The sequence below is a fragment of the Thalassospira sp. MBR-102 genome, from assembly GCF_040549275.1.
Taxonomy (GTDB): Bacteria; Pseudomonadota; Alphaproteobacteria; order Rhodospirillales; family Thalassospiraceae; genus Thalassospira; species Thalassospira xiamenensis.
Map to the genome: position 1 here is coordinate 1 of NZ_JBEPTC010000002.1, position 57671 is coordinate 57671.

The following is a 57671-nucleotide window of genomic DNA, read 5'->3' on the forward strand; positions in this document are numbered from 1 at the left end:
CAAGAAAATAGCCCTGGCTTTGGGCCCCAAGGGGCCAATCGCCGAGGCATAATCCCCTCGGCACACTCAAGCCAGCTTTCAAACACCTCTAAAAGCAAAACCCCGCCAAAATATGACGGGGTTTGTCAGCGGTCTGAGCCGCCCTCTTCCGATGGGCGGCTTTTTCTGTTTCGGATCCAGTCCTATTTCGATTGAAGGACATATTGGGCAAAGCCGTTTTCATCCTCGCCGACAAAGCTGATATTGTCGGGTGCGTTCATTGCAGAGGATGCCTTGGGACTGGTGACAAACGTCACCTTGGATGCCTCCCCGATGGGGGCCAGCCTCCAGTTGCCATCGGCCTTCGGATCGATTTCCTTTTCCTCAAGGATATAGTTCGCCAGAACCGTACGGTTTTCATCGGGTGCTTCGATGATGATGCTTGAACCATCAAGTCCCGGGAAATTGCCCCCGCCACCAGCACGGTAATTATTGGTCGCAACCACGAATTTCTGATCGTCGGCAACCGGCTTGCCATCATAGGTCAGATTGATGACGCGGTGCGCGTCCTTGTTTACCACCTCGCCTGATGCGTTGTATCTGGCCGGTTGGGTTACATCGATCTGGTAATTGACCCCATCAATGACGTCAAAGTTATAGGTCGGGAATGTCTCGTTGATCAGCGGCTGCTCTTCCCGGCTGTTCGGGTCAATCTGATTGAACTGTACGGCCGACATTTCCAACCATTCACGGACCTGCGCACCATCAAGCAGCACCGCCCGCAATGTATTGGGATAGATATAAAGATCGGCAACGTTCTTTAGTGCGATCTTGCCTTCGGGGATGTCGGTGAAATATTCCGGGCCGCCACGGCCACCGGCCTTGAACGGTGCACCCGCCGACAGGATCGGCATCCCATCATATTCCGATCCCTTCAGGATACGTTCCAGATACCATTTCTGGGCATTGGTCACGATCTGGATCGACGGATCATCGGCCACCAGTGCAAAGAAGCTGTTGATCGGGGCGGCCGTCGTACCGACACCTTCGCGCATATAGGCAATGGTTGCCTCGTGCTCTTCTTTAACCGCCTCTATTACCTCCGGGTCTGCATCGACCAGCGGGGTGATATCACGGCCTTCGCGGTGATAAATCGGACGTGCTTCCGAAAAGCTGTCGGTCACCTTCCATTCCCCGGCATCATTGACCGAAAGTGTCAAGTCAATCACGCCAAGGTGGCTGCCCCAGAAGCCCGGCATAACGGCGGCTACACCATTGATCGTGCCTTTGGCAAGGTCGACACCGTCTATATTTGCATAGGTATCGGACGGGAACACCGTATGGGCATGGCCAAACAGAATGGCATCAATGCCGTCAACCTGGCTCAGATAATAGGTGGCGTTTTCTTCCATACCTTCACGTGCCAGTGTCGACAGGCCCGAATGCGGCACCGCAATCACGATGTCCGCGCCCTTTTCGCGCATTTCCGGCACGTATTTTCTGGCCATTTCGACAATGTCCTTGGTCACGACATTGCCTTCCAGATTGGCCTTGTCCCACTGCATGATCTGCGGCGGGACAAACCCGATCACGCCGACCTTGGCCTTGTGCTTTTTGCCGTCGCCATCGGTAAATTCACGATCAAGGATCACATAGGGCTGAAAATACGGTTTGTCATTTTCGGCATCATTATCGCCGTCATCGGCAAACACATTTGCACTGACATAGGGGAATTTGGCCCCCGAAAGACTTTTGCCCAGGAAATCGAGACCATAGTTGAATTCATGATTGCCGATATTGGCCGCGTCATAACCCAAAAGGTTCATCGCCTTGTAAACCGGATGCACCTCGCCCTCTTTCAGGCCGTGGCGCTTTGCCATGTAATCGCCAAGCGGGTTGCCCTGGATCAGGTCACCATTATCGATCAGGACGACGTTTTCGGCCTCACCGCGCGCGTTTTTCAACAGGGTCGCGACCTTGGCCAGACCAACCGTATCCGACGAACTGTCGCGATAATAATCGTAATTGACCAGATGCGTGTGGATATCGGTGGTTTCCAGAATGCGCAACGATACGGCGCTGTCGGCCAATGCCGTGCCGCTGGCAAGTGCGACCGTCAGTGACAAGACTGATCCCGCAACTGTACGACCAAAAACTGCACGACCGGCCAGACGAAAATATGACATGTGAAAGGGTCCCTGTTGAAGCGATGCTCGTGCCTGACATTATGATTGTTCGTTTGGTCAGGATTTGAAGATTTTGCGAAAATAGCAAGGCAAACACAAATGAAAACGCCCGCAAGATGATCGCGGGCGTCTGGCATATTGAAATTCTGCACCAGTTAAGGCGGCTTTTCTATTCTGCCGGGCGCAGCATCGGTTGATCGGACTTGTATCCCATAACCACCTCGTTCCCCGGCTCCGGGTCATCGGGCACATTCAGCGCCAGGACCAGTGACACCAGCGCCATCGCAGCCCCGGCCAGAAACACCGCTGACGGCGAAATCAGCCACAACAACCCGAACGCCACCGGGATGAACACTGCGGCAATATGGTTGATGGTAAAGCTGACACCCGCCGTGGATGAAATGTCGGCCGGATCGGCGATTTTCTGGAAATAGGTTTTGATCGCAATCGCCATCGCAAAGAACAGATGATCGATGACATAAAGCGCCCCGGCCAGCTTGTCGCTTTCGACAAAGGCATAAGACACAAATACAATGAACAACCCTATATATTCAAATGTCAGGGCCTTGCGTTCGCCCCACTTGCCGATCAGCTTCCCGATCTTGGGGGCCATCACCATATTGATCGCATGGTTCAGAAGGAACAGAAGCGTAATGGTGGCGGCATCATAACCAAACTTCTCGACCATCAGGAACCCGGCAAACACGGTGAAAATCTGGCGGCGTGCCCCGCTCATGAAGGTCAGGGCGTAATAAAGCCAGTACCGTTTACGCAGGATCAGCTTCTTGGTCTGCGGGTGGGCATCGGCAAATTTCGGGAACGCCATCCAGGCAAACAGCGCGGCAATAATCGTCAAGGCCCCGCCAAACAGATAGACATAGCGATATTCGACATCGAGAAGTTCCAGCATCGCCCAGACAATGCCAAACATCACCAGCGATGATAACGATTTCGCCGAAAGCTGTCGGCCCATCACCATCGCGGTGCGGTCCTTTTTCACCCATTGCAACGACAATGCCTGCTGCATGGTTTCAAAATAATGGAACCCGATCGACATCAGGACCGTGGTGCAATAAAGCCCGACAACGGTGGGGAAATAGCCAGAAATCGCCACACCAATCCCCAACACCAGCAGCGAAATCAGGGCAAAGGTCTGTTCGCGCAAGATGATGAGGACGAAAATCGCGGTGAAGGCCATAAAGCCCGGAATTTCGCGCAACGACTGCAAAATCCCGATCTCGCGACCGGTAAAATCCGCCATCTCGACCGAAAAATTGTTTAACAACGCCATCCATGTCGAAAACGACAACGGCATCGCAGCCGCCATGAAAATCAGCAGCACTTCCGGGTTGCGCCATCCCTTATGCGCAACCGCCCCACCCGACAGATCGGGATTGCCCGGCACCTCGATGGGGGCGGCATGGGTGCTTGTTTCCGGTGGTAAATCCTTGGACATGATGTTTCCCCGCACGGAACCGGTGGCAATCGGGGCACGTGCTTTTATCTGTTTGGTTGGAAGGACTTCAAACTAGCGTTGCCGCACACGTCTGTCTTGCGATAATCTGCCATCATATAGCGCAAACAGGACATTCTTATGGATGGATCACGGGATATCCCGAAATATCCGCAACATTCCCGTCCCCGACCAGACCGCCTGCCGCGTCCGGTTTATGTCCGCATGAGCGACCTTCCCGCCGGGTACAGCATCGGCGCGCACAGTCACGACTGGCATCAGCTGATTTTTGCCATCGAAGGCACCATGACCGTCACCACCAAAGCCGGCATCTGGGTCGTCCCGCCCCAGCGCGCGGTCTGGGTGCCGCCGGGCGTTGAACATGCCGTCAGTCACGCCACCTTCACCCGTGCGCGCCATATCTATATCGATAAAAATGCTCCGGTCGATTTGCCGGATCGCTGCACGGTGCTGGATGTAAGCCCGCTTCTGCGTGAACTGATCCGGGCCGCAACCGAAATCCCGATTGAATATGACGAAGCCGGGTCTGAGGGACGGCTGATCCGCGTGCTGCTTGATCAGCTTAAACCGCCCAGAGACGATAACCTGCATCTGCCCGCCCCCAAGGACCCGCGCCTGGCGCGCATCTGCGAACAGTTGCAGGCCAATCCGTCTGATAACCGAACCCTTGATGAATGGTCGCGCGATTGCGGTGCATCGTCACGCACGCTGGCCCGCCTGTTTCAACGCGAAACCGGCATGCCGTTTCGCGACTGGCGGCAAAAACTGCGTCTGCTTTACGCGCTTGAAAAACTGGCCCATCATCGACCGGTCACCGAGGTTGCCCTTGATCTCGGTTATGAAAACACCTCGGCCTTTATCGCGATGTTTCGCAAGGCCACCGGCAAAACGCCGGGTGGGTATTTCCGGTAACGCAGGAGGATAAAATGAGCGAAAAATCATACAATGGCGGCTGCCAGTGCGGTGCGGTGCGTTATCGTGTCGACAAGCTTGATCTGGATAAATCGATCACCTGCAATTGTTCACGCTGCCAGAAACTCGGATCGGTTCTGGCCTTTACCCCGCGCGATAATTTCGTGCTGAAATCCGGCGGGCAGAACCTGACCGAATATCTTTTCAACGATAAAAAGATCAGTCACCAGTTCTGCAAAACCTGCGGCATCCAAAGCTTTGCCTATGGCCAACTGCCCGACGGCAGCAAAATGGCCGCCATCAACGTCAACTGCCTTGACGATGTCGACCCGCGCAGCCTGACCCCGCATCATGTCGATGGCAAAAGCCACTAATTACCCCCTCACAATCATCATTCCTGCGAAGGCATGAATCCAGACAGGTCCGCAGGAACAACTGGCAAATTGGTGTATCGACGGCGCGCGATCCCCAAAACCGACCACTGAGTTTCGCTCGACCCTGATATGAAAAAATCTCAGTATTTCATACGACTTATTCAGGGTACTGCTTGATAAGCGGGACATCCTTCCCGCCAAATGCAGGGTAATCCCGAAATGGGCAGTGTATGGTCCGGGATCGGCTTGCGGCTTGCCGCCACCGGTCTGTTTGCAGTGATGAGTTTGTTTGTCCGTCTGGCCTCGTTCGAGGCACCGGTCGGCCAAATCATGTTCTGGCGAAGCTCTGTCGCCCTGATCCCTATCGTCCTGTATCTGATCTGGCGACGCCAGTTTCCGCGTGGCCTTCGCACCGCCCGGCCGTTCGGGCACCTGAAACGCAGCACCTTCGGCCTTGTGTCGATGTTCTTTTCGTTCCTGTCGCTGGCCTATCTGCCGCTTGCCCTTGCGACGGCTCTTGGCTTCCTTGCCCCGCTTCTCGTCTTGCCGGTAGCGATGATCATGTTGCGTGAAAAGCCCGGCATGGCGGTCTTTACCGCGACCTTTGCCGGTTTTGGCGGGGTGTTCCTGATGCTGTGGCCAACATTCTCGACACCGGGGATCGATACCGGCGTTCTGATTGGCATCGGGGCGGGTCTTGCCATGGCGGTCACCACCGCCTTTGCCAAGGTGCAGATCAAGGCCCTGACCAGCACGGAATCATCGGGCACAATCGCATTTTATTTTGCCGTGATCTGCTCGCTTGGCGGTTTGCTGACCCTGCCGTTCGGCTGGGCCGATCCGTCGCCTGAAATCCTGATGTGGCTGATCGGGGCGGGTCTTACCGGCGGTCTTGCCCATATCTTCATGACCGAGGCACTGGCACGTGCGCCCGCATCCACATTGGCGGCATTCGAATATACCGCAATGATCTGGGCGTTGTTGCTGGATGTCACGGTATTTGGCCTGCTGCCCGAACCGGTTTCCCTGTTTGGTGCCTTCCTGATCGTGCTGGCCGCCGCCATCGTGATGTTTGGGGACAAGCTCGGTGTGCCCGTTCCCAAACCCGATATCACTGCCGCCCAGACACAGGGAAAGCCGGGGGAATAGCCCCCGGCCCATTACAAAGCCCGGATCAATCCCGGCTTTCGCGCAATTTGGTCATCGCATGCAGGGCAAGATTGGTGGGGGTTGGAATGCCAAGTTCCGCTCCCTTGCGCACAATATAGCCGTTTAGGAAATCGATCTCGCTGGTTTTGCCCCGCGCCAGATCCTGTGCGGTGGATGAATATTGCCCCGGCATGGTTTCGGCGATCTTTTCAATCGCCCCCCAGACATCGCCGGGTACGGTCACTCCGCATCCCTTGGCGACCGCAAGGCATTCATCAACCGCATTGCGCATGACATCCCAAATGCCTTCGCCCTGAACCAGACGGCCATAGGGCATCTGCGATATTGCCGATAACGCGTTATAGGCACAGTTCAAAATCATCTTGGCCCAAAGCGCACCTTGGGCATTATCCGAAATCTCGACCGGGATATGCGCCGGGCGCAGCGTTTCGGCAACGGTTGCACTTTGCGCAGACTGCCCGATTACCAGTTCGCCGCGCCCATGATGTTTGACATGCCCCGGCCCTTCCATGCTGGTCGCGACATACACCACTGTCGGGATCACCGGCAATCCAATGACGGCCGATAAACGTTCGGCGTTATCAACCCCGTTCTGAAGACTCATGACAATGGTATCAGGGGCCAGAAACGGCTTGATCTGCGCCCCGGCATCATTGGTATCGGTGGATTTGACACAAAACAGAACCAGACCGGCACCAGCAATTGCTGCCGCGTCGGCGCAGGCATTCATTTCAATATACTGCTGCGTTCCACCAAATTCCAGAAGCAGTCCATCTCGATTGACAGCATCGACATGGGCTGGCCGTCCGATCAGGGTCACATCATGCCCGGCCCGCGCCAGCATCGCCCCGTAATAACAGCCAACAGCCCCTGCCCCCATCACCGCGATTTTCATGTCCGGTATCCTGTCCTGAATGAATGTTCCTGCCGTTACCTTTTCATACCGGCGGGCATTCTGCCAAGCAGGAAGACGGCGTCAGATAATTCCGGCTTCGCGCAATCTGGCAATCTGCGCGTCGCTCAGATCAGCCACCTGACGCAGGATGTCATCGCTATGCTGGCCCAGCATCGGCGGGGCAGTTTCACCGGCAATTGGCGTTTTGGAAAATTTGATCGGATTGGCAACTGTGGGCACCTTGCCCGCGGTTGGATGATCAAGATATCGCACCGTATCGCGATGTTTGACCTGCGGGTTATCAAACACCCGATCCAGCGTATTGATCGGGCCGCATGGCACATTGGCGGTTTCCAGAATGGCGATCCAGACATCGGTGGTTTTCATCACCATCGCCTGACGGATTTGCGGCACCAGCGTTTCGCGGTTTGCCACCCGGGACCGGTTGGTGGCATATCGTGCGTCATCGGGCAAATGCCCGATCCCGGCAACGTGGCAAAAGCTTCTGAACTGGCTGTCATTGCCGACCGCAAGGATGATGTAACCATCCGCCGTCGGGAACGCTTCGTAGGGCACGATATTGGGATGCGCATTGCCAAGCCGCCCAGGCGCCTTGCCCGTCGTCAGGTAATTCATCGCCTGATTGGCAAGGACCGCCGTCTGCACATCAAGCAATGCCAGATCGACATGCTGTCCCTCGCCCGTCGCATCACGGTGGCGAAGGGCGGCAAGGATGCCAATCGTCGCATAAAGCCCGGTAAAGATATCGGCAACCGCCACACCAACCTTCATCGGCTGGCCGCCCGGTTCCTGATCGGGTGCGCCGGTGATGCTCATAAGCCCGCCCATGGCCTGGATCATGAAATCATAACCCGGCCGGTCCTTATAGGGGCCATCCTGCCCAAAACCGGTGATCGAACAATAGACGATCTTTGGATTGATTTCCGATAGCGATGTGTAATCCAGCCGGTATTTGGCAAGGCCACCGACTTTGAAATTCTCGATCACCACGTCGCATTCAGCGGCAAGTTTATGCAGGATTTCCTGCCCCTCGGGCTTGGTCATATCAATCGTCAGCGACTTTTTGCCGCGATTGGCCGACAGGTAATAGGCCGCCTCGCTGGTATCGTTACCTGTAACGTCCTTGGCATAGGGCGGCCCCCAGCCACGCGTGTCGTCGCCCGCACCCGGACGTTCGATCTTGATCACCTCGGCACCCATATCGGCCAATGTCTGGCTGGCCCAAGGCCCCGCCAAGACACGCGAAAGATCAAGCACACGAAGTCCAGAAAGCGCGCTGGTCATCATTCCATCCCGGGATCGTCGTCAAAAAGGAAAAAGGGCGACACCAAAGATCGGTGCCGCCCGTAATCGAAGTCCTCAGCCCTCGGCGCTGAACGCCTGAATGCCGGTCTGGGCACGTCCAAGGATCAGGGCATGCACATCATGCGTACCTTCATAGGTATTGACCGCTTCAAGGTTCATCACATGGCGGATGACATGGAATTCATCGGCAATGCCGTTGCCGCCATGCATGTCACGGGCAACACGCGCGATATCAAGCGCCTTGCCGCAGTTATTACGCTTCATCAGGGAAATGGCTTCCGGTGCGGCTTTTTCTGCATCCAGCAAACGGCCCAGCTGAAGCGCGCCCTGAAGACCAAGGGTGATTTCGGTCTGCATGTTTGCCAGTTTCAGCTGGATCAGCTGATTGGCGGCCAGCGGACGACCGAACTGTTTGCGATCAAGGGTATATTGACGCGCCGCATGCCAGCAGAATTCAGCCGCCCCCATCGCCCCCCATGCAATGCCGTAACGTGCCTTGTTCAGGCAACCGAACGGCCCGCCAAGGCCCTTGGCATTGGGCAGCATGTTTTCCGCCGGGACAAAGACGTTATCCATCACGATTTCACCGGTGATCGACGCACGCAGCGAAAACTTGCCTTCGATCTTTGGCGCACTCAGGCCCTTCATGCCTTTTTCAAGGATGAAGCCACGAATGACACCTTCGTCATCCTTGCCCCAGACGACAAACACATCGGCGATCGGGCTGTTGGTGATCCACATTTTCGATCCCGACAGGGTGAAACCTCCATCGGCCTTGCGGGCACGCGTTTTCATGCCGCCCGGATCGGACCCGTGATCCGGCTCGGTCAAACCAAAACAGCCGACCCATTCACCGGTCGCCAGTTTCGGAAGGTATTTCTTGCGCTGTTCTTCGCTGCCATAGGCATAGATCGGATGCATCACAAGCGAGCTTTGCACCGACATCGCCGAACGATAACCGCTATCGACGCGTTCGACTTCGCGCGCGACAAGGCCATAGGCCACATGGTTGACACCCGGTCCGCCGTATTCTTCGGGGATGGTCGGGCCAAGCAGGCCAAGTTCGCCCATCTCGGTCATGATTTCGCGATGGAAAATCTCGTGCCGGTTGGCTTCGAGAACACGGGTCTGAAGGTTTTCCTGACAATAGGCGCGCGCCGCGTCACGGATCATGCGTTCTTCTTCGCTCAGCTGATCTTCAATCAGCAGCGGGTCTTCCCAGTGAAAAGGTGCGCGGCTTGCCATCGTCCTGATCCCTTATGAAATTTTTGAAACCAAAGCAGGGATGACGCCATAGAAGGGCGAGACGGCATCATCCCTGAAAGCTTATCGCTTCTGGGCTAAAGCTAGGGATTGGCAGGCAAGCTTGCAAATGATAAATCGGATATAGTTTATGCGTAAAACTCATAAACTAGTGACAACAAGCCCAGATAAAACGCAAATATCGACATATTTCGAGCAATCAGATCATGAGCCGCCGCATTCCGAGCCTGAAAGCACTCAGTTGCTTTGAACAGACCGCCCGCTTTGGCAGCGCATCACGCGCCGCCGAGGAGCTTTACCTGACGCAAAGTGCGGTCAGCCGACAGATACAGGGGCTTGAAGACTGGTTGGGCTGTAAACTGTTTGCCCGCCAGAAGCAGCGCCTCGTCCTGACAGTCGAAGGCGAAAGCTATTTGCAGGCGATCCGCCCCGCGCTGGATCAGCTTGAAACCGCGACCCTGACATTCCTGTCTGGCGGAGCCGAGGGCGGGGTTCTGACCATTGCCGCCCCGCCGACTTTCGGGTCACGCTGTCTGATCCCGTTGCTGCCCGATTTTCGCGGCCGCCATCCCGATATCGTCATCAATTTCATTTCACGGATCGGCATTCCCGATTTTGACCGTGAACAGATCGACATTGCGGTGCTGTTTGGCGATGGAAACTGGCCGGGGCTGGATGCGCATTTGCTGCATGGCGAGGAAATGGTCCCGATCTGCAGCCCGAAGCTGATCGAGAATCTCGATTACTCACCAAAACCAAATAATCTTCGTGATTATTCACTTTTACACATAGCAACCCGCCCCCGCGGATGGAGCGACTGGCTGGCCGCAAGTGACCTTACCGATATTGATGGGGAAAACGGTCCGAAGTTCGAACATTTCACCATGGCGATGCAAGCCGCCATTGCAGGCCTTGGGGTGGCGTTGCTGCCGACATTCGCGATTGAGGATGAATTGGCCAATGGCCGGATCGTTGCACCCTTTGGCCCGCCACGCGCAAGCCCGTTTCATTATTACGCGACAAGCCCGGTCGGCCGGTCACGCAATCCGAAAATCCGGGCCTTCATGACCTGGCTTGATCAGCGCAAAAAACAGGAAGAACTGACGGCATAAAAGGCAGCCTCAACTTGCCTTTTTACCCTCAAGCGCACGCAGCGCATTCATGCCGCGACGGCGCAGAAGATCGGCTTCTTCGGGGCCATCGATGATTTCAAGCAGCCGGACAATCGCCATCATGTTGCGCTGGGCATTATCCAGTTCGTCGGCATCAAGCCGCCCCATGCCATCCACCCCGGCACGCCCGATCTGGTTGAGCTTTTTCTTGAGCTCCACCACCGCCTTTGTCGCCGAACTTTGCGCGGCCAGAACATGCGAAATGCGCGCGGTTTCGGCAATCGCCTCGGCTGATTGTTCGGCGGCCAGAACCTTTTCCTCGTCAAACGGCTGGGCGAAGATCGGACGCCCCCCCTGACGGCCGGAACCCGGGCCCTGCTTGGTTTCGATCTGTGGCAGGGCATCGATGATGCGATCAGGGCTGGCACCAAACATGGTATTGGCCATCGCCTTGGACACCCGACGACGCGTTTCCAGAAGCTTCTCGCCCCAGCGGCCATCCTTGCGGATGTTAAATTCACGCGTGATGCGGGTAAATTCCGACGCATACCAGCGCGCAAGCGACAGGATGTGATGTTCGCCCTTGCCCGCACCGACCCCCTGTTCGATCTCGATCACGGTTTCCGCCAGAAGATCAATGATCAGATCACCGGTGGTCGCAAGATTGGTGCTGGAAATCGTTCGGTCATCAGCCTTGCTTGATAGCACGCGGATCAGTTTGAAAAGTTCGCTTGGCCGAAGCAGCCGGGCCAGAACAGCCAAAAGGTAAACCGGCTCGTATCCCGGTTTTTCTTCGGAAATTTCAACAAACCGGTCGCGCAGCCAACTGATATCGGCCGTGCCCAGACTTCTGATCGGGGCCGATGGGAACCGTTTGCGCATCGCAGTGATTTCTTCGCCAACATTCAGGATTTTGCCGATCTGCTCGAATGCGGGAAGATGGCTGCGCGAACCAAGCCTCGTTGCCAATGCGCGTTCGGTCTTGACCCCGTTCAGCGAATTTTCGATCTCCTGCGCAATGCACACCGACGCCAGCTTCCACATCCGGCGTTCTGCCTGTTCAAGCATATCCTGATCACGTTTGGCCGCCGCCTTTTCGATATCGGCAATCGCCTTGGTCATTTCAGGGCCGCCCGTGGCCTCGACCACCTTCCAGATCGGCATCAGGGATGAACGGCTGATACGGATACTTTTCTCGACCGGTGGTGCCGAAGTCAGCAGATCTTCGAAAGGGTCGCAGAACTGGCGCATCGGCGTCGGATAGCGTTCAGGCTTCAGCGACGCTAGACGCGGGCGCAGGATTTGCAAAATCTGTTCATGCGGCAGCGGCAGCTTGGGATCGGCGCGGTCACTTTCGATTGCGCGGGTAAAGCGGGCAATTTCCGAACTGCTCAGCGATTCAAACAGATCACCAAGCTGGGAAACACCCATATTAGCGGCATTTTCAACCTTCACGCCGACTGCCTCCGGAACCGCTCCAGCCGGTCGACCATGTCGGCGTCAATTTCACCACTGCCCAGTTTGCGCAACTCGGACGCCCACAACATCTGGTTAACACGGACATCGACCCAGAATTCATATTCAATTTTCTCTAGTGCCTCGATCGGCAGGACCGGCGCAAAACTTGCGATTTCCTCGACAATTTCACGCTGGCGTACCCGATCATGTTGCGGACGCGACCGCCACAGATCAATCAGCTCCTGCCACCCGTCAAGCACCCACCACAAGCGGTCAATATGCTTTTGCATATCTTCCTTGGCCTTCGCCCAGTCTTGCAGGACCTTGCCCAGTTCATTGTTCCACAAATCAATCTTGCGCAGCAACCGCAAGGCATGGTCCTTGGTGGCACTGGCGGCATTGATCACGCGTGTCGCCATAAAGCGGAAATCGGATTGTTCGGAAATCGACCATTCCTCGACATCGCCGGCAAGTTTCTGCAAACCGAATGTCAAATGACGCAGCGGCCCTTCGCAACCCTCTATCGCAAGGCCTACCGGCGCGCTCAGGATGCTCCAGTCGCCCAGGGTATCGATGATCGAATCATTTTCCAAACCGGTCGATGTCGCAAAACGGTTCAGCGCCTTGCGCGCCCTGATCTGACCATCCATGGTCAGCAGGTCTTCGCGCTTCATGTCCTGAACGTCATTACCGCCAAGCTGGCGCAGCGCCTGATAGAGCAGCGTCAGTTGGCCCAGTTCACGTGCAGCCTTTTCGTCCTTGTTGCCGGTAATCCCGGCACGGGCCAGGGCAACACCGCCAACACCGGTCACCGCCACCGCGCGCGCATGTTCGCGCACCAGTTCCGGAGTGAATTTTTCAAGTGTGATCAACCGGTCAAACAGCATCCGGTCATGAACCGACAGATCAAAAACCTCGCGCAGGGTTTCAAGCGGCATTTCATAGGTGCCAAGCCCGCCCGAAAGCCCCGGAAGACTGACAAGCGTGCGACCGCTTTGGCCGATCAATACGCGCGAATAGCGCAAGCTTTTGGTCGTGAATGGTGTCCGCACGCCGCGCGACGCAAAAGATGCGGGCAAACAGGACAAGGCATCGGGCTGCCCTGCACCGATTTTGGGGGAACTACCTGCCCCTTTATTTGCAAGCTGCTGTCTGGTCATTCTCGGCTTTGATCAACCCATCCCGACTAATCTGTTCTTCGGTCCATCTGCTTTTGGCCTTTCGCGCTCTCAGCTCACGCCATCAGTACCGCTGCCAAGCTTATACTAACGCGCAGGCCAGTCCACGACAAAGGAACCGGTTTTGCGAACTTGCAGGTTACCGGGACAAGCTGATGAAACCCTTAACGCTTCGGATAGGTCAAACAGGCCGGAAGATCAATGCTCAATAACCGCAAAAGTGCAGAAATCCGCCCCAAAACAACTTTTGCCCCCTGCGCCCGGGGTCAGATCGAACATCAAAGTGTTTCCTTCGCCTTTTCCCAGGTATTGACATAAGCCTTCCATTCCGCGCCATCGGGGATGCTTTCATCGATATTGACCATGTCGGCACAGTCGATCATCACCGCCACCTCGTCGGTTTCAACCGGCACCTTGATCATGGTTTTCTGATAGGAGCACGGATGCGGCCCATGCGGGAAACCGCTGGGGTGGAAGGTTGCCATACCGGGCTTGATATTGCCCCGGCTGTAAAACTCGCCCCGGTGATAGAAGATGAATTCGTCGTAATCCTCGTTCGAATGATAAAACGGCACGCGAAGCGTCCCTGATTCACCTTCGCCAATTTTCGGCACAAAGGTACTGATGGCAAACCGGTTGGCGACAAAGGTGCTGTGTGCCGCGGGCGGCACCGGTTGGCCCGGTTGGCGGTCCTGTCGCAAGTCGCGCCAGTTCAACCTTACGACACTCAGGTCGCCCTGCCAGCCCACCGCATCCAGCGGGTTATAGGGATAGGTCAGGGTCGAAATTGCATTGCGACGCTTGATGTGAATTTCCCAATAGGCTTCGTCCTGCTGGGCACGGAATTTGTCATCAAGTCGCGGCACTTCGAAACTGGTCGGGTTGATCGACGGATGACCTGCCGACTGGGTGTCGTTTGGCAGGCCAAAGGCATCGTTGGTGGCCTCGATAAACAGGAATTCGGACGGATCGGTTGCCTCGAACCGCCAGGCCGTGCCGCGCGGCAGCAGGATGTAATCCCCATCACGATACGGCATGTGGCCGTAATCGCAATAAAGCGCGCCGCTGCCATTGTGAACAAAAGCCAGCGTATCACCATCGGCATTGCGCGCCAGCGCATGCATTTTGCCATCCAGCCGCCAATAGCGGACTTCCATCACGGCATTATGTACAATACGGCGCGCCTGCAACGGGCAATCCGGCCCGGCGGCCAACTTGTTCAGATCGAACGCCCGCGGTCGAAGCGGCCCTTCGAAAGAGGCCCAGCCTGCCGGTGGGTGTTTATGATAAATGTGGGCTGATGGCCCAAGGAACCCGTTACGCCCTATTTCGCGTTCATGAACGGTAACGGATGGGGAATTTGTTGAACCTGCGGCATTCTTGGACGCTGCAACGCAATTGCCTTCGCTGTTCGGAAGACGAATCCAGTTCTTCACCTGACACCTCCCGGCCGGATCGGCCATATAAAAGGGCTTGTCGGATTTGCCCGTTATATAAGGATATGTGCAGACCCGGAGGTCATTTCAAGGCGTGCAGGAAATTGCAAAAATACAACTTTTCGCTGCACCCGCAACAAGGAAGCCGTCAGGACGGAAATCGGCCGAAATCGGCAATGGACGCCCGCATGACCAAGGCACTAAACTTCCCGCTCCCTGATTGACTGGAGAAACCTATGGATAAAATCACCGGTGGCTGCCTATGCGGCAAAGTCCGGCTTGTGGCAACGGGAAAGCCGTACCGGGTTGGCCTGTGTCATTGCCTTGATTGCCGGAAACACCATGGCACGCTTTTTCACGCGTCGGCGGTTTATCCAAAGAACGCGGTAACGGTCGAAGGCGACGTGCGTGATTATCAGGGGCGCTATTTCTGCCCGACCTGCGGATCATCGGTTTTCGGCCATAGCGGGGACGAGATCGAGGTGAATATCGGGTCGCTCGACGCGCCCGATCAGTTAAAGCCCACCTACGAGCTTTGGACCATTCGCCGCGAGGGGTGGCTGCCGGAATTTCCGCTTGCGAAACACTATGAGCGGGACCGGGAAGGCACGGATCGTTCGGAGGAATAGGGGAACAGAAATGGTGCGCCCGACAGGATTCGAACCTGTGGCCCCCAGATTAGGAATCTGGTGCTCTATCCTGCTGAGCTACGGGCGCACTTTATCGGCAAGAGGCATTCAATTAGCAGCTTCGATAGCTGCGATCAATCCGCCAGCGCCGCAAATATGTCGTACCATGGCCAGAAAAGCAAAAAGCCCTGCAAAATGCAGGGCTTGAAGCGGCGTTCCGGAACGTGGGATCACTCAAAGATCGCGTCGATCGGAATGGCATAGGTCAGAGACAGGATTTCCGTGCCCGGGTTTTCGTCGCCGATGCTGGCGTTCGAAATGTGGGCGATACCGAGGCTCAGACGTTCGCGGCTGTCAAAGCGGAAGCCGAGCTCAAGACCGGAACGGAATTCGATCCAGTGACCGAGGTCTTCGCCGTCACCCTGATGGTAGGCACCAACCGAGGTATAAATGCTGGAAACGAAGTGATCGCCCCACAGCACATCCATCGCCAGACCGCCATAACCGTGGGCGGCCTTGTCGCTGGTGACCATCACGCCGGTGATCGGGCGCAGAACGCCAAACATCGCGTGCTGGAAACGGTAATCAAGACGGAATTCAGCGGCTTCTTCATCCTGCGTGATATCGACCATACCGGTCGAGAATTCCAGCAGGCCGCTGTCATTGTTATTGCCAAGAAACTGCTGTGCGTTTGCCGCACCTGCAAATCCTGCGACCAAAAGCAGGGCCAGGATTTTCCCCAAAACCAACCGCATTAACCTAAGTCCCCTCTAGGATAAATTTGGGCATATACTACCCAACCGTATGATATAAACAACAAAACAATGACACGACTGCTTTAATTTTTATCAAAGCCGATGCCATTAAAGGAATTCGTGGCACGCACAAGTTCGCGCACGATCCCCGGTTCACTTGCCGCGTGACCGGCATCCTCAACGATATTCATTTCAGCACCCGGCCATTGCGCGTGCAGCTCAAACGCGGAAACCGGCGGACAGACAACGTCATAGCGGCCCTGAACAATGCGGGCCGGCAGATGACGGATTCGATCCATATTCCGAAGAAGCTGGTCAGGGGCAAAGAACCCCTTATTGACGAAATAATGATGTTCAAGCCGCGCCAGCGCCAATGCGATCCCGTCACCTTCGAAATCCGCGACCAAGCCATCATCGGGCAGCAACGTGCAGCAGGTCGCCTCGAACCCGGACCATGCGCGCGCCGATGCAACCGCGGCAGCTTCGCCTTCCTTGCCAGCAAAGACATCGCCATAGCGATCCAGCAGGGCAGCACTTCCGGGGTTGCGATCAAACCCGACAGCGGCGAGGAATTTTTTCTCCGCCTCGGCAAAGAATTTGCCCATGCCATCCATGAACCAGTCGATTTCCTGATCCCGGCACAGGAATATCCCGCGCAGAACAAAACCAAGCACCTGTTCCGGGTGGGCCTGCCCATAGGCAAGCGCCAGCGTTGAACCCCACGAACCGCCAAACACCAGCCATTTATCAATGCCGCGATCCTGACGGAGCGCTTCGATATCGCCAATCAGATGGTCGGTGGTATTGTTTTCAAGGCTGCCGAACGGGCGGGATTTACCGGCACCGCGCTGGTCATGCAGGATCACCCGGTATTTTTCGGGATCAAAGAAGCGGCGCGACTTGGGCGATATCCCACCGCCGGGCCCGCCATGCAGGAAAATCACCGGAATGCCGTCGGGATTGCCGACTTCCTCCCAATAGATCGCATGCCCGTCGGGCCGTTCCAGCCAGCCGGAATAAGCAGGTTCGATCTCGGGATAAAGCATTGGGGAGCCTCTTGGAATCTAGCGGTTCATTCTTCTACACGTCCAGAGTGTAATTGGACAAGTCCAAAGCCGTTTACGGTTGACCGACAGACTGTTCCACACATAGGGACGCCGGATTGGTCAGTTCCAGGTACGGTCCGCCGCGATCTTCGATCATGCCGCGCACACGGATTTTATGGCCAATCCAGTCTTCCATATGCTGTCCGGCCGTTTTGATCGCATCGCGCAGATCGCGATCGACCATCACGGTGAAATCGTTGCGCCAGTCGGAACCAAAATTAAGGTAGCTGCGCCATTCGCGGTCTTCGATGCGTTGAAGGATGCCATCAATTACGGCAAATCTTCCGACGGCCCGCGCCGCATCGGGAAGATCACCATCAATTTCCGAGGACCCGGCATAATGATAAGCCGGGCTCTGGCCCGGTGCCCAAAGCCCGATTTGCTGCGACATGGCCGATTGCTCGGCCGCAAGCCAAGCATCAATCGGACGGCCTGTTTCGGGCAAAAGCATCACAAGCCCTGTTTCAAGCAGCTTTTCCTGCCAGAGTTTACCAAAACCATCCCGCATATCGGCCAGATGCCGCCCGGCGAAATCGGGCGTTTGATCATAGGCAACAAGATCGGTGATGGCAGAAGACCCGTTTTGCATGGCACTTAAAGCCGCATCCTCGAATTCAGGAACAAAGGCGACATCGGCCAGCCGCCAAAGGATATCTGGCCGGGAGGTCGCAATCAGCGCATCGACGGTTTCGGGCTTTGCCAACCGGGTCGGTATCGACCTGACATCACTTCCACGAGCATTGACGGAACCAAAGGACGGCCCGCACAGCCATTGATCCGCCTTTGCCGGGATGCCAAAGGCCAGAATTCCGGCAATCAGACACAAAAACAGCGACATACGGCAGATCGCCGCAAAATTTCCCGATTTTTGCGAATAGGTTTGATTGTTGCGAGATATTGATTGGCAAGCCAACACGCGCTACCACATCGTAAGGGATAAAATTGCGGTTCCGGCAAAGGATACGCATCGCGGGCACAAGAGGAAAGACTTCAATGAGCTGGCTTTTTCATCGCAAGACAAGACGATTGGCAACCGCCCTTGGCGCGCTGGGTCTGGTGGCAACCCTTGCGGGCTGTTCGACCAACCGCGCGACCGGCGAGGACAGCTTTACCGCTTTTATGTCCCCCGATCAGGAAAAACAGGTCGGCGCGGAAGAACATCCGAAAATCGTGCGCGAATTTGGCGGCGATTATGACGAGAAGAATATAGAGGCCTATGTGACCGAAATCGGCAACAAGCTGGTGGCGGTTTCCGAAGCCCCCGACGAGAAATTTACCTTCACCGTCCTTGATTCACCCGTGATCAACGCCTTTGCCTTACCGGGCGGCTATGTTTACATCACGCGCGGACTGGCTTCGCTTGCCTCGAACGAGGCGGAGCTTGCCGGGGTTCTCGCCCATGAAATCGGCCATGTCGTTGCACGCCATTCCGCCCAGCGTTACAGCCGTGGTGTCCTGACCCAGATTCTGGCCGGTGGCCTTTCGGCGGCCCTTGGCAATGGGGCTGGCGATATCGTCGGTGTCGGCGCGAATGCCTATCTGAAGTCGTTTTCGCGCGAACATGAATTCGAAGCCGACATGCTGGGCGTGCGTTACATCACGCGCGCCGGATACGACCCCGAAGGCATGGCGTCATTCCTGAAAAAACTGCGCGCCCATTCGCGCCTTCAGGCAAAACTGGCAGGCCGGTCGCCCGATGAAATCGATCAGTTTGATTTCATGGCCACCCACCCGCGCACCGTTGACCGCATCGAACAGGCCCACAAGGCCGCCAATGTTACACCGGTCGCAAATCCCGAAGTCGGCAGTGTCCGCTATATGCGCGCCATTGACGGGATTATTTACGGTGACGGCCCGGATAACGGTTATGTCCGTGGAACGTCGTTTATCCATGTGCCGCTTGATTTCCGGTTCGAGGTGCCCGACGGATTTTCGATGATCAACCAGCCCGATGCGGTGATTGCACAGGATGAGGGCGGCGCACAGATCGTGTTTGAAGGCGCACCAAAGGCCAAGGGTGTCGCGCTTGATCAATATCTGGCGCGCGGTTTTTCCAGCAAGATCGCCATCACCAATATCGAAAAGATCGATATCAACGGTCAGGAAGCCGCCACCGGATATGCCGATGTCAACCTGAATTCCGGTGGCAAGGCGCGCCTTCGGGTGGTTGTCATCCGGCACGGCGATAACGCCTATCAGTTCCTGTTCATCATGCCGCTCGATCAGGTTGATGCCTATAACGTTGCACTTCGCCGCACGACATACAGTTTCCGCCCACTGACCCGCGAAGAGCAGCAGAAATACCATCCGCTGCGCATCAAGGTGCGCGCCGTGAACCCGGAATATGATCTTTCGACCTTTGTCGGCCAGATGGCGGTATCACGTGAACCGGCCGAAACCTTTGCCGTACTGAACGGGCTTGAACCCGGGCAGCCACCGGCAACCAATTCGATGGTCAAGGTTGTCATCGACTAACCAGAACAAAGGGGCAGCAAATCCGGTTTGCTGCCCCTTTTGGTATCTAAAGCGTTTTGTGTTCAATACCCTGAAAAATCAGCTTTCGATGTGATCGACAATCCTGCCGTCGCGCCCGATGGCAACCGCGATCAATGGGCCACCGCGCCCTGCCCCGCCGTCAATCGACAGGGTAAATTCGCGTTCCTGAAGGCCAAGATTGGCCAAGGCAGATCCGCGCACGATCCGGCGGCAATCGTAATAACGATCCGTGATGCTTTCAAACATCGACCCACCCCACCAGAAGGTATCGGTCTGTCCGGTCAGCGGACGCGACGCATCAAGCCCGGCATGCACAAAGATCAACGAGCCATCCGTGGCATAGGCCGCGTGCTTCAGGTCCGACAAAAGCGAACTGTGACCAGGCCTGCGACGAAATGCTTCGCCAAACTGGCCGGTCCATTGCGAAATCGCATGCGCCCCCTGCCGCATCAGCGATTGGGTATGCGACGGATCAAAGCCATAGGCGCGCAGCGTCCCGGCAATACCGCGCGACAGCATCCAGTCGAATACCTCGCCCGGGTTCGGGGCAAAGTGAATCTGTTGCAGTTTGCTCAGCATTTCTTCGGTGGAACCGCGCAAAAAGGCGATATCGGCAATATCAACGCCTTCTTTCGCCAGGAAGTAACGCCGGAACAGCAGTAATTCATTGATAGCACCCGATACGGCCTCGGCCGTGCCATCGCCCCAGTAATTGCCAAGATAGATCAGGCGATCACCGGCTGTGATTTTGCCCCGAAGCTTGCCATGAACGGCTTGCAGCGCGGCAAGATCGCCATTGATCGCCCCGACGGTCCATATTTTATCCGCCGGTTTTATCGGTGCCAGAACTGCGCTCATCGCCATAACGTGCCCAAAATAAACAAAACCGGCCCAAGATTACCTTGTAGGCCGGTTTTTAAAAAGAGGTCTCTGTATAACAAAGCTGTACAGGCGTATCAGGCAGCTTTCTGCAACAGTTTTTCAAGCTTGCCCGAAGCCTTGTCCTTGTCGATCTTTTCGATCGCGGCCAGTTCATCCACGAGGCGTTCAAACGCTGCTTCGTAAATCTGGCGTTCGGAGAACGACTGTTCAGGCTGGGTGGCGGTGCGGTGCAGGTCACGAACCACTTCGGCGATCGAAACCGGGTCACCGGAATTGATCTTTGCCTCATATTCCTGCGCGCGGCGCGACCACATGGTGCGTTTGACGCGCGCACGGCCTTTAAGGGTGATAAGCGCCGAGTCCATCTGTTTTTTCGAGGACAGCTTGCGCAGCCCGGAGTTACCCACCTTGTTGACCGGCACGCGCAAGGTCATGCGGCTCGAATCAAAAGTGATGATGTAAAGGCGTAATTCCTGACCCGCGATTTCCTGGGTCTCCAGGCCATCAACACGGCCAACACCGTGTGCGGGGTAAACAACGTAATCGCCAACAGCAAAGGGCAACTTATCCGACATCAAGCTTCCTTCCGGCCCAAACAGGCCTGGTCATTCAACTGTAACACTATAGACCCAGCGACACGAAGAGCTGCACACGACGATGCTTTTGGCGAAGTCGCGGTTTTTGACAGGATATAATAGCGGAGATCCGACTGCGCGGAGCGAGCCTGCCGAGCCCTTGAACGCGAGTTGCCCACAATAACACAAAGAGCCAGCCTATCACAGATTTTTTCCGTGCGACCGGCTCAATGCAGCCATGCGCCAATAAAATCAGGGCGCAAAAACAGTGGTTTTACAGGCGTTTAACGCGTTTTATCAATCACCGGTTCCCGGTGCTTCGCTGAGCAATTCAGTCTTGCCCGACTTGCCATTCCATTCGTCGGCATCGGCCGGTGCATCACCCTTGCGCGTAATATTCGGCCAGACTTCCGCGAATTTGCGGTTGATCTCAAGCCAGTTATCCAGATTCGGTTCCGTATCGGGAATAATGGCCTCGGCCGGACATTCAGGTTCGCAGACACCGCAATCAATGCATTCGTCCGGGTGAATAACCAAGAAGTTTTCACCTTCATAGAAGCAATCGACGGGGCAAACCTCGACGCAGTCCTGATACTTACACTTGATGCAGTTTTCTGTCACCACATAGGTCATGGTGTAACTCCGTTCAGGTTGCGAGGCCGTGATGCGGCTGCGCCCGCGCTCGGCCTTGTTCTCTCTCGGGGCATTGGGTTATCACGCAGTGCGGTTGTGTGCAACTCCAATAAAATCCCATTTTTTTTAGTAGTATTGCCGTTTCGGTGCATTGCGATATCGCAGTTAAACAGACCGCATCGGACGTTCAAACCGGCTTTGGCGGGAAAATACATAAATCCCGGCAATTTTCCAGTATTAGAACCCGCGCAACAATTGCTTTTGCGGTGCCAAGCACATAGTCTGGACTGTGAAACATGGTCATAGAGCCATGCAGGGGTGTGGATTGGCGGAGGGTAGCCTGAAAACACAACGGCTCAGATGGCGTGACCGCTTGTCTGTCAAACAGGCACGTGCCGCTGTCGTTATCACCCTTCTGATTGGCCTGTTTTTCAGTGTCGTACAGATTGTCTGGGATCTTTATGAAGAACGCAGCCTGATTGACCGAACCGTTAATCAGGTTTTGTCGACGTTGCGCGAATCCGCAACACAGGCGGCCTATGGCCTTGACGAAACGCTTGCCGCACGCGTGGTGTCGGGCCTGTTTGAATATGAACCGGTTTACAGCGCGACGCTGCGCGACAATTTCGGAAATGTTCTGGCGCAAAAATCGCGCGCCCCCTCATCATCGGGGCGATCCGCATTTAGCGAAGTGATGTTTGGCAACAACCAGCAATATAACGTGCCGTTGCTGACCGGTGAAAGCCGTGATCTTGTCGGCCATCTGATCGTTCGGATCGATACCGACCTGATTGCCGATGGTTTCATCAATCGCGCCACCCGCATCCTGACGTCGGGCATTTTGCGCAACTTCCTGCTGGGGCTTGCGCTGGTGGCATTCTTTTACCTGACACTCACCAAACCGCTTTTGCGCATTTCACAGGCCGTCACCGGCATTGATCCAGACAGTCCCGATGCAACCGGGCTGACCGTTCCCCGTCATCATCAACGCGATGAACTGGGCCTTTTGTCTCGGTCCGTTGCCACACTGGTCGAAGGGATTGCATCAACACTTGGCAAATTGCGCCAGGCCGAACAGCAGATGCGTGATAACGAGTCCCGCCTGCGCGCGATTGTTCAGAACGTGGCCGATGGCATTCTGACCATCACGCCGAACGGCACCATTGTTGAGTTTAACAATGCATCCTATCCCCTGCTGGGCCTGAAAGAAGGTGAAACGCCAAAGGGACGGTCGCTTCTGGAATTTATCGCCCCGCGCGCCATTCCGAATTTCGAGGAAAGCCTTGCCGAGCTTTCGGGTCTGGACCTGCGTCATCATATCGCAGAGCAGCGCCTGACGCTGCCGCTGGTACGGATGGACAAGACCGAGATCGAGGTAAGCGCCGCATTTCGTCCGATCCCCGATGCGCAAACACCGCTGATTACGGTTGTTCTTCACGATATCACCGCGCGCAAACGCTATGAGGAACAACTGGTCTATATGGCCAATCACGATGCGCTGACCAACCTGCCCAATCGCAGCATGCTGGAATACAGCCTTAAATCAGCGCTTGAGAATCACAAACGTGATGCCGTAAGCCCACATGACCGGGCAACCGCGATCCTGTTTATCGATCTGGACCGGTTCAAGCTGATCAATGACAGCCTTGGTCACAATGTCGGTGATTTGCTGCTTAAGGCCGTGGCGGACCGTTTGCGCCGGGTGATCAGCCGACAGGAAATCATCGGCCGACTGGGCGGGGACGAGTTCCTGATTATCATCCCGCGCCTGCGCGAAACGCAGGATGCCGCCACACTTTCGCAGGCGGTTCTGGATGCGCTGGCCCCGGCCTTTGATATTCAGGGGCGTCACTTGTTCATCACACCGTCAATCGGCATCGCCCTTTGCCCGGCGGATGGCGATGATTTCCCGACCCTGATGCGCAATGCCGATACGGCGATGTATAGTGCAAAGGCCCGTGGCGGCGGAACCTATCACTTCTTTACCAAGACGATGAATGAAAGTGCGGTTGCGCGGCTTGCCATTGAAAATGACCTGCGCGAAGCCCTGAAAGAGGGACAGTTCGAACTTTATTACCAGCCAAAGATCGAACTGCTATCAGGCAAGCTTGCCGGGCTTGAGGCCTTGATCCGCTGGAACCAGCCGGGGCGTGGCTTTATATCACCAATGCAGTTCATCCCGGTGGCCGAGGAAACCGGACTGATTGGCAAGATCGGCGAATGGGTATTGCGCCGGGTCTGTGATCAGATCCGCGAATGGGATCTGCTGGGTCTGCCGCCGGTCAGCATTGCGGTCAATCTGTCCCCCAGACAATTGATCGAAGGCCGGATTACCGAAACGATTTCCCGCATCCTTGATGAAACCGCAACACCGGCATCACGCATCGTTCTTGAAATCACTGAAACCGTGATGATGCATGAAATCAAACGATCGGCATCAATCCTGGATGAATTGCGCAAGCTTGGCCTGCAGATCGCAATTGACGATTTCGGGACGGGTTATTCGTCGCTTGCCTATCTGAAACGATTGCCGATCAATTCGATCAAGATCGACCGGTCGTTTGTCCGCGATGTGACGACCGATCCAGACGATGCGGCGATCACCAACACGATTATCATCATGGGGCACAATCTTGGCCTGAAGGTGGTTGCAGAAGGGGTTGAAACACAGGAACAGCTTGAATTCCTTCGCGAACATGGCTGCGACGAAATCCAGGGCTTCCTGATTTCCGAACCACGACCGGCCAATATCACAGCCAGACAGATCGAACAGCTTTCGCGCACGGTTGCGTCTATTCTATAATCGGCCCTATCCTTGCGGATGATGCCTGATACAACAAGAACACAAACCGAAAATCAGAGAAAAACATGTCCCAGAATCGATCCGTCCTGCTTGTCGATGACAGCAAATTTGCCAGACTGCTGGTAAAGGCCTTTATCACCAGCAACTATGCCGACTGGCGGGTGGACGAGGCCGAAGAAGCCGAAAAAGCCCAGGCAATGGCCGCCGAGCATGCCTATGATTACCTTTTGATCGATTTCAACATGCCGGGCATGAACGGGCTCGAATTGGGGGAAAAGCTGCGCGCGGCTTATCCCGATGCTGCAATTGCGCTTCTGACAGCCAATATACAGAAGGAAATCCAGAACAAGGCCCACGGGCTTGGCATGGACTTTCTGGCAAAACCGCCAACCGAAGAAAAGATTTGCGATTATCTGAAGGGCAAGGAAGCCGGGCGATGATCGACCTTAGCGAGCTTGAACACGACACTATAAGCGAATTGATCAATATCGGGGTCGGCCGTGCTGCCGCGTCCCTGTCGGAAATGGTTGATCAGCCGGTGGAACTGACAGTTCCGACGATCACCTTTGTCGAAAGGTTTTCCGATTCAAACCTGACATCTTCGCCCGAAGAAGTGGTTTCCGCCGTCAGCCAGTCATTCGATGGCCCGTTCAAGGGCGAGGCGATGCTGGTTTTCCCGGAAAAGCGCAGCCTTGAACTGGTGCGGCGGTTGCTTAAGGTCGATGTGCCGCTCGATACCCTGACCGATCTTGAACAGGAAGCCCTGATGGAGGTCGGCAACATCATCCTCAACGCCTGCCTTGGCAGCATTGCCAACGTGCTGGGCGAGCCGATCAATTGTTCGATGCCGACATTTCGCAAACGCGAAACCCGTGCATTGTTAAATGAAGACATCGCATTTGATGCCGCGTCTGGCAAGAAGCCGGTTCTGATGATCCTGCATGTGCAATTCATGCTGCGCCAGAACGATATTGATGGCTATGTGCTGTTTGTCATGGATCTTGACTCCATCCAAACCCTGAAGGAACTGGTGCGACGCTTCCTTGAAAACGCACTTGGTTGACGGGCAGCGCCAAGATGACAAACCCTACCCCACCGATTGTCGATATCAAGGATGCCGCCCAGGCCGCCGACCTATACAGCAATCTGCTTGATACTGCCGATGTCGGATTGGTGGTGATCGGGTCGGATCATGCCATCTGTCACTGGAACCAGTGGATGCAAAGCCGGTCGGGTATTCCCGCCGATCAGGCCATTGGCAACCGGCTGAGTGCGGTTTTCACCGAAACACGTTTGGGGCGGCTCTGCCAAGCAATCAAGGATTGCCTGGAATTCGGCATGCCTGCGGTGATTTCGCCGTCGCTTAATCAAGGTGCGCTGCCGCTTCGCCCATTGCCGCAATTTGCCGCGACATTTGACCGCATGGAACAATCCATTCGCGTTCATCCGATTACGACATCGCGCGGCGAAAAGCTGTGTTCACTGACCGTGCGCGATGTGACCCTTGCGGTGCAGCGTGACCGGCTTTTGCGCCAACAGGCCGCCGAACTGGCCGATCTGGTCACCCAGACCTGACGCAGTGAAGACCGCACGCGCGCGATTTTGCAAAACACCATTGATGCCATTCTGGTCGCATCTGATGACGGCAACATAGAACCGCTGAATGCCCGCGCGCAGGAACTTTGCGGCCCGGAAGGCGACCCGGAACTCAGCAACATTATACGGTTTCTGCTGCCTGATAGCGAACATACCCCGCCACAACGCCCGACAGCCGACCGGTTGCTGACCGATCTGGGGACCGGCGTGATCGAGGTTCTGGCATGCACCCCAAATGGCCGCAACGTGCCGCTTGAAGTTGCGATCAGTCATTTTTCGGCAGACGGACGCTATCATTACATCATCACGCTTCGCGATATTTCCCAGCGCAAACGCCATGAAATGGAAATCCAGCGCACCATGGCGGAACTGGAACGTTCCAACAGCGAACTTGAACAATTCGCCTATGCCGCGTCCCACGATTTGCAGGAACCGCTTCGCATGGTGTCAAGCTACACACAGCTGATTGCGCGGCGATACAAGGATCAGCTTGACGAAACCGCAGATGAATTCATCCATTATGCGGTTGATGGCACCCAGCGCATGCAGCGCATGATCGACGACCTTCTGACCCTGTCGCGGGTCGGACGGCATGGCAAACCGTTCAATGCGGTCCCCCTTGATAGTCTGTTTGATGCGATTGCCGCCAATTTCCGGCGCGCAGGCCTTGGCCCGGCGGGCAATATCGTGCGTGACGGGTTCCTGCCAACCGTAACCGGGGATGCCAGCCAGCTTTTGCTGCTGTTTCAGAATCTTGTTTCGAATGGCCTTAAATACAGCGACCCTGACAAGGGTGAAGTCCGGATTTATGCCACCGAAACCGATGAAAGCTGGAAGGTTTTCGTTGCCGATAACGGCATCGGGATCGAACCGCAATATCACGCGACAATCTTTGAAATCTTCAAACGCCTGCACGGTTATGGTGAATATGCCGGGACAGGGATCGGTCTTGCGATCTGCAAAAAGATCGTCGACCGGCATGGCGGAACGATTTCGGTAGAAAGTGAACCGGGCAAAGGCAGCACGTTCTGCGTTGAATTGCCGAAAGAATTGCCGATTGTGATCCCGCCAGAAAGCATGTAGCTTTCGTTTACGTAAGCGTAAACCTGAACGGGATGTCATGAGCGACAATTATTCCATCACCGACCTTGCCCGCGAGTTCGACGTCACGACCCGTACCATCCGTTTTTACGAGGATCAGGAACTGATCGCCCCGGCCCGTCAGGGGCAGACCCGCATTTACAGCCATCGCGACCGGGTGCGCCTGCGACTGATCATGCGGGGCAAGCGGCTTGGCTTTTCGCTTAAGGAAATCCGCGATCTGCTTGATCTTTATGACACCGACCGCAGCGAAATCATGCAGTTGACGATCCTTGTCGACAAGATCAATGAACGCCGCGACACGCTGCGCAAACAGCGTCAGGATATCGATGCGACACTTGATGAGCTCGATAAGCTTGAAGAAGCCTGTCAGGAAGAATTGACCCGCAAATCGGGGAACTGATCTGCACTGTTGTGTGCCTTGACGTGGTCAGGAATCAGGAGCCTGCACCCGGCTCCCTGCCCTGCGTCTGTACCTGTGCCATCGGCATCGATGCGGGCAGACGCGACGGGCGCGACAGGATAAAACAGCTGACCGGGATCGCGACAAGCAACTGGATCATCACCACCCAGCGGTTTTCGACAAAGATCAGGGATGCGGCAATCACCACGACAAAGGCCGACATCGCCATGATCTTGGCCCGGCGATGGATCACGCCATGTTCGTTCCAGTGCCGGATCGACGGACCAAAATGCGGATGATTGTAAATCCACGCATGCAGGCGCGGTGACCCTTTGCTAAACAGCCAGGCGGCCAGCAGCATGAAGGGGGTGGTCGGCAGAATTGGCAGAAATGCGCCAACAATTCCAAGCCCTACCGAAAGCCAGCCCAAGGCCAGATAAAGATACGATACCTGCACGTCTTATTTCCTGTTTACAGCCCTGCCCGCCCCTGACAGGGTAAGTGCCTTCAATGTAGGTGGAATGCCATTGTTTTTCAATCAACAGCACCCGCCGGTTTTCGGGCTTCTGCCGTGCGGGTTCGCCGCACAACTTGCCGCCCCTATTACTTAGACGATCCGCCATGCTCGAAATCTCAAATGATCTTTATCTTGATGAACGCCATCTGCAATTCCAGTTCGTGCGCGCATCCGGACCGGGCGGCCAGAACGTCAACAAAGTATCGACCGCGGTACAGATGCGCGTGCGTATTGATGACCTGACGGAATTGCCGCAACGCGTGCGTGATCGCCTGCGTGAACTGGCGGGCAGCAGGCTGACCAATGACGGGGAAATCATCTTTGACGCGCAGCGTTATCGCACCCAGGAACGGAATAAACAGGATGCCATCGAACGGCTTCTGGCCCTGTTGCGCAAGGCCGCAGAACGCAAGAAATTCCGCGTCAAAACCCGCCCGTCTCTATCGGCCAAACGCAAACGGGTCGACACGAAAAAGAAACGCGGCGACGTAAAGAAAATGCGCCAGCGACCGATGGATTAGGCCGCAGATACCGGTCAGGACAACGGGCATTTATGCAGCCAGTCGTCCATCAAGGCGGCCATTTCCGAATTTTCCACCCCCGCCTGTGACAGCGATTGCCAGGTCGAAAATTGCACCGCATGTCGCGCAACCGCTTGGCACATCTTGCCCTTGCGCCGTTCGGCAGGCAGGCTTGCCAGTGCATCGGCAGACAACATGTCGAGATAGGCATCAAAGCCCTTCATCTGTTCATGAAGGGCTGCGACATTTTCCCGATCACGATAGCAATGATCCCACATATAAGCCGTTTCACCATAATAGTGATAAAGCATGCTCAGTATCGCGAGGCCCCAGTCACCCTCTGCCACCGACTCGCGCCATGATGCGGGATCGGGTGGCGGGTTAAGGCTCCGCCAATGTGACGAGCACGCATCAAGCAGTTCATTTTCTTCGGGAAAATGCCGATAGACCGTCAGGCGCTGCACCCCGGCGCGGTCTGCAATCGCGCTGATGGTCGTGCGTGCCGGGCCGACTTCGCCATGCAATTTCATCGCAGCTTCGACAATCTTGAGGCGCGTTTCGTCTTCTTTTTCCGCGCGTAACGTCTTGTTGTATTTTCGTTTTTCCATTTAATAAAACATCACTGTTCTTTCAAATTTAAACCAAAGGAACTGCGTTTTTCATTTTAAATGAACACATGTGATCATTCACTTTTTTGGCAGTCCCCGAAAGAACCACAAAATACACATGATGCAGCCCAACCCTGAATTTAACCATCATCACCAGCTTTGCTGAAATGAGCAAGATGAACCTTCGGGACATCCCGGTTCGTATTGCGGATTTCCAATCCGGATTTGCAAGCAGCCAACCGGGTTTCTATAACAGTCATGGAATGACACAGGATTTGCCAACATGACAATCCAATGGGACGAAATTGCCAAGCCCGCCCTGCCCGCCAATTGCGGATGGCGCGGGACCTACCGGGTGCGTTATTCGGAAATTGGCGACAACGGCCTTGCGATGTTGCCGGCCCTGGCCGATTACATGCAAGACGCCGCTGGTTGGGGCGCACGCATCCTGAAACTCGCCTATGACGACACGGTTGATAAAGGCATGGCATGGGTGCTGGCGCGGATGGTCATTCATGTCCGACGCTATCCCGGCAATGGCGAGGAAATCATTGTCGAAACATGGCCATCGGGTGTTGCAAGGCGTGTGGCGACCCGTGATTTCCGTTTGATCGACAGTAGCGGCGACGTGATTGCGGTCGCGCAAAGTTTCTGGGTGATGTTTGACCTGTTGGAACGCCGTGCCGCAAGCTGGCCGGACTGGATCGAAGAACGGCTGCCAAAACCGCCCGGCCCGAAACTGATCGAACCACCATTCCGGCCGCCCTTCACCACCGATCCGTTACCCGAAATCGACAGCATAAAGGCCCGCCCATCCGATCTTGACCTGTATGGGCATGTCAATAATGTGCGTTTGATGCAATGGGTGCTTGGTTCGGCCGGGGAAGATGCCAAACCAGACTTCCAACCCGAAAGCCTCGATATCCAGTTCCGCACCGAATGCCGGGTTCACGAACGGGTAAAGGTTCGCCAGACGAACGGATTTGCCGCGATTACACGTGATGGCGACGGGGTTGATCTGGTCCGTGCGCACGTCGTGCCCAAAAACCGTACCGCATTAGCCTAGGATCAGGACAGAATTCCGAGCAGTTCGGCAATCGGTCTGAAACTGCGACGGTGATGCAGGGTCGGCCCGACAATGCCAAGCCCCTCCATATGCTTTTTCACGCCATATCCGGCATTGCCATCCCAGCCGAAATGCGGATAGCGCGCGGCAAGGCGGGTCATGGCGCGGTCGCGAACGACCTTGGCAACGATGGATGCCGCCGCGATGGATAATGATCTGCCATCGCCCTTGATGACCGTTTCCACCGCACACGGCAGCCCCGGATCACGATTGCCATCCACCAGCGCCTGATCGGGGCATTGCGGCAAACGCGCCACCGCACGGCGCATGGCAACATAGGTCGCCTGAAGGATATTGATCCGGTCGATTTCACGGACCGATGCCGCGCCAATACCAACCTCGGCACATCCCATGATCAGGTCAAACAACAGATCGCGTTTCTTGACCGACAGCTTTTTGGAATCGTTGAGTTCCCCCAGAAGGATTTCAGGCAGCCGTTCATCACGCGGCAGGATCACGGCCGCGGCAACCACCGGCCCGGCAAGCGGCCCGCGGCCGACCTCGTCGATCCCGGCGATGCGTCCGCGATATTGATCCTCGATGCTGAAATCCGGCATGTAAAACCTGTCCCTCCTGCCTTTCCTCATAGCAAGGATGTGGGGCGGTCGACAATGTCATCTGTGATGACGTTTGGCAAAATCATCCGCCGTGATGGCATATTGCACGCCATCACTATCGGTCTTGTGATGGCGCATGCCGATCTTTCGTGCGACCGCAAGTGACCCGATATTGCGTGCATCGATACAGGCAATGAAACTGTCCAGTTTCATTTTTTCAAACCCGTGCGATAACACGGCGTTGGCGGCCTCGGATGCATATCCCCGCCCCCAGAAAGCCGGTTTCAGACGCCAGCCAATTTCGATTTCGGGTCCAACGGCGTCCTCGGGGATCAGCAGAACCCAGCCAATGAAACTGTCCGGTTCCGTTTTTCGAAACAGCGACCAATATCCCAACCCCGGCCCGTAATCCATGGTGATGCGATCATGGATAAAGGCGCGATGTTCGGTTTCATCGGCCCAAGGGCCCTGAACGAAATCGGTTACGCCGGGTTCGCGATCCATCGCAAAACAATCGTCAAGATCATCCAATGTCCGCGGGCGCAGCCATAGACGTTCGGTTTCCAGTATCATTCGGTTTTCCTGCCATTCGAGCACCGCAACAGCATAACAAAACGGCACCGTTTGAACGGTGCCGTTTTAAGGTTTGCAAACCCGGTTATTTTTCGTCGGGTTTATATTCTTCGCTGGGGTCATAGCCATCCGGGCCAACCGGATCAAAGGTCGCCCAACCTTCGTCCCGACCACTTTCCGGAAGGTCCTTATGCGGGTCAACATGACGTAGCAAATAGGCCTTGGCGATCAGGTTTGCGGTGATCGGTGCCGTCAGGAACAGGAACAGCGTGATCAGCAATTCATGAATGGTGAAATGCCCGCGTTCGATCCAGAAGAACAGCATCGAAGCAATCAGAATGGCGCCAACACCCACGGTGGTTGCCTTGGTCGGCGCATGGAGCCGCGGCAGCAATTCGCGCAGCTTGATCATCCCGAACGACCCGACCAGCAGGAAAATCCCGCCAATCACGATCAGAACAGAAATGACGATTTCAGCAATAAACGGCATCCTGTCTCTCCCTATTCGATGATGTCGCCACGCAAGACGAACTTGCAATAGGCAACAGTGGAGACAAAGCCGAACATGGCAAACAGAAGCGCGCCTTCGAAATACATCGAGGTCGCGCGGCTGATCCCATACAGCACCAGAAGGGCAATGGCGTTGATCGCCATGGTATCAACCGCCAGAATGCGGTCCGCAATGGTCGGCCCCTTGGCCAAACGCCACAAATTCATCAACAGGGCCACCGCCACACAGATAAAGCCGAAATTCAGTGCATATTCGATCATTCGAAAATCTCCTTCAGACGGCCTTCGTAGCGGGTCTTGATATCATCAACCACGCCCTGCGGGTCCGGCGCATGCAGGCAATGCACCAGAAGACTTTTGGCATCCGCACTCAGGTCGATGGTCACCGTGCCCGGCGTCATGGTGATCGTCCCGGCAAGGGTCGTGATCGCCTCGGGCGAGGTCAGATCAAGCGGCACAACCACGCTTTTGGATTCAAGGCTTTCGGTCTTGCGAAACAGGATCAGTCCGGCAACCACAACATTGGCGACCAGAATGTCCCACAACACGATCAACCCGTATTCGCAGATGGCATAGGCATTGCCGACCTTTGGGCGCGCGGGCCAGAAGTTTGACGTGATCAGCGGGATGGCAATCGCCAGGATCGCACCAAAGACCACGGCACCAGCCGATATTTCATTGACCAGCAACACCCAGACAACCAGCAGGGCCAGCGAGAGCAGCGGGTGGGGAAGACAACGTTTCAACATCATCACTATCCTTTCATCACCGCTTACTGGCCAGGCTGTGTGGCGGGTATTTCACCCAGCACAGCCCGGATGTAATCCGTGGTGTCAAACAATTGCGCCGCCGTTCCCTGCAGGTAATCCGTGATCGGGGCGGCAAAGACCGTCAGCACAACCAGCGCACCAAGCATGCCACAGGCTGCAATGATCGGAAGAACCGGCCAATTGGCGCCTTCGACCTCAATCACGCCTTCGGCAGACGCGCCTTTCCAGAACAGCACACTGCCAGCCCGACCGAAACCGACAATCCCCATCAACGACGTCACAAGGATCACCGCCCAGATCCAGTCGCCGAACGCGCTATCGCGTGCGGCATCAAGGATAAGAAGCTTGCCGATAAAGCCACTAAGCGGCGGCATCCCCGCCATGGCGATGGCGGCAATAAAGAACAGAACCGCCAACAATCCGGACTGATGGAAAACCGGCGCAGTGTTCAGGCGATCGCCGTACTGGCCACGGCGCGATGCCACAAGATCACCGATCAGGAACAGAGCCGCACCGGCAAAGGTCGAGTGCAGCAGGTAATAAAGACCGGCCGAAATGCTTTCGGGCGTAAACAGCGCGATGGAAATCAAAAGCGTGCCCATCGATCCGATCACGGAAAACGCGATCAGACCATTCAGCCGCTTGGCCGCCAGAACACCGATCATGCCAATCGCCAGCGTCACAATCGCGGCTGGCAGGATATAGGGCTGTGCGAGCCACGCCATATCACCGGCATTTTCACCAAAGCCCAGCGAATAGACGCGCAGGATCGAATAAGCCCCGACCTTCGTCATGATGGCAAACAGCGCCGCCACCGGGGCCGGTGCGTTTGCATAGGTGCCTGGCAGCCAGAAATGAACCGGCACAAGGGCCGCCTTCACACAGAACACCAAAAGCAGGATCAACGCCCCGGCACGCAGCAGCGCGGCATCACCAGCCGCCACCAGCGGCACCTGAACGGCAAGATCGGCCATGTTCAGCGTACCGGTAACCGCATAGATCATGCCGACCCCGACCAGAAACAGCGACGACCCCGTCAGGTTGATGACGATATATTGCATGCCCGCCTTAAGGCGTTCCGCCCCGGCCCCATGCAGCATCAGACCATAGGATGCGATCAGCAGGACTTCGAAGAAGACAAACAGGTTGAACACATCCCCCGTCAGGAAGGCACCATTGACCCCCATCAGCTGGAACTGGAACAGGGCATGGAAATGCTGGCCGCGCTTGTCCCATTCGCTCGATGCAAACAGGATGACGCCAAGACCAAGGATCGATGTCAGAAAGATCATCATCGCCGACAGACGATCCAATACGATCACGATCCCGAACGGTGCCGGCCAATCGCCAAGCGCGTACATTTCCGGGTTGTTGTTATTGGCAAAAATCACCAGCGACAGGGTGACCGCCACAAGGGCGACGGTCGCGGTGATCGAGAATATGCGCTGCAAGACAATGTCGTGACGCACCGCCAGAACAATCAGGGCGGCCATCACGGCAGGCAGCAAAATGGGGACGACAATCCAGTGACCCATCAGTTTTTATCTCCTGCTTCGGATGGTGCGCCTTCCGGGCGACCGTCAACATGGTCATTACCGATTTCAAGATAGGCCCGGATTGACAGCACAACGATCAGTGCGGTCATCCCGAACGAAATCACGATCGCTGTCAGGACAAGCGCCTGGGGCAGCGGATCGGTATATTCGGTAACACCATCACGCAGGATGGGCGGCATATCGATGGTCAGGCGTCCCATGGCGAACAGGAACACGTTCACCGCATAGGACAACATCGCCAAACCGATCACCACCGGGAAAGTACGACCACGCAGCAACATATATGTGCCGCACATGGTCAGAAGCCCGATACTGCTTGCTACAAGAAACTCCATGATATCAGGCCTCTTTCTCAGCTGTCGCGACCTTCGCGGTCGCGGCGGACGGATCATGGTCCATCGGTTCTGGATTGATGTCGACATGTTCGGCCATGCGTTCCACCTGCGACAGTTTGGCAAGTGCAAGGGTCACCGCCCCGACAACCGTCAGGAACACACCAAGATCAAAGCCCATGGCAGATGCCAGCTCAAATTCGCCGACAATCGGCAGATGAACATGGACAAAGCCGCTGGTCAGGAACGGCAGCCCCGCCACCCAGGCCGAAAGCCCCGTAATGGCCGCGGCAATCACGCCAAGCCCGATCATGCCGTGGTAATTGGCCTTCATGCGATTCTGGGTCCAGCCAAAGCCCGACGCCATATATTGCATGACCAAGGCAACCGAAACGACCAGACCCGCAATAAAGCCACCACCTGGCTCGTTATGACCGCGCAGGAAGATGTAAACCCCCACCAGAAGCGACAGCGGCAGCATCACGCGTGTTGCAATGACCATCATCATCGGATGACGGTCTGCCGACCGGCGATTATCGACCACCCAGCTTGCAAGGCGTTTGGCGGCCTCGCCCTGGGTGACGGTTTCAATCAGGGCAAAGATCGACAATGCGGCAATACCAAGAACAATGATCTCGCCAAAGGTATCAAAACCACGGAAGTCAACGAGGATCACGTTGACCACGTTGGTGCCGCCACCTTCGGTTTTCGAATTGGCCAGATGAAACGCCGAAATCGAATTGGGCAGTTCACGGGTCATGATCGCCCAGACAGCCCCACCCATGCCAAGACCGGCCGCGATTGAAATCACCCAGTCGCGGAATTTGCGCCCCGGCTGGCTTTCTTTCGGGGTTTCCTTTGGCAGGATGTTCAACGCCAGCAACATCAGGATGACCGTCACCACCTCGACCGAGATTTGGGTCAGGGCAAGGTCAGGTGCCGACAGATAGATGAAGCCAAGCGAGACAATCAAACCGATGACCCCCACCAGAAGAAGGGTCAGAAGCCGGTTATGATGCATCGCGACCGCCGCGATACAGGTCCCGACCAGAAGCACCCAGCCAATGGCGGCAGGCGGCGAAACGGCCAGAAGTTCGCGCGTACCAGCGGTGTGATCGGGTTCGGCATAGAAACCCGAAAGCCCGATGGCAATGGCGGCAAAGATCATGATCGCCAGATAACGTTGCAGCGATCCGTTCTGAAGATTGTCGGAAATCACGCGACTAAGCGCCACGACCTTGACGATCAGACAATCAAACATTGCCTTTGCATCCGGCCGCGACAGGTTGGAGGTTACCGACATCAGGCCGCCATGACGCAGAAGAATAAGCGCACCGGCAATCAGGGCAATCACGCTCATGCCAAGTGCCGGGGTCAGGCCGTGCCAAAGTGCCAGATAATATTCCGGAAGGTTCCCCCCCGTGACCGCATTGGCCGTGGCCGCAACCAGCGGTCCGGCAATGGCCGCCGGGAACAGACCGATCAGAACCACCAGAACCGTCAGAAATGCGGGCGGTGCCCACATGCCAAACGGCGGATCATGGGGATGATGGGGCAGTTCGTCACGGGTTTTGCCAAACCAGACATGGAAGATAAAGCGCAACGAATAGGCGACCGAGAACACCGCACCAATCGTTGCCAGCAACGGCACAAGCCAGTTCTGATCGAACCAGACGGTGTGCCATGCTTCTTCCAGCATCATTTCCTTGGACAGGAACCCGTTCAGCGGAATGATCCCGGCCATCGATGCCGCCGAAATGATCCCGATGGTCCCGGCAATCGGCATCAGGTTCAGCAACCCGCCCAGACGGCGGATATCGCGCGTTCCGGTCTCATGGTCAATGATCCCGGCGGTCATGAACAGGGCCGCCTTGAAGGTTGCATGGTTGATGATATGAAACACGCCCGCAACGGCGGCCATCGGCGTTCCGAAACCAAACAGCATGGTCACAAGACCAAGATGGCTGACGGTGGAGTACGCCAGAAGCCCCTTAAGGTCATGTTTGAAAATCGCAATCCAGGCACCCAGCACCATGGTCACGAGGCCCGCACTCGCCACGATATAGAACCATTCCTCCGTTCCCGAAAGAACCGGCCACATGCGCGCCATCAGGAAGATACCCGCCTTGACCATGGTCGCCGAATGCAGATAGGCCGAAACCGGGGTCGGTGCGGCCATGGCATGCGGCAGCCAGAAATGGAACGGGAACTGTGCCGATTTGGTAAAGCAGCCCAGCAGGATCAGAACAAGGGCTGGCACATAAAGCGGGGACGCCTGGATCAAGTCGGCATTTTGCAGGATCACCGTCAGATCATAGGACCCGACGATATTTCCAAGGATCAGCATCCCGGCAATCATCGCAAGTCCGCCTGCCCCGGTCACGGTCAGCGCCATACGCGCGCCCTGACGACCTTCGGGCAGATGCTTCCAGTAACCGATCAGAAGGAAGGATGACAGCGACGTCAGTTCCCAGAAAATCAGCAGAAGCAGGATGTTGTCGGACAGAACAATACCGACCATCGCGCCCTGGAACAGCAGCAGGAACACATAAAACCGCCCCATCGGATCATCTTTCGACAGATAGAACCGGGCGTAAATGATGATCAGCAAACCAATCCCGAGGATCAGGGTCGCAAACAGCAAACCCAGACCATCAAGAAAGAAGGTCACGTTCAATCCAAGATCGGTCAGCCAGTCATAGCGGACCTGAAACACTTCGCCGCCAATGACGGCGGGTGCCTTGGCGATAAGCAGGATCAAGGCAAGCAGCGTGACCGAGCCGGTAGCTGTGGCGCACGCATTGCGCCCGGCCCTGATCATGACGGCGGGTAACACCGCCCCAAGGAAGGGAAGCAAAACAATGAGGGTGAGACTCATGAAAGACCCTTATTTTTGGAAAACGCCGCAGCGCCCCCAATTTGCGCAACAGCAAGAAAATTCTGGCAGAAAGTAATATTTGTACTGAAAATGGTCAAGAAAACCCAACCGGCGCAGTTTTTTACCTTCCGGTTGTCAAGTGAAGCGGATCACCGCCCATTTTCATTGTTTCAGTTCAAAATTATCGCCGCCCCCCTGCCAGACGGATCGCTTCGGGCATGTTGCGCAACCGGCCCATGGCAATAAAACCCAGTAACGGCCCCACCGCCAGCATGGCAAACGCCCCCCACCAGCCAGACGCGTCGGCAATCACCGGCACCAGATGGATTGATCCCAATGCAATGATAAAGCCGATGGCATTTTGCAGGGTCAACGCTGTTCCGACCTGATGGGGATCGGCCAGTTCGATCACGCAGGATGAAAATTGCGCAGAATCGGCAATCACCGAAATGCCCCAGACGATACAGACAACAATCAGGATCGGGATCGACGTATCGCCTAGCGCACCGGCAACAAGTGCGCAGATGCCACTGATGGCCATCGCCGCCATGGTCACCGTCGTCCGGCCGATCCGGTCGGCCAGCAAACCGCCCGCAAGGCTTCCGAATGCGCCGATCCCCACAATGGCAAAGGTCAAAAGTGCTGCCCAGATACCCGGATTATCAAGTTCACGCCCGGAAAGGGCCCCATACAGGAACAACCCGATCCAGCCCCACATGGCATAAAGTTCCCACATATGCCCGAAATAGCCATAGCACGCATGACGCAATGGTTTGTTCGCCCAAATGTGCCCGACCATACGCGGATCAAAGCGCGGGGACTTTCCCGGTGTCCCGCCCAGTTTGACAAACAGGATCGCCACACCCGCGATATAGGCCGAAATACTTGCCGCCACGATCACCATCCGCCAATCGAGAGGCACCGCCACCGCAAACAGATGCGGCAGGGCCGACCCCATGGTCAATGCACCAACCAGCAAGCCGACCAGAAACCCGGTATCACCGCGAGACCAGGTCGCGACCATTTTCATGCCAATGGGGTAAATCCCTGCCATGCAGATACCGGTAATCAGGCGAAGCCCGATCACAACAACCCCGTCGACGGGCACAGCAAGGATCAGGATATTGGCCGTCGCGGCAATGAATGCCGATGCCGCCCAGAAATGCCGCGCCTCGACCCGGTCGGCCAGACCGAAAAAGGCGCTGATCAAAGTCCCCAGAACAAAGCCCAGCAAGACCGAACTGGTAAACAGGGATGATTGAATGGCGCCAAGGTCAAACTCGGCGCGCAATTGCGGCAATACCGCCGTTGCCGAAAACCACAGCGAAAGCGCCATCAACTGGCAAATCGTAATCATGCCAACGGCAAATGGTTTGCCTGCCTGCGCCATGCTTTCCCCTGTAATCATTCAAATTTATGCGCCATCATACATTCCCGAAGGGCGATGAACAGTGGCCCCATGCACAAAACAAAAAAATGCCGCCCGAACCAAGCCGGACGGCATCAAGTTTCCCGAGCGGGAACGAAAAATATCGATACCCTCTTGACGGGCCCGGTCCCGTGACGGGACAGCGTCAAAAAGGGTTCTGGCGGTTGCTCAGGAATAGTCGCGCTGGTCGTCGATCACCTTGCCATCATTGGGCAGGCTGCCCGGTGTTGCAATTTCGACCTTGCCGCGCAGCTTGCAGATCGCATGCAGGCTATCCATCACCGCATCGGCACTGAACCCGGCGGCATCGGTTTCACAGGCCAGCGTCATGACATCGACATCATTTTCACGGGTCACGATCAGGCGCGCCTTGCCGATATCAGCATGTCGTTTGACGACCTCCGCAATCTGATGGGGATGAACAAACATGCCTTTGACCTTGGTCGTCTGATCGGCACGCCCCATCCAGCCCTTGATGCGCATATTGGTGCGCCCGCAAGGGCTTGGCCCTGATGCAATCGCCGAAAGATCACCGGTGGCAAACCGGATCAGCGGATAATCCATATTAAGGGTGGTGACGACAACCTCGCCCACCTCTCCCTCGGCCACCGGATCACCGGTGCCGGGACGCACGATTTCAAGGATGATGTCCTCGGCAACGATCATCCCGCTTTTGGCATCGCTTTCATAGGCAATCAGCCCCAGATCGGCACTGGCGTAACATTGCAGCATGGCAACACCGCGTTCTGAAAACCAGTCGCGCAATGACGGTGGCAATGCTTCGCCCGAAACAAGCGCACGGGTGATCGATGATACATCCCCGCCCAGTTCATCGGCCTTTTCCATCAGGATTTTCAGGAACGACGGCGTCCCGGAATAACCGGTCGGTTTCAGGTCGCTGATCGCCTTGATCTGGGCTTCGGTCTGGCCAACACCGGCCGGGATCACCGCACAGCCACACGCACGTGCGCCGCTGTCAAAAATGAAGCCCCCCGGCGTCAGATGATAGGACAGGCAGTTATGGATGATATCGCCCGGCCGGAACCCGGCAGCAAAAAACGCGCGCCCCATCCGCCACCAGTCATCCCCCTTGCCTTCGGGATCGTATATCGGGCCCGGACTTTGGAAAATACGGCCAAGGGCCGGCACCGGTGTTGCATTCAACCCGGCAAAGGGCGGATTTTTCGCCTGCATGGTGATCAGATCGGATTTGCGCGTCACCGGAAGTTTTGCCAGTGCCTCGCGACTGTTGACCGTTTGCGGATCAACGCCATCAAGGATACGGCCAAAGCCCGCTGCCTTGCTTTTTGCGTGATGAACAACCCGCGGCAATGCCGCCATCAAACCGGTTTCACGGTCTTTGGGGCTGCGGGTTTCACTGGCATCGAAGAAGGTATTGAGCATGATGGCCGGGTCCGTTTTCTGGTCATTGAAAGGCGGCAAACACGTGTTAAAGCCAGCGTTTGCGGCGCTTGTATGATTTGATGTTCTTGAAGCTTTTGCGTTCTTCCGAACCACCGCCAAGATAGAATTCCTTGACGTCTTCATTGTTCAGAAGCTCGTCACGGGTACCATCCAGAACCACCTTGCCGCTTTCCATGATGTAACCGTAATCGGCAACCTTCAGCGCAAAATTGGCATTCTGTTCCACGATCAGCATGGTAATGCCCTGTTCACGGTTGATCTTTTCGATGATCCCGAACACTTCTTTCACCAGCAAGGGTGACAGACCCATCGACGGTTCATCAAGCAAAATCATTTTCGGGCGTGCCATCAAGGCCCGGCCAATCGCCAGCATCTGCTGCTCCCCGCCCGACAGGTAACCTGCAAGCCCGGTACGTTCGCGCAGGCGCGGGAAATATTCAAACACCATGTCGATATCGTCCTTAACGCCCTTGTCCTTGCGGGTATAGGCGCCAAGCCGAAGGTTTTCGACACAGGTCATGTCTTCGATGATGCGGCGGCCCTCCATGACCTGAAACAGGCCGGAACGCACGATATCCTCTGGATTGCCGTTGGCAATCTGCTGCCCCATGAAATTGATATCGCCGCGGGTCACCTTGCCATCCTCGGTCTTGAGCAAACCGGAAATAGCCTTGAGCGTGGTCGATTTCCCCGCACCGTTCGGGCCCAGAAGGGTCACGATCTTGCCTTGCGGGACTTCAAGCGACACCCCGCGCAGGACAAGGATCACCTCGTCATACACGACTTCGATATTATTGACCGACAGCAACGATTCTGCGGTTTCAGTTTTGCGGGCCGGCTCTGCCATGGTGTCCCCTTCGATCACGTTCTGATTACATCCCCCGGTGTCGGGGCGGGCGCGCTTTTCGCCACTCCGCCCCGAACACCATCGGGAGACATCCGTCTTCTGACTACGACTTAATAGCCAAGCCAGTCGTCACGGCGCGGCAGGGTCACGGTTGCCGCCTTGGTTACGGTCGGCTCACCGCCTTTGGCACTGCCGTTATAGATATTAACGGTGTTGATGCCGCGATGGTCTTCGGCAGTCCAGGTTGCAGGCATGCAAACGCCTTCAAGACCGGCAGGCACCCAATCCGTGCGGGCATACATGCCGGCCTTGATGTTTTCGCCGGTGATGCCGCCATTAGCCTTGGCCCATTCCATGGCTTCTTTCATGTAATAGGCCGAGCAAATGCCGCGGATATAGTGATGGGTGCGGAACTGTTCGCCCGAACTATCGGACATTTTCGAAATTTCGCGCACAAGATCCATGCCCGGTACGCCCTCGTCGCTCCAGAAGCTGGTCATCGCCGGGAAGACATAGTTTTCAACATCACCGATGGTTTTCAGCGTTTCGTAGTCACCCGCCCAGATATTGGCCAGCCATTTCGGACTTGCACCAACCGTATCGCAGGATTTGACCAGCGAAACGACCGACGGGCCGAGGTTGCCAAGGTAACCATAATTGGTTCCGGCTTCCTTGATCGTCAGGCACTGCGCCTTGAAGTCGCCCGGCTTCATCGAAACGACGACCGGCTCGGTCACGTCAAAGCCAAGTTCGGTTGCGTATTCCGCACAGGCTTCTTTCGGTGCATTCGGATAGGGATGGTTATCCCCGATATGCGAGAAGACCGGTTTGCCCGAACCACCCGATGCTTTCCAATCCTCGGCGGCCCACTGAACCAGTGCACGGCAGGCGTCGGAATAGGATGCGCCATAGAAGAAGTTATAAGGTGCGGGTTTTGCGGTTTTCGGGTTTTTGCCGGTCGGGTCGGTCAGATGGCCGGAATAGGACGCGGAATAAACCGGGACCTTGTCCTGGGCCACAAAGCTGATCAGGGCTTCGGTGTCGCCCGTGCCCCAGCCCTGCATGGCGACCATGTTGTTGCGCGAACGCCATTTTTTGTAGTTCGCAATCGCCTGCGGAACCTTATAGGCGTAATCGACCGATTCTGAATCCAGAACCGTCCCATCAATGCCACCGTGGGTATTGATATACATAAGCGCGTCACGGACACCATCGGCATAGAATTTGCCAATGAACCCGGTCGCCCCGGTGATGTCCATCAGATGACCGACAAAAACCATGTCGTCATCTGCTTTGGCTGCCGAAACCGACAGGCCGGTTGCAACAATCGCTGTCGCAGCAATCAGTCTTTTCATCACGACGTCTCCCTTGGACGTTTTTCTAAACAAAGTAGCCTCCCGGCCTTCGCCGATTTTCGTCCCGATCTTTGTTTTTTAAGCGACCGGGTTTCGGCGATATTGATCAGTACGAGAAGGGATAAAGCTTCCAGTACGCCCTGATCTGCTGCCAGCGGTGCGCGAGCCCGTCCGGTTCGAAGATCAGGAAAAGGATGATGGCCAGACCGATCGCCATCTCCTTGATATAGGCCAGCCCGTCGGTCACAGCCGTCGAATTGGCCCAGTCGAAAACACTTAAAAGCCCGACACCGTTTTCCATGACTTCGGGCAGCAGAACCATGAAGACGGTCCCCATCAGCGTGCCCTTGACCGAGCCAAGGCCGCCAATGATGATCATGCCCAGAAACTGGATCGACAGCAGGATGGTAAAGCCCTCGGCCGAGACGAAGCCAAGGTAATGGCCATACATCGCCCCACCGATCCCGGCATAGAAGGATGAAATCGCAAAGCTCATCAGACGGTATTTCGTCAGATTGATGCCCATGATTTCCGCCGACAGATAATGATCGCGCACCGCGACAAAGGCTCGCCCGTCACGGGTCCGCATCAGGTTCGTACCCAGCAGATACATGATCACCAAGAAGAACAGGCAGACATAGAAGAAGCTGAAATCATCGAGCACTTCATAGCCAAACACATTGACCGGATTTGCCGCCGCCCCATAAGACCCGCCGGTAAACCAGTCGGCCCGGGCAAAGAAATCTTCCAGAATGAACTGGGCTGCCAATGTTGCAATCGCCAGATAAAGGCCCTTGATCCGGGCCGCAGGCAGACCGAACAGAAGCCCGACAGCCGCCGTCATCAGACCAGCCAGCGGGATCGACAGCAAAACCGGAATGCCGGTCGTGTTGTTGATCCAGGCCGATGCAAAGGCACCAAACCCAAAGAATGCCGCATGACCCAATGAAATCTGCCCGGTGAAGCCGACCAGAATATTCAGACCAAGGGCGGCGATGGCAAAGTACGAAATCTGAATGAACAGGTTGACGTAATAACCATCCAGAACAAACGGGATCAGCGCGGTTGCGATCACACCCAAAATCGCGGCGTTGCGGACAAAGGTGGTATCAAAAATCCGCGTATCCTGTCGGTAGGTGGTGCGAAAATCACCGCAGGGACGCATCGAAAATCCAGCCATAACCTATTACTCCGCCCCTTAGATGCGTTCGATGTCTTTGGTGCCAAACAGACCGTATGGCTTGATGCAAAGAATGATGATCAGCACATAGAACGGTGCGATCGAAAACAGGTTGCCCCAGTGCAGATACTGACCATCGACAAACTCGGCGGTGTTTTCCAGCAGTCCGATGATCACACCCCCGACAATCGCACCGATGATTGAATCAAGCCCGCCCAGAATAACCGCCGGGAACACCTTGATCCCGATGACCGAAAGCGCGGATGAAACCCCGTTGACCATCCCGATCACGATACCGGCAACCCCCGATACCAGGGCCGAAATCGCCCAGGACATAGCAAACACGGTTTTCACCGAAATACCAAGGCTTTGCGCGACCTGCTGGTCAAAGGCCGTGGCCCGCATCGCAAGGCCCAGCTTGGAATATTTGAAGAACCAGTAGAACGCCGCCATGATCACCAGCGAGATCACGAAACTCATGATATAGGCAGTTTCGATCTGCATCCCCATCAGGTTGACCGACCGTGTTTCAAACACCTGCGGATAGGTCGCCGTGGTCGCACCGAATATCCATTTGGTCGCCGCCTGGAAGAAAATCGAAAGCCCGATCGTCACCATGATCACCGAAATGATCGGCTCACCAATCATCGGGCGCAGAACCACCATTTGCAAAATGATGCCAAACGCCATCATGAACAGTAATGTAAAGATAAAGCCCAGCCAGAACGGCATATGCATTTCGACAAGGAATGCGTAACAGACCCACGCCCCGATCAACAGGAACTCGCCCTGTGCGAAGTTCACGATCTGGGTCGATTTGTAGATCAGCACGAAACACATGGCGACGACGCCATACAATGTTCCGACAATCAGCCCGTTAAGCAGAAGCTGGAACAGAAGTTCGAAATTCATGTTGCCATCCCTGTAATGGCGGCCCCGCAACCTTGATGGCGTTTGGGGCGCACTGTTTTATCGCAGCCTTATTCGGCGGCTTTGGGGGCCGTCTCGGCGGCCTTGTCCCCGTCCAGATCGACCACCTTCACACTGGTCTGGATGCGGGTTTTCGACCCGTCCTGGAAGGTGATCATGGTGTCGATATCAACCTTGTCATTACCGGCATAAACCGCATCGATGATGTCGGCGTATTTTTCGGCGACCACACTGCGGCGGACCTTGCGCGTGCGCGTCAGTTCGCCGTCATCGGCATCCAGTTCCTTGTAAAGCAGCAGGAACCGTTTGATGCGCTGGGCTTCCGGCAGGGTTTCATTCACCTGACGGATTTCATCAACGATCATGTCATAGACCTGCGGCTGGGCCGACAGATTGGTATAGTTGGTAAAGGCAATCCCGCGCTGCTCGGCCCATTTGGCCATGATCGAATACCGGATGCAGATCATGGTCGACAGGAACGGCAATCCCTTGCCAAGGATCACGGCCTCGGCGATGAAGGGCGAGAATTTCAGTTTGTTTTCAATAAACTGCGGCGAATACCGCACGCCTTTTGATGTTTCCGCCAGATCCTTCAGACGGTCGATCACCACAAGATGCTTGTTGTCTTCCTTGAAGTAACCGGCATCGCCCGTATGCATCCAGCCATCCCGGACATCCTCGTCATAGGCGGCCTGATTTTTATAGTAACTGGTAAACATCCCCGATGTGCGCGCGACAATTTCGCCAACACCGTTTTCATCGGTATTGATGATTTTGATTTCCGAATTGTCGAACGCGCGCCCGACCGTATCGAAATCAATGTCATCGGGCTGATGGATCGTATAGGCACCGCAAAGTTCGGTCTGGCCATAAAGCTGGCGCAGCGGCACCCCCATGGCATGGAAGAACTTGAAGGTTTCCGGCCCCATCGCCGCCCCGCCGGTCGCAGCCGACCGCAAATTCGAAAAGCCCAACCGATCCTTTAGCGCATTCATCAACAGGATATCGGCGACCTTGGAATGCCCGCCACCGTCAAGGGCGGTACGGGCCAAAGCCATGCCGAAATCATACATTTTCTGTTTGAACAGGGTGGCATCCATCATGCGGGCGCGGACATCGGCGGCAATCGCCTCCCAGACGCGCGGAGCCAGCAGAACGAAGTTCGGTCCGATCTCGCGAAGATCGGCCATCATCGTTTCCTGTTCTTCAACGAAATTGACGATCTGGCGACTGATCAACGACTGACCGACGACATAAACCTGTTCCATGATCCATGGCAGCGGCAGAACCGAAACATAATTATCCCCCGGATATTTCGGGTCGGCCCGCAGATAGGCGGCACAATGATCAAGGAAATCCCCGGCATTGAGCATCGCCATTTTCGGCTTGGACGTCGTACCCGACGTGGTGCACAGGATCGCGCATTCATCACCGCGCGTATCGGCGACCATCACATCATAGGCACCGGGGTCTTTTGCCTCGATCTCGCGGCCAAGTTCATAAAGCTTTTCGATATCCATCAGGCGCGGATCTTCGTATTTCCGCATCCCGCGCGGATCGCAATAAACAATGTGTTCAACCGTCGGAATCTGATCGGCCAGCTCCAGAAGCTTGTCACACTGTTCCTCGTCCTCGGCGATCAGAACCCGCGCACCGGAATAGGTAATCAGATAAGCGACTTCTTCATGAAGACTGTCCTGATACAGACCGACCGACATCGCACGCAGCGCATGGGCGGCGATTTCACCCCAAACCCATTCCGGCCGGTTTTCGCCGATAATACCGATCACATCGCCGGGCGTGATGCCCATATCGCGCAGACCAAGCGCCATCCATTTGACGCGGTCGTTGTAATCTTTCCACGTGAATTCCTGCCAGATGCCGAATTCCTTTTCGCGCATGGCAATTTCGTCGCCCCAGTGGCGCGCGTTATACGCCAGCACCTTCGGGAAGGTATCAAGCGCCTGCACATTTGCGTAATCGGGGGTATTGCTGCTCATGTTCAGGCCACCTGCTCGTCTTCGTCGGTTGCGTCATCGTCTTCGCCGAGATAGGCCTTTTTGACATGCTTGTTGGCCATGACTTCTTCGGGCAGGCCAGCGGCAATCTTGCGACCGAAATCAAGAACCATGACCCGGTTGGAGATATCCATCACCACCCCCATGTCATGTTCGATCATGACAACCGTCATGCCCCATTCTTCGTTCAGATCGATGATAAAGCGCGCCATGTCCTCTTTTTCTTCGAGGTTCATGCCCGCCATCGGCTCATCAAGCAGGATCAGATCGGGGCGCAACGCCACCGCACGCGCCAGTTCGACACGCTTGCGCAATCCATAGGACAGCGTCCCGGCGGTTGCCTTGCGGATATGGGAAATTTCAAGGAAGTCGATCACGTCCTCGCAGAAGCGCCGATGTTCAAGCTCTTCCTTCTGCGCGCCGGAAAACCAGTAAAGCGGCCCAGTCAGGCAATTGTTTTTAAGCAGGTGGTGCCGCCCGACCATGATGTTGTCAAGGACACTCATATGACCAAAAAGGGCCAGGTTCTGGAAGGTACGCCCGATGCCAAGCTCGGCCCGGTCATTGGGCTTGAGCCCCGTGACATCCTGCCCCTTGAAGGACACTGACCCGGTGGTTGGCTGATACCGACCCGAAATGCAGTTCAGCATCGATGTCTTGCCGGCCCCGTTCGGGCCAATGATTGAAAACAGCTCGCCGGGCTGGACGGAAAAGCTGACGTCGCTTAGCGCGCGCACGCCGCCAAACACAAGCGATACGTCGCTGATCTGCAAAATGGGACCCTGTGACGTCATAACGTCGCTTATCCTCCCTGACTTGGGCCGCAGGCATCCCTTTTTCCGGTTGACCGGATTTTAAGGTGGATACCCCGTGCCTCTTGTTCAGTTTCCCTGATGATGTACCGGTTTTTATTTGACCCGGACCTTACGGAAACCGGGCTTGGCACATTTAATACGTATTTAAGTACCAATTTCAGCAAATGCCGTCAACGTGTTGCACAGCAACGCATTGAGACTTTTCACAAATTCGCATCGCACAATTTTTGCGTTCTGGTCTGATGAATGTACTTCTACCTATAATTCCGTAAGGTCATCACGACACAACCCGCATACTGAAAGGCTGAAAATTATTGCATCGCAACATTCAGGTTCCTGTTCGCGCTGCACCAACTGTGCTCTGACAAATGCCGAAATTGTCCCCTGTTGCATTCAGGCGATCACCCGATTCGTTCCCCTTCGGACAGGATTTCCCCCAATAGTACAGGGCATCCTCTACATTCGAGTCTTTCCAGATATGGCGGTGATCCTGTGGACTCGCGAATGATCTTCGGGCGGATTTACGGTGTTTTTCACCCGAATCAGATACCTTCTGATTGCCATTACGCGCCAACCATTCACCAATTCGTTGTTATCGCAGGGATTTCAAGAATGACCCTTTTGCGGGTCTGGACTTTCAGGGGGAATTGTGGTGTAACCCCGTGGCACATACATATGTAGCCGTGACCCGCGTCACGAGATACAGATAGCCCACCGCTCGGCGCTCCGACGGTCGGGGTGTCTTGTCACGACAAGCCCTTTAACCACCTTGAGGAGGGTCTGATGTCCATTTGTGGCAAAGACAACCTGCAAACGCGCCGCACGCTGAATGTCGGGGACAAATCCTACGACTATTACAGCCTTAAAGTTGCTTCCGAAAAAATCGGCGACGTTTCCAAGCTTCCGTTTACGCTGAAGGTCGTTCTGGAAAACCTTCTGCGCTACGAAGACGATTTCACTGTCAAAACCGACGATGTCAAAGCTGTTGTCGAGTGGCTCAAATCCCGTTCGAGCTCGCACGAGATCAACTATCGTCCGGCCCGCGTCCTGATGCAGGACTTCACCGGCGTTCCTGCCGTTGTTGACCTTGCCGCGATGCGCGATGCCGTCGTCAAGATGGGCGGCGACGCCCAGAAGGTGAACCCGCTTTCACCTGTTGACCTCGTCATTGACCACTCGGTCATGATCGACTTCTTTGGCACCGACGACGCACTCGACAAAAACATGGAAGTCGAGTTCGAACGTAACGGCGAACGCTACGAGTTCCTGCGCTGGGGCCAGAATGCGTTCAACAATTTCCGCATCGTTCCGCCGGGGGCTGGCATCTGCCACCAGGTGAACGTCGAACATCTCGCCAAGGTCGTATGGACCGGCAAGGATGATAACGGCAAAACCGTTGCCTACCCCGATACGCTGGTTGGTACCGATTCCCACACCACCATGGTCAACGGCCTTGCCGTTCTGGGCTGGGGTGTTGGCGGTCTCGAAGCCGAAGCAGCCATGCTCGGCCAGCCGATCTCGATGCTGATCCCCGAAGTCGTCGGTTTCAAACTGACCGGCTCGATGAAAGAAGGCATCACCGCAACCGACCTCGTGCTGCGCGTCGTTCAGATGCTCCGCGAGAAGGGCGTTGTTGGCAAGTTCGTCGAATTCTATGGCGACGCGCTGGATCATATGAGCCTGCCGGATCGTGCGACCATCGGTAACATGGCACCGGAATACGGTGCGACCTGTGGCTTCTTCCCGATTGACGATGAAACGCTGAACTATATGCGTAACACCGGTCGTTCCGAAGAACAGATCGCACTGGTCGAAGCATATGCCAAAGAACAGGGCATGTGGCGCGACCCGAGCTTCGAAGCCGAATATACCTCGACCCTTGAACTCGACATCTCGACCGTTGAACCGGCTCTGTCCGGTCCGAAACGTCCGCAGGACCGCGTTCTGCTCAAAGATGCCGTTTCAAGCTTCACCAAGACCTTTGCCGACATGGCACCGGGTGTTGATGCGGATCGTTCTGTTCCGGTTTCGAACGAAAACTTCGCAATGAAAGACGGTAACGTCGTTATTGCCGCCATCACGTCCTGCACCAACACCTCGAACCCGAGCGTGCTGATCGCAGCCGGCCTGCTGGCGAAAAAAGCGGTTGAACTCGGCCTTAAAAGCAAACCGTGGGTGAAAACCTCGCTTGCACCGGGCTCGCTGGTTGTTGCCGACTATCTCGAAAAAGCCGGTCTTCAGACCTATCTCGACAAGCTCGGCTTTAACGTTGCCGGTTTCGGTTGCACCACCTGTATCGGGAACTCCGGTCCGCTGGCCGACCCGATCATCGAGGCAATTGACGGCAACGACATGCTCGTGACCGCCGTTCTGTCGGGCAACCGTAACTTCGAAGGCCGTATCAGCCCGCAGGTCAAGGCAAACTATCTTGCCTCCCCGCCGCTGGTTGTTGCCTATGCCCTTGCCGGTAACCTGAAGGTCGATCTGAACAAAGACCCGATCGGCACCGACAAAGATGGCAAAGACGTCTTCATGAAAGACATCTGGCCGACCAACAAGGAAATCGCGGACACCATCGCGTCCTCGATCTCTGCTTCGATGTACAAAGATCGTTATGACAACATCTTTGCCGGCCCGAAACCGTGGCAGGAAATCGAAGTCACCGAAGGCGAAACCTTCGAATGGGATGGCAAATCGACCTACGTCCAGAACCCGCCCTACTTCGTCAATATGGCGAAAGAACCGGGTGCGTTCTCGGAAGTTCATGGTGCACGTCCGCTCCTGATCCTCGCTGACTCTGTCACAACCGACCACATTTCCCCGGCCGGTTCGATCAAGGAAGAAAGCCCGGCAGGTGAATACCTCAAGGCGCACGGCGTTGCGGTTCGTGACTTCAACTCCTATGGCGCACGCCGCGGGAACCACGAAGTCATGATGCGCGGCACCTTTGCCAACATCCGTATCCGCAACGAAATGGCACCGGGCACCGAAGGCGGTGTTTCGGTTCATTACCCGTCCGGCGAACAGGGCTGGGTCTATGATGTTGCCATGCGTTACCAGGCCGAGGGCACCCCGCTGGTTGTCATCGCCGGTAAGGAATACGGCACCGGTTCGTCCCGTGACTGGGCAGCCAAAGGCACCAACCTGCTTGGCGTCAAAGCTGTTCTGGCCGAAAGCTTCGAACGTATCCACCGCACCAACCTGGTCTGCATGGGCGTCCTGCCGTTGCAGTTCAAGAATGGTGAAGGTCGTGCGACTTACAAGCTTGACGGCACCGAAGTCTTCGACGTTCTGGGTATCGGCAACGGTATCAACCCGATGCAGGACGTTACGGTTCGTATCACGCGCAAGGATGGCTCCACCGAAGAGGTCATTGCCACCTGCCGTATCGATACCGAAAACGAAGTCCTTTACTACCAGAACGGCGGCATTCTGCAGTTCGTTCTGCGTAACATGATGAAAGCTGCCTGATTTCGCCTGAAATCAGAAGCCTGCTGAATGCGAAACACCCCCGTCTGTCAAGGACGGGGGTGTTTTTGCGTGGAACGCATCTTTAAATTGCGACAAACCCAAACCACATATATCCATTGATTTATAACAAGTCAGCCGTCCCGACGATTTGATAGGGATGGGTCCTGACTCTAACCAATAATGCCCGCAAACCGGGCACCTGACAGGATTTGGACAGCAACAGGTTATCATGACGCGCCCCAGTTTTGCCGATGGCAATACCACCCACCTGACCGTAGGTACGATTTCCCCCGGCATCGTGTTGCGTTGCGGGCCGGAAACCGCGATTGGTCAGGCCATCGACATGATGCGCGAAGCCAATTGCAGCTCCATCATCGTGACACAGGATCACCTGCCGATCGGAATCTGGACGGAAAAGGATTGCCTGTCCCTGCCCGCCGACTGCGAAGCCACCCTGAACGAGCCGATATCGAAATGGATGTCGGCCCCGGTTCACAGCATATCGGTCCATGCCACGCCCGAGGCCGCCATCATCCGTATGCGCGAACGCCATGTCCGTCATCTGGTCAGCGTGGATGCGGAAAACCGCCTTGCCGGAATCATCAGCCAGTCTGACCTGATCCGCCAACAGGGCAGTTGGCGCAAACTGGGCGATGGGGATGTCGGGGCCGCCATCCGCCGCACGACAATCTTTGTCGATGGCGATATCCCGATGTCGGAACTGCGCGCGCGCATGCATGATGCCAAATGCGATTGTGCGATTGTCTATGATCCGTCGGTCGCGACCGACCCGGTTTCGATACTTGATCACACCGGGATCATTACCGAACGCGATATCCTGCGCAATCTTGCCAATGGCGATCACGCAACACCGGCCATCGAAATTGCCAGCCGCCCGCTGCGTGTCATTTCCGCCAAGTCCAGCCTGAACAACGCCCGCGACACGATGCTGGCCCAACATATCCGCCATCTTGCGGTGATTGATGAAACCGGCAATGTCATCGGTGTTCTGTCATTCGCCGATCTGCTGGAATTCATCGAACAGGATTACTTCGCCCATCTCAGGTCCGTGATGGAAGGCCGCGATGTCGAACTGACCAAGGCGCGCCGGTCGCTGTTTCTGGCAGACAAGATCATTGAAACATCGCCTGACGGGATCATGGTCTGTGCCGCCGATGGCACGATCGAACTGGTCAATCCGGCCTTCACCCGGGTCACGGGTTACAACGCATCGGACGTGATCGGCAAAAACCCCAATATCCTGCAATCGGGTCGTCAGTCTCCCGAATTTTACACCTCGATGTGGCGCGATATCCAACAGCACGGCAAATGGGAAGGCGAAATCTGGAACCGCCGCAAATCCGGCGAAATTTATCCCGAATGGCTGTCGATCATCGCGATCCGTGATGCCGATGGACAGATCTGCCAGTATGCCTCGATCTTTACCGACATCAGCGAACGTAAGAAAAACCGCGAAGACATTCTGCGGCTTGCCCATATTGACGAACTGACCGGCTATCCCAATCGCCGCCGGTTCCTTGAACTGCTGGCCCACGGCATCGGCGAGTCCCGCCGCAAGGGAACCCGCCTGACGATCCTGCTGCTCGATATCGATAATTTCCAGCGGGTGAACAACACACTGGGACACAGTGACGGTGACGACGTTCTGGTCGAAGTTGCCCGTCGGCTGCATCGCCGTCTGAATCAGGGGGGTGTTCTGGCGCGTGTTGGTGCGGATGAATATGCCATTCTGCTTTCGGGGGGGACTTCCGCCGATGATGATGCCGCACTAGCCGATGATCTTTTAAAAGCGTTAAACCAACCGCACCTGACCAGCAAGGGACAGGAAATCTATATTTCGGCGAGCATCGGCATCGCATCCTTCCCGCACGACGCCAACGATACCGCCAATCTTTTGCGCAATGCCGAAATTGCGATGATGCATTCGAAGGAACAGGGCCGAAACCGGTTCAGCCGCTATAACCGCGCCAGTCATTCACGCAGCGATGCCGACCTTGCCCTTGAAAGTGCCCTGCGTCAGGCGCTGGATCGCGATGAATTTCATCTGGTCTATCAACCGCAATTCGAAGCCCGCACCGGCAACCTGCACGGCGTCGAAGCCCTGTTGCGCTGGAACCATCCGCAACGGGGGGCGATCCCCCCCTCGGTCTTTGTTCCGGTAGCCGAGGAAATGGGCGTGATCGGCGAACTGGGGCGCTGGGTATTGCGTCACGCCTGCCGTCAGGCGGTCGCATGGCGTGAAAAGGGCCTGCACAACGTCACGATGGCGGTGAATGTCTCGGTCCAGCAATTCTATGGCACCATCGATCTGGCCGAACAGATCAGAACCATTCTGGTCGAAAAGGGCATGGCGGCGGACCGGCTGGAAATCGAAATCACCGAAAGCCTGTTCATGCAGAATATCGAAGAAATGCGCGCCAACATGCAGCGCATTCGCGATCTGGGCGTCAAAATCGCACTCGATGATTTTGGCACCGGTTTTTCCAGTCTCAGCTACCTGCGCAAACTGCCGTTTGACACGATCAAGATGGATCGCAGTTTTGTCGACGACATCAATCAGGGACGCGAAGGCAGTGCGCTTGCGATCACCATCCTGAATATGGCGCAGAACCTGCACAAAAAATGCGTCGCCGAAGGTGTCGAAACCAACGCGCAGCTCAAACTGCTGCGCGATGCCGGATGCGATTACATACAGGGATACCTTCTGGGCAAACCGATGTGTGCGGATGAAATCCTCACCCTGTCTCAGCAAAGACCGGCCGAAGCCTCCTGATCCGGTTTGATCCCCAGCAAAAAGGGCGGGGAAATTCCCCGCCCTTCACATGTCGTCTGCTGTGAAAAAAGCGGCCTAAAGCACGCCAAGTCCCTTCAGCAGAATGAAGGCAATCGCAAGCGGTGCGATGAACTTCACGATAATGCCCCAGCCATTGATCCAGAACGGCACCACGCCATTATGGGCGGCAATATCTTCCTTGGCCTTGCCCCAGACAACCCAGCCGACAAACAGCGAGATGAACAGGCCACCAATCGGCAGCAGCAATTTCGAGCTGACATAATCCATCAGATCAAAGAAGCCGAGGCCAAAGATCTTGAACTCGCCCATGAGCCCCATCGACAGCGAGGACGGAATCCCCAGCAGGAAGATGATCACCCCCACCGTGATCGATGCCCATTTGCGGCTGATGCCGCGGTCATCAACAAAATAGGCAACAACCACCTCAAGGATCGAAACCGCCGACGTCAATGCCGCAATACCCAGCAACAGGAAGAACATGAACGCAAAGATCGATCCCATCGGCATATGCGCAAACACCGCTGGCAACGTAATAAAGGTCAGGCCCGGACCGGCACTTGGATCAAAGCCGAATGCAAACACGGCTGGCAGGATCAGAAGACCGGCCATGACCGCAACCGACGTATCAAGCAGCGTCACCCAACCGGCCGAACTGGCGATATTTTCCTTTTTGCTCAGATACGAGCCATAGGTAATCATCGCCCCCATCCCAAGCGAGAGCGAGAAGAACGCCTGCGAAAGCGCTTCCGATACCGTTGCCCATGTCACTTTGGAAAAGTCCGGCGACAGCAGGAAGGCAATGCCTTCGCCCGCACCTGGCAGGGTCACGGAACGCACGATCAGCACCAGCAACAACGCAAACAGGGCCGGCATCAAAATCTTTGACGCACGTTCAATACCCGAACCAACACCCGCCAGGACGACAAAAACCGTCAACGCCATGAAGATCGCATGATAGATCAGCGGCGAAACCGGATCGGCAATGAACCCGCCAAAGATGCTGCCCAATGCGGCCGGATCTTCAATCGCCAGCGCCCCGGTGATCGATTTGACCATATAGGAAATCGTCCAGCCGGCGACGACACTGTAAAATGACAGGATGATAAAGGCAGCCGCAACACCACAAAGCCCCACCAGCGGCCATGCACCGCCCTTGAGCTTTGCAAACGCGCCAATCGCGTTCTTTGCCGTCATCCGGCCAATGACCATTTCAGCCAGCATGACCGACAGGCCAATGGTGAAAACCAGCGCCAGATAAATCAGCAAGAAGGCACCACCGCCATTCTCGCCCGCCATATAGGGAAACTTCCAGATGTTGCCCAGCCCCACCGCCGACCCGGCAGCCGCCAGGATAAAGCCGAGGCGTGACCCCCAATGCTCTCGTTTAATCATTGCCTGCAAACCTTTCTTGGACTGACATCCGCGGTAAGTCGCTCCCGCCGCAGTGCCGGTTCCTCATTTTTCTCTATAAACGCAAAGGTGATTTCACCTCACGCATTCCGTGAAGACCTTTTGCCTCCTTTCGGAATTGACCGGAGCTAATAACACCGATCTTCCGAAATCTCCTGTCTAAATTGCCATGTTTTGCGCAAAAATCGGTCGTTTTGGCGCAAACGGACCTTTCAACGCCTTGTGATTGGTGGTTGATAGGCATTTTGGGGCATCATCAATCCATGAAACAGCTTCGCCCCATTATATTCATGCTTGGAACCGCGTTCATGGGTGGTTTATCGCTGGCACATGCTGGCGAGTCCACGTCACCCCGCGCCGTGATCGAGCTTTACACATCCGAAGGATGCAATTCCTGCCCTCCGGCGGATCGTGTTCTTTACGAATTAAATCAGGAACATGGTGACCTTCTTGCCCTGTCGTTTCATGTCGATTACTGGAACTATCTGGGCTGGGAAGATCCGTTTTCCAGTGCGGCCAATACCGAACGGCAACGCGACTATGCTGGTCGCATGCGTGAACGCTATGTCTACACCCCGCAGGTCGTGATCAACGGCGATCAGGTCGTTCGCGCCACCGACAAAGGCCGAATCGTCACCACCAGCAATGAAACGACCCCGCTTCGGGAATGGGCGGAACTGGCCCTGCTATCGGATAATCGAACCAGCCCCGCCAGTGGCAAATTAAAGCTCGGCATGCTCAATACCCCGCCTGCCGGGCAGTCCTATCAGCTTTGGCTGATCGGGTTTGATCGCGAGCAGGCACGCGATGTCCGGTCTGGTGAAAATGCCGGGCGGCGTCTGGTTCATGCCAATGTCGTGCGCGAAATGATCGATCTTGGGCAGTGGGACGGCATGCAGCGCGAACTTGATTTCGCCCTGAACCAGCCTTGCGACGGCGGTGTCGCGGTCCTTGTTCAGGAAGGCCGCGGCGGCCCGGTTCGAAGTGCCTCGGTCATCCGCTTCTGATCTGCTATCGCTTTGCCCGCGCCGCAGCCGATTTTTGATCGCTGCGGCGTCTCGCGTCTTTTTGGATTGATTTGAAACAATGTCATCACATCCAATGTCGGATAAAGCATGATTAATAACGTCGGGCGCGGTATAGAAAAAGCGCATCCGGCACGAATTCCGACAGTCAAACGAGTTAGATGACAGTTTTTACCGGTTCTGATCTGACCTGTCTGCGTGGCGAACGTCTGGTCTTTGGCGATCTTTCCTTTAGCGCCAATACCGGCGATGCCGTGATGCTGCGCGGTCGCAATGGTGCAGGAAAATCAAGCCTTTTGCGCCTGATGGCGGGCCTCATGGCCCCGCGCCGCGGCACCATCCGCTGGCAGGGTGACGATATCGCCGATGATAAAATCGGCCATCGCGCGCGCCTGCATTACCTTGGTCATCAGGACGCGATCAAACCGGTCCTGACCGTTCGCGATAATCTGCGCCTGTGGGCCGAACTGCGCGGTATTTCCGATATTGATGCCGAAATCGATCAGGCGCTTCGCGCCCTTGATATTCATCACCTTGGCAAAACCGCCGGGCGATATCTTTCAAGTGGTCAAAAACGCCGCACCGCCCTTGCCCGTATCCTGCTGGGTCAAAGCGACCTTTGGCTGCTCGACGAGCCGACCGTTGGCCTTGATCGCGAAAGCTGTGCCGAACTGGCGCGTCTGATCGCCGAATTCCGGGCCAAAGGCGGCATCGTGATTTATTCCACCCATGTCGATCTGGATATCGCGGCACCGATCATCCTTGATCTTGATCCGTTTGCCATCCCGATGATGGAATGGCTGATCGAACATGATGATGAAGATGCCAACCAGCATCTCTCACTCGACATGGATCAAGGCAGAGCGACGGAGGCCGCGATATGAATGCCTTTGTCGCCATCCTGCGTCGTGATTTGCGATTGGCCCTGCGTCAGGGCGCGGATTCCGTGATGGTGGTTGCCTTCTTTATCGTAACCACCACCCTGTTTCCGTTTGGTGTCGGCCCCGAAGCCAATATTCTGGCGCGCATTGCATCGGGTGTGATCTGGGTCTCGGCCCTGCTGGCGGCCATGCTGTCACTCGAACGTGTCTTTCAGACCGATTACGAGGATGGCACGCTGGAATTGCTGACCCTGTCGCCTGCACCGCTGGAATTGCTGGTTCTGGGCAAGGTGTGCGCCCATTGGCTGACGACCGGCCTGCCGCTGATTATTGCGGCACCCGTGATGGCCGTGATGCTCAATATGGATCAGGATGGCTTT

General features: G+C 55.9%; 52 protein-coding genes, 1 tRNA gene and 1 pseudogene (1 of these 54 running past the window's edge). 20 read left to right on the top strand and 34 right to left on the bottom strand.

Annotated elements, in window-relative coordinates; all coding sequences use genetic code 11:
- Window positions 1-182: 182 nt before the first annotated feature.
- Window positions 183-2165 (bottom strand): bifunctional 2',3'-cyclic-nucleotide 2'-phosphodiesterase/3'-nucleotidase, encoded by a 1983-nt coding sequence (locus tag ABIE64_RS03485; RefSeq protein WP_354376648.1) that lies wholly within the window; start codon window positions 2163-2165, stop codon window positions 183-185.
- A gap of 169 nt (window positions 2166-2334) precedes the next feature.
- Window positions 2335-3621 (bottom strand): MFS transporter, encoded by a 1287-nt coding sequence (locus ABIE64_RS03490; protein ID WP_156962617.1) that lies wholly within the window; start codon window positions 3619-3621, stop codon window positions 2335-2337.
- A gap of 138 nt (window positions 3622-3759) precedes the next feature.
- Between ABIE64_RS03490 and ABIE64_RS03495 the strand changes: the two genes are divergently transcribed.
- From ABIE64_RS03495 to ABIE64_RS03505, 3 genes are all read left to right on the top strand, one after another.
- Window positions 3760-4551, top strand: coding sequence for an AraC family transcriptional regulator (locus ABIE64_RS03495; protein ID WP_354376649.1), 792 nt, complete (start codon window positions 3760-3762; stop codon window positions 4549-4551).
- Window positions 4552-4565: 14 nt separating this feature from the next.
- Window positions 4566-4925, top strand: a complete 360-nt coding sequence (locus ABIE64_RS03500) for a GFA family protein (RefSeq protein ID WP_063094715.1) — start codon at window positions 4566-4568, stop codon at window positions 4923-4925.
- 219 nt (window positions 4926-5144) lie between these two features.
- Window positions 5145-6074 (top strand): DMT family transporter, encoded by a 930-nt coding sequence (locus tag ABIE64_RS03505; protein WP_354376650.1) that lies wholly within the window; start codon window positions 5145-5147, stop codon window positions 6072-6074.
- A gap of 25 nt (window positions 6075-6099) precedes the next feature.
- Here the strand turns inward: ABIE64_RS03505 and ABIE64_RS03510 are convergent, their stop codons facing one another.
- The 3 genes from ABIE64_RS03510 to ABIE64_RS03520 all read right to left on the bottom strand — a co-directional run bounded on the left by ABIE64_RS03510 (window position 6100) and on the right by ABIE64_RS03520 (window position 9561).
- Window positions 6100-6990 (bottom strand): ketopantoate reductase family protein, encoded by an 891-nt coding sequence (locus ABIE64_RS03510; protein WP_354376651.1) that lies wholly within the window; start codon window positions 6988-6990, stop codon window positions 6100-6102.
- 81 nt (window positions 6991-7071) lie between these two features.
- The gene (locus ABIE64_RS03515) at window positions 7072-8295 is read right to left on the bottom strand and encodes a CaiB/BaiF CoA transferase family protein (protein WP_354376652.1); all 1224 of its coding nucleotides are present in this window, start codon (window positions 8293-8295) and stop codon (window positions 7072-7074) included.
- A 75-nt stretch (window positions 8296-8370) separates the two neighbouring features.
- A complete protein-coding gene (locus ABIE64_RS03520; protein WP_110252541.1) occupies window positions 8371-9561 on the bottom strand; it encodes an acyl-CoA dehydrogenase in 1191 nt (396 codons plus the stop codon).
- A 224-nt stretch (window positions 9562-9785) separates the two neighbouring features.
- Here ABIE64_RS03520 and gcvA point away from each other — a divergent pair, with 224 nt between their 5' ends.
- Window positions 9786-10691: a transcriptional regulator GcvA gene (gene gcvA, locus ABIE64_RS03525; protein WP_007090180.1), complete on the top strand. Its 906-nt coding sequence runs from the start codon at window positions 9786-9788 to the stop codon at window positions 10689-10691.
- Between the two features lie 9 nt (window positions 10692-10700).
- Here the strand turns inward: gcvA and ABIE64_RS03530 are convergent, their stop codons facing one another.
- From ABIE64_RS03530 to ABIE64_RS03540, 3 genes are all read right to left on the bottom strand, one after another.
- On the bottom strand, window positions 10701-12146 hold the full coding sequence (locus ABIE64_RS03530; protein ID WP_354376653.1) for a hypothetical protein: 1446 nt from the start codon (window positions 12144-12146) through the stop codon (window positions 10701-10703).
- Window positions 12143-13309, bottom strand: coding sequence for a hypothetical protein (locus tag ABIE64_RS03535; RefSeq protein ID WP_085645916.1), 1167 nt, complete (start codon window positions 13307-13309; stop codon window positions 12143-12145). The genes ABIE64_RS03530 and ABIE64_RS03535 overlap by 4 nt, the downstream gene beginning before the upstream one ends.
- Before the next feature lie 296 nt (window positions 13310-13605).
- A complete protein-coding gene (locus ABIE64_RS03540) occupies window positions 13606-14763 on the bottom strand; it encodes a homogentisate 1,2-dioxygenase (RefSeq protein WP_007090183.1) in 1158 nt (385 codons plus the stop codon).
- A 236-nt stretch (window positions 14764-14999) separates the two neighbouring features.
- Between ABIE64_RS03540 and ABIE64_RS03545 the strand changes: the two genes are divergently transcribed.
- The gene (locus tag ABIE64_RS03545; protein WP_007090184.1) at window positions 15000-15392 is read left to right on the top strand and encodes a GFA family protein; all 393 of its coding nucleotides are present in this window, start codon (window positions 15000-15002) and stop codon (window positions 15390-15392) included.
- Between the two features lie 11 nt (window positions 15393-15403).
- Here ABIE64_RS03545 and ABIE64_RS03550 read toward each other — a convergent pair.
- The 4 genes from ABIE64_RS03550 to ABIE64_RS03565 form a co-directional block, all read right to left on the bottom strand.
- Window positions 15404-15480, bottom strand: a tRNA-Arg gene (locus ABIE64_RS03550).
- 142 nt (window positions 15481-15622) lie between these two features.
- A complete protein-coding gene (locus ABIE64_RS03555; RefSeq protein WP_007090185.1) occupies window positions 15623-16147 on the bottom strand; it encodes an acyloxyacyl hydrolase in 525 nt (174 codons plus the stop codon).
- 83 nt (window positions 16148-16230) lie between these two features.
- Window positions 16231-17193: a prolyl aminopeptidase gene (pip, locus tag ABIE64_RS03560; RefSeq protein ID WP_354376654.1), complete on the bottom strand. Its 963-nt coding sequence runs from the start codon at window positions 17191-17193 to the stop codon at window positions 16231-16233.
- A 73-nt stretch (window positions 17194-17266) separates the two neighbouring features.
- Window positions 17267-18091, bottom strand: a complete 825-nt coding sequence (locus ABIE64_RS03565; protein WP_354376655.1) for a hypothetical protein — start codon at window positions 18089-18091, stop codon at window positions 17267-17269.
- A 155-nt stretch (window positions 18092-18246) separates the two neighbouring features.
- Here ABIE64_RS03565 and ABIE64_RS03570 point away from each other — a divergent pair, with 155 nt between their 5' ends.
- Window positions 18247-19728, top strand: a complete 1482-nt coding sequence (locus ABIE64_RS03570; RefSeq protein WP_037987239.1) for a M48 family metalloprotease — start codon at window positions 18247-18249, stop codon at window positions 19726-19728.
- Window positions 19729-19806: 78 nt separating this feature from the next.
- Here the strand turns inward: ABIE64_RS03570 and ABIE64_RS03575 are convergent, their stop codons facing one another.
- The 3 genes from ABIE64_RS03575 to fdxA form a co-directional block, all read right to left on the bottom strand.
- Window positions 19807-20613, bottom strand: coding sequence for a hypothetical protein (locus tag ABIE64_RS03575; RefSeq protein ID WP_007090189.1), 807 nt, complete (start codon window positions 20611-20613; stop codon window positions 19807-19809).
- A gap of 92 nt (window positions 20614-20705) precedes the next feature.
- Window positions 20706-21206, bottom strand: coding sequence for a CarD family transcriptional regulator (locus ABIE64_RS03580; protein WP_007090190.1), 501 nt, complete (start codon window positions 21204-21206; stop codon window positions 20706-20708).
- A 297-nt stretch (window positions 21207-21503) separates the two neighbouring features.
- Window positions 21504-21839, bottom strand: coding sequence for a ferredoxin FdxA (fdxA, locus tag ABIE64_RS03585; RefSeq protein WP_007090191.1), 336 nt, complete (start codon window positions 21837-21839; stop codon window positions 21504-21506).
- Between the two features lie 373 nt (window positions 21840-22212).
- Between fdxA and ABIE64_RS03590 the strand changes: the two genes are divergently transcribed.
- The 7 genes and pseudogenes from ABIE64_RS03590 to ABIE64_RS03620 all read left to right on the top strand — a co-directional run bounded on the left by ABIE64_RS03590 (window position 22213) and on the right by ABIE64_RS03620 (window position 27742).
- Entirely contained in the window at window positions 22213-24642 is a 2430-nt protein-coding gene (locus ABIE64_RS03590; protein ID WP_354376656.1) for a putative bifunctional diguanylate cyclase/phosphodiesterase, read from the top strand.
- Window positions 24643-24707: 65 nt separating this feature from the next.
- Complete coding sequence (locus ABIE64_RS03595; protein WP_007090193.1) at window positions 24708-25082, top strand: response regulator transcription factor; 375 nt, start codon at window positions 24708-24710, stop codon at window positions 25080-25082.
- Complete coding sequence (locus tag ABIE64_RS03600) at window positions 25079-25705, top strand: chemotaxis protein CheC (RefSeq protein WP_354376657.1); 627 nt, start codon at window positions 25079-25081, stop codon at window positions 25703-25705. Before ABIE64_RS03595 ends, ABIE64_RS03600 begins: the two co-directional genes overlap by 4 nt.
- 14 nt (window positions 25706-25719) lie before the next feature.
- Window positions 25720-26217 carry a PAS domain-containing protein gene (locus tag ABIE64_RS03605; protein ID WP_354376658.1) on the top strand — a complete coding sequence of 166 codons (498 nt, stop codon included), beginning with the start codon at window positions 25720-25722 and terminating at the stop codon, window positions 26215-26217.
- A 15-nt stretch (window positions 26218-26232) separates the two neighbouring features.
- Window positions 26233-26811, top strand: a pseudogene (locus ABIE64_RS03610) (histidine kinase dimerization/phospho-acceptor domain-containing protein); the annotation flags it as partial.
- Window positions 26791-27321, top strand: coding sequence for a sensor histidine kinase (locus ABIE64_RS03615; protein ID WP_354376925.1), 531 nt, complete (start codon window positions 26791-26793; stop codon window positions 27319-27321). The pseudogene ABIE64_RS03610 and the gene ABIE64_RS03615, both read left to right, overlap by 21 nt.
- A 37-nt stretch (window positions 27322-27358) precedes the next feature.
- Window positions 27359-27742 carry a MerR family transcriptional regulator gene (locus ABIE64_RS03620; RefSeq protein WP_354376659.1) on the top strand — a complete coding sequence of 128 codons (384 nt, stop codon included), beginning with the start codon at window positions 27359-27361 and terminating at the stop codon, window positions 27740-27742.
- A gap of 34 nt (window positions 27743-27776) precedes the next feature.
- Here ABIE64_RS03620 and ABIE64_RS03625 read toward each other — a convergent pair whose 3' ends face one another.
- Window positions 27777-28199: a YbaN family protein gene (locus ABIE64_RS03625; RefSeq protein ID WP_354376660.1), complete on the bottom strand. Its 423-nt coding sequence runs from the start codon at window positions 28197-28199 to the stop codon at window positions 27777-27779.
- A gap of 164 nt (window positions 28200-28363) precedes the next feature.
- On the opposite strand from ABIE64_RS03625, the gene arfB reads away from it, so the two are divergent.
- A complete protein-coding gene (arfB, locus tag ABIE64_RS03630; RefSeq protein WP_007090198.1) occupies window positions 28364-28780 on the top strand; it encodes an alternative ribosome rescue aminoacyl-tRNA hydrolase ArfB in 417 nt (138 codons plus the stop codon).
- Between the two features lie 14 nt (window positions 28781-28794).
- Here arfB and ABIE64_RS03635 read toward each other — a convergent pair whose 3' ends face one another.
- The gene (locus ABIE64_RS03635; RefSeq protein WP_354376661.1) at window positions 28795-29388 is read right to left on the bottom strand and encodes a TetR/AcrR family transcriptional regulator; all 594 of its coding nucleotides are present in this window, start codon (window positions 29386-29388) and stop codon (window positions 28795-28797) included.
- A gap of 283 nt (window positions 29389-29671) precedes the next feature.
- On the opposite strand from ABIE64_RS03635, the gene ABIE64_RS03640 reads away from it, so the two are divergent.
- Window positions 29672-30454 (top strand): acyl-[acyl-carrier-protein] thioesterase, encoded by a 783-nt coding sequence (locus ABIE64_RS03640; RefSeq protein WP_354376662.1) that lies wholly within the window; start codon window positions 29672-29674, stop codon window positions 30452-30454.
- A gap of 2 nt (window positions 30455-30456) precedes the next feature.
- Here the strand turns inward: ABIE64_RS03640 and rnhB are convergent, their stop codons facing one another.
- The 16 genes from rnhB to ABIE64_RS03720 form a co-directional block, all read right to left on the bottom strand.
- Window positions 30457-31071, bottom strand: coding sequence for a ribonuclease HII (gene rnhB / locus ABIE64_RS03645; protein WP_354376663.1), 615 nt, complete (start codon window positions 31069-31071; stop codon window positions 30457-30459).
- Between the two features lie 57 nt (window positions 31072-31128).
- Entirely contained in the window at window positions 31129-31644 is a 516-nt protein-coding gene (locus tag ABIE64_RS03650) for a GNAT family N-acetyltransferase (protein ID WP_354376664.1), read from the bottom strand.
- Window positions 31645-31729: 85 nt separating this feature from the next.
- Window positions 31730-32134, bottom strand: coding sequence for a Na+/H+ antiporter subunit G (locus ABIE64_RS03655; RefSeq protein ID WP_007090203.1), 405 nt, complete (start codon window positions 32132-32134; stop codon window positions 31730-31732).
- An 11-nt stretch (window positions 32135-32145) separates the two neighbouring features.
- A complete protein-coding gene (locus ABIE64_RS03660) occupies window positions 32146-32415 on the bottom strand; it encodes a K+/H+ antiporter subunit F (protein WP_354376665.1) in 270 nt (89 codons plus the stop codon).
- Complete coding sequence (locus ABIE64_RS03665) at window positions 32412-32906, bottom strand: Na+/H+ antiporter subunit E (RefSeq protein ID WP_223304866.1); 495 nt, start codon at window positions 32904-32906, stop codon at window positions 32412-32414. Before ABIE64_RS03665 ends, ABIE64_RS03660 begins: the two co-directional genes overlap by 4 nt.
- 20 nt (window positions 32907-32926) lie before the next feature.
- Window positions 32927-34459, bottom strand: a complete 1533-nt coding sequence (locus ABIE64_RS03670; protein ID WP_354376666.1) for a monovalent cation/H+ antiporter subunit D — start codon at window positions 34457-34459, stop codon at window positions 32927-32929.
- On the bottom strand, window positions 34459-34815 hold the full coding sequence (locus tag ABIE64_RS03675) for a Na+/H+ antiporter subunit C (RefSeq protein ID WP_007090207.1): 357 nt from the start codon (window positions 34813-34815) through the stop codon (window positions 34459-34461). Before ABIE64_RS03675 ends, ABIE64_RS03670 begins: the two co-directional genes overlap by 1 nt.
- A gap of 4 nt (window positions 34816-34819) precedes the next feature.
- Complete coding sequence (locus tag ABIE64_RS03680) at window positions 34820-37690, bottom strand: monovalent cation/H+ antiporter subunit A (protein ID WP_114093578.1); 2871 nt, start codon at window positions 37688-37690, stop codon at window positions 34820-34822.
- Between the two features lie 181 nt (window positions 37691-37871).
- Window positions 37872-39080 carry an MFS transporter gene (locus tag ABIE64_RS03685; RefSeq protein WP_341364888.1) on the bottom strand — a complete coding sequence of 403 codons (1209 nt, stop codon included), beginning with the start codon at window positions 39078-39080 and terminating at the stop codon, window positions 37872-37874.
- A 207-nt stretch (window positions 39081-39287) separates the two neighbouring features.
- On the bottom strand, window positions 39288-40523 hold the full coding sequence (locus tag ABIE64_RS03690; RefSeq protein ID WP_354376667.1) for a phenylacetate--CoA ligase family protein: 1236 nt from the start codon (window positions 40521-40523) through the stop codon (window positions 39288-39290).
- Window positions 40524-40569: 46 nt separating this feature from the next.
- Window positions 40570-41391 (bottom strand): ABC transporter ATP-binding protein, encoded by an 822-nt coding sequence (locus ABIE64_RS03695; RefSeq protein ID WP_110252530.1) that lies wholly within the window; start codon window positions 41389-41391, stop codon window positions 40570-40572.
- 110 nt (window positions 41392-41501) lie between these two features.
- Window positions 41502-42746: an ABC transporter substrate-binding protein gene (locus ABIE64_RS03700; RefSeq protein ID WP_037987224.1), complete on the bottom strand. Its 1245-nt coding sequence runs from the start codon at window positions 42744-42746 to the stop codon at window positions 41502-41504.
- A gap of 106 nt (window positions 42747-42852) precedes the next feature.
- Window positions 42853-43926 (bottom strand): branched-chain amino acid ABC transporter permease, encoded by a 1074-nt coding sequence (locus tag ABIE64_RS03705; protein ID WP_354376668.1) that lies wholly within the window; start codon window positions 43924-43926, stop codon window positions 42853-42855.
- An 18-nt stretch (window positions 43927-43944) separates the two neighbouring features.
- Window positions 43945-44838, bottom strand: coding sequence for a branched-chain amino acid ABC transporter permease (locus ABIE64_RS03710; RefSeq protein ID WP_037987219.1), 894 nt, complete (start codon window positions 44836-44838; stop codon window positions 43945-43947).
- 68 nt (window positions 44839-44906) lie between these two features.
- On the bottom strand, window positions 44907-46856 hold the full coding sequence (locus ABIE64_RS03715; RefSeq protein WP_354376669.1) for a long-chain fatty acid--CoA ligase: 1950 nt from the start codon (window positions 46854-46856) through the stop codon (window positions 44907-44909).
- A 2-nt stretch (window positions 46857-46858) separates the two neighbouring features.
- Window positions 46859-47668 (bottom strand): ABC transporter ATP-binding protein, encoded by an 810-nt coding sequence (locus ABIE64_RS03720; protein ID WP_063094185.1) that lies wholly within the window; start codon window positions 47666-47668, stop codon window positions 46859-46861.
- 804 nt (window positions 47669-48472) lie between these two features.
- Here ABIE64_RS03720 and acnA point away from each other — a divergent pair.
- Both acnA and ABIE64_RS03730 read left to right on the top strand, forming a co-directional pair.
- Window positions 48473-51160 carry an aconitate hydratase AcnA gene (gene acnA, locus ABIE64_RS03725; protein ID WP_065701805.1) on the top strand — a complete coding sequence of 896 codons (2688 nt, stop codon included), beginning with the start codon at window positions 48473-48475 and terminating at the stop codon, window positions 51158-51160.
- Window positions 51161-51389: 229 nt separating this feature from the next.
- A complete protein-coding gene (locus ABIE64_RS03730) occupies window positions 51390-53954 on the top strand; it encodes an EAL domain-containing protein (RefSeq protein WP_354376670.1) in 2565 nt (854 codons plus the stop codon).
- A gap of 75 nt (window positions 53955-54029) precedes the next feature.
- Here the strand turns inward: ABIE64_RS03730 and ABIE64_RS03735 are convergent, their stop codons facing one another.
- Window positions 54030-55367 carry a sodium-dependent transporter gene (locus ABIE64_RS03735; RefSeq protein WP_007090220.1) on the bottom strand — a complete coding sequence of 446 codons (1338 nt, stop codon included), beginning with the start codon at window positions 55365-55367 and terminating at the stop codon, window positions 54030-54032.
- A 326-nt stretch (window positions 55368-55693) separates the two neighbouring features.
- Here ABIE64_RS03735 and ABIE64_RS03740 point away from each other — a divergent pair, with 326 nt between their 5' ends.
- The 3 genes from ABIE64_RS03740 to ccmB all read left to right on the top strand — a co-directional run.
- The gene (locus tag ABIE64_RS03740; RefSeq protein ID WP_354376671.1) at window positions 55694-56392 is read left to right on the top strand and encodes a DUF1223 domain-containing protein; all 699 of its coding nucleotides are present in this window, start codon (window positions 55694-55696) and stop codon (window positions 56390-56392) included.
- Window positions 56393-56571: 179 nt separating this feature from the next.
- Window positions 56572-57294 carry a heme ABC exporter ATP-binding protein CcmA gene (gene ccmA / locus ABIE64_RS03745; RefSeq protein ID WP_341364895.1) on the top strand — a complete coding sequence of 241 codons (723 nt, stop codon included), beginning with the start codon at window positions 56572-56574 and terminating at the stop codon, window positions 57292-57294.
- On the top strand, window positions 57291-57671 hold the 5' portion of the coding sequence (gene ccmB / locus ABIE64_RS03750; RefSeq protein WP_007090223.1) for a heme exporter protein CcmB. 285 nt of this gene lie beyond the right edge of the window; only the first 381 of its 666 coding nucleotides appear in the window; its start codon is at window positions 57291-57293; its stop codon lies off the right edge, out of view. Before ccmA ends, ccmB begins: the two co-directional genes overlap by 4 nt.

Bases quoted from the DNA above. Each gene is read 5' to 3' on its own strand.
- ABIE64_RS03485 (WP_354376648.1), bottom strand. From the start codon at position 2,165: ATGTCATATTTTCGTCTGGCCGGTCGTGCAGTTTTTGGTCGTACAGTT.
- ABIE64_RS03490 (WP_156962617.1), bottom strand. From the start codon at position 3,621: ATGTCCAAGGATTTACCACCGGAAACAAGCACCCATGCCGCCCCCATC.
- ABIE64_RS03495 (WP_354376649.1), top strand. From the start codon at position 3,760: ATGGATGGATCACGGGATATCCCGAAATATCCGCAACATTCCCGTCCC.
- ABIE64_RS03500 (WP_063094715.1), top strand. From the start codon at position 4,566: ATGAGCGAAAAATCATACAATGGCGGCTGCCAGTGCGGTGCGGTGCGT.
- ABIE64_RS03505 (WP_354376650.1), top strand. From the start codon at position 5,145: ATGGGCAGTGTATGGTCCGGGATCGGCTTGCGGCTTGCCGCCACCGGT.
- ABIE64_RS03510 (WP_354376651.1), bottom strand. From the start codon at position 6,990: ATGAAAATCGCGGTGATGGGGGCAGGGGCTGTTGGCTGTTATTACGGG.
- ABIE64_RS03515 (WP_354376652.1), bottom strand. From the start codon at position 8,295: ATGACCAGCGCGCTTTCTGGACTTCGTGTGCTTGATCTTTCGCGTGTC.
- ABIE64_RS03520 (WP_110252541.1), bottom strand. From the start codon at position 9,561: ATGGCAAGCCGCGCACCTTTTCACTGGGAAGACCCGCTGCTGATTGAA.
- gcvA (WP_007090180.1), top strand. From the start codon at position 9,786: ATGAGCCGCCGCATTCCGAGCCTGAAAGCACTCAGTTGCTTTGAACAG.
- ABIE64_RS03535 (WP_085645916.1), bottom strand. From the start codon at position 13,309: ATGACCAGACAGCAGCTTGCAAATAAAGGGGCAGGTAGTTCCCCCAAA.
- ABIE64_RS03545 (WP_007090184.1), top strand. From the start codon at position 15,000: ATGGATAAAATCACCGGTGGCTGCCTATGCGGCAAAGTCCGGCTTGTG.
- ABIE64_RS03555 (WP_007090185.1), bottom strand. From the start codon at position 16,147: ATGCGGTTGGTTTTGGGGAAAATCCTGGCCCTGCTTTTGGTCGCAGGA.
- pip (WP_354376654.1), bottom strand. From the start codon at position 17,193: ATGCTTTATCCCGAGATCGAACCTGCTTATTCCGGCTGGCTGGAACGG.
- ABIE64_RS03565 (WP_354376655.1), bottom strand. From the start codon at position 18,091: ATGTCGCTGTTTTTGTGTCTGATTGCCGGAATTCTGGCCTTTGGCATC.
- ABIE64_RS03570 (WP_037987239.1), top strand. From the start codon at position 18,247: ATGAGCTGGCTTTTTCATCGCAAGACAAGACGATTGGCAACCGCCCTT.
- ABIE64_RS03575 (WP_007090189.1), bottom strand. From the start codon at position 20,613: ATGGCGATGAGCGCAGTTCTGGCACCGATAAAACCGGCGGATAAAATA.
- ABIE64_RS03580 (WP_007090190.1), bottom strand. From the start codon at position 21,206: ATGTCGGATAAGTTGCCCTTTGCTGTTGGCGATTACGTTGTTTACCCC.
- fdxA (WP_007090191.1), bottom strand. From the start codon at position 21,839: ATGACCTATGTGGTGACAGAAAACTGCATCAAGTGTAAGTATCAGGAC.
- ABIE64_RS03595 (WP_007090193.1), top strand. From the start codon at position 24,708: ATGTCCCAGAATCGATCCGTCCTGCTTGTCGATGACAGCAAATTTGCC.
- ABIE64_RS03600 (WP_354376657.1), top strand. From the start codon at position 25,079: ATGATCGACCTTAGCGAGCTTGAACACGACACTATAAGCGAATTGATC.
- ABIE64_RS03605 (WP_354376658.1), top strand. From the start codon at position 25,720: ATGACAAACCCTACCCCACCGATTGTCGATATCAAGGATGCCGCCCAG.
- ABIE64_RS03615 (WP_354376925.1), top strand. From the start codon at position 26,791: ATGATCGACGACCTTCTGACCCTGTCGCGGGTCGGACGGCATGGCAAA.
- ABIE64_RS03620 (WP_354376659.1), top strand. From the start codon at position 27,359: ATGAGCGACAATTATTCCATCACCGACCTTGCCCGCGAGTTCGACGTC.
- arfB (WP_007090198.1), top strand. From the start codon at position 28,364: ATGCTCGAAATCTCAAATGATCTTTATCTTGATGAACGCCATCTGCAA.
- ABIE64_RS03635 (WP_354376661.1), bottom strand. From the start codon at position 29,388: ATGGAAAAACGAAAATACAACAAGACGTTACGCGCGGAAAAAGAAGAC.
- ABIE64_RS03640 (WP_354376662.1), top strand. From the start codon at position 29,672: ATGACAATCCAATGGGACGAAATTGCCAAGCCCGCCCTGCCCGCCAAT.
- rnhB (WP_354376663.1), bottom strand. From the start codon at position 31,071: ATGCCGGATTTCAGCATCGAGGATCAATATCGCGGACGCATCGCCGGG.
- ABIE64_RS03650 (WP_354376664.1), bottom strand. From the start codon at position 31,644: ATGATACTGGAAACCGAACGTCTATGGCTGCGCCCGCGGACATTGGAT.
- ABIE64_RS03655 (WP_007090203.1), bottom strand. From the start codon at position 32,134: ATGCCGTTTATTGCTGAAATCGTCATTTCTGTTCTGATCGTGATTGGC.
- ABIE64_RS03660 (WP_354376665.1), bottom strand. From the start codon at position 32,415: ATGATCGAATATGCACTGAATTTCGGCTTTATCTGTGTGGCGGTGGCC.
- ABIE64_RS03665 (WP_223304866.1), bottom strand. From the start codon at position 32,906: ATGATGTTGAAACGTTGTCTTCCCCACCCGCTGCTCTCGCTGGCCCTG.
- ABIE64_RS03670 (WP_354376666.1), bottom strand. From the start codon at position 34,459: ATGGGTCACTGGATTGTCGTCCCCATTTTGCTGCCTGCCGTGATGGCC.
- ABIE64_RS03675 (WP_007090207.1), bottom strand. From the start codon at position 34,815: ATGGAGTTTCTTGTAGCAAGCAGTATCGGGCTTCTGACCATGTGCGGC.
- ABIE64_RS03680 (WP_114093578.1), bottom strand. From the start codon at position 37,690: ATGAGTCTCACCCTCATTGTTTTGCTTCCCTTCCTTGGGGCGGTGTTA.
- ABIE64_RS03685 (WP_341364888.1), bottom strand. From the start codon at position 39,080: ATGGCGCAGGCAGGCAAACCATTTGCCGTTGGCATGATTACGATTTGC.
- ABIE64_RS03690 (WP_354376667.1), bottom strand. From the start codon at position 40,523: ATGCTCAATACCTTCTTCGATGCCAGTGAAACCCGCAGCCCCAAAGAC.
- ABIE64_RS03695 (WP_110252530.1), bottom strand. From the start codon at position 41,391: ATGGCAGAGCCGGCCCGCAAAACTGAAACCGCAGAATCGTTGCTGTCG.
- ABIE64_RS03700 (WP_037987224.1), bottom strand. From the start codon at position 42,746: ATGAAAAGACTGATTGCTGCGACAGCGATTGTTGCAACCGGCCTGTCG.
- ABIE64_RS03705 (WP_354376668.1), bottom strand. From the start codon at position 43,926: ATGGCTGGATTTTCGATGCGTCCCTGCGGTGATTTTCGCACCACCTAC.
- ABIE64_RS03710 (WP_037987219.1), bottom strand. From the start codon at position 44,838: ATGAATTTCGAACTTCTGTTCCAGCTTCTGCTTAACGGGCTGATTGTC.
- ABIE64_RS03715 (WP_354376669.1), bottom strand. From the start codon at position 46,856: ATGAGCAGCAATACCCCCGATTACGCAAATGTGCAGGCGCTTGATACC.
- ABIE64_RS03720 (WP_063094185.1), bottom strand. From the start codon at position 47,668: ATGACGTCACAGGGTCCCATTTTGCAGATCAGCGACGTATCGCTTGTG.
- acnA (WP_065701805.1), top strand. From the start codon at position 48,473: ATGTCCATTTGTGGCAAAGACAACCTGCAAACGCGCCGCACGCTGAAT.
- ABIE64_RS03730 (WP_354376670.1), top strand. From the start codon at position 51,390: ATGACGCGCCCCAGTTTTGCCGATGGCAATACCACCCACCTGACCGTA.
- ABIE64_RS03735 (WP_007090220.1), bottom strand. From the start codon at position 55,367: ATGATTAAACGAGAGCATTGGGGGTCACGCCTCGGCTTTATCCTGGCG.
- ABIE64_RS03740 (WP_354376671.1), top strand. From the start codon at position 55,694: ATGGGTGGTTTATCGCTGGCACATGCTGGCGAGTCCACGTCACCCCGC.
- ccmA (WP_341364895.1), top strand. From the start codon at position 56,572: ATGACAGTTTTTACCGGTTCTGATCTGACCTGTCTGCGTGGCGAACGT.